Consider the following 42,543-nt stretch of genomic DNA (forward strand, 5'->3'; position numbering starts at 1 on the left):
GTTGGGTGTGTCGAGTGTGGGGCTGAGGCGCAGCAGGAGGGTGCTGGTGTGGGTGAGTCCGTTGCTGAGGCGGGTGATGCTGCCGCCGATGAGGGTGGCTGCTCCGCTGCTGCTGCTGCCGAGGCGTTCGATGGTGAGGCCGGCTTTGGCCAGGGCGCTGCCGGCTTTCGCGGTGGCCCCCGCGGTGCCGACGACGGGGATGAACATGGTGCCAACGCCCAGTACGGCGGTGGTGCCGGCGGCGATCGGGTCCTCGTGCCACTGTTCGGGGGTGCCCACGATGCCGCCGACCATGGCCTCCATGGTGCCCACATACCAGTTGCGGTAGTCCCTGGAATGCTCGGGCACGAGTTCATCGGGTGTGAGGGCGAGGGTGATGGTGCTGGGGGAGGTCACTGTCACCAGCAGTGCGCCCAGCCCTGAGGCCACCCCCGTCCAGGCCTGCCCGAGGGTGTCTCCGCTCCATGACCAACCGTCGTTGATGTTGAACCCGACCAGGGAGACCGCCCCGCCCAGAATGCCGTTGCCGAAGTGGAAGAACCCGTCCCCGATGGATTCCAACCAGGTGGGGTCTCGCTCGCCCACGGCACCCCACCCCAGGTTTCCGGCGTCGAGGAGCTCCTGCGCGGTGATGGTCGCGGTCGGAACCTGCCACTGCCCGGCACTGTGGAGCGCGTTGAGTGCGTCAGCACACTCCGCACTTGCGGCCACCAGCAGGGCCACCTGGGTGGCGACCTCGTTCAGCAACTGTTCGTTGCGGTCGAACCACGGCTGGTGGGCACTCCACTGGGTCTCTTGCACAACCTCTCTTCCGTGGGCGTGGATGACCTTGGTGTAGCCGCCCTTGGCGATGGCGACAAACGCTGCCGCCTCAACTTTGAGCTCCTTCAACCTGGTCACCGGTGCTGCGACCGCTCCGGCCAGGTTATCCAACCGGTCCGCGGCGGTGCTCAGCACGGTCGCGACCTCCTGCGCGGTGGTGCCCGCGGGAGTCATCGCCGCAAGCAGCTGGGGTGATTCCGGTGCCGAATACACGGCCGACAGCCCCGACCACGCCGCCACCACCTCACCGGCGGAGGACGCAATCGAGTGTGCTGTGGTGCGAAACGCTGCCGCGGACTCCGAAATCTGTGACGGCACAATATCGGTGCCCACAATCGCCGCCGGATCGATCAACACCCCACTCATCTACACACCCCCAAAAAACGAAAGGTCACCGGATTCGGCCGCGGTCACCGCTGCGGACTGCGTTGTCGACGCCATCTCCTCATCGCCCAGCAGATACGCCGACGCCGCACCGTGTGCACCCAAAGCGCACGCCGTCACCCGATTCATCACACCGCTCATGGCTGACTGCTGCGCCTCAAGCAGCCCCTGCGCGGCAGAAACCGCTGCGGCGAGCGGAACCACCGTCGCCTCCACGCAACTGGAGGTTTGCACCGCCGCCGCAGTCACCAGCAAATCCTGTGCGCCGGCCACGCCGTCAAACGCTGTGCCCAGAGTCTGGCCATTGGTCTGCACCCCGGTGAGCACAGCACTCACCCCGTCTGGGTTGATACTCCATGCGGTCATGCGGCACTCCGATCTCGTGTCACGGCGAGGTCGATCAGTGAGCCGCCAACATCAGCTGCGAGCCGTCGCGCGATAGCGAGCGTCGCCCCGCCATGCGGCCCGTAGGCCTCGGTCCAACAGATACCGGAACCGGGGATTGGCCGGCCCAGCAGCAGTTCCGCATCCGCATGATCGGCGAGACGCACACTGCGCAGCATCGCGATCACCAGTTCGCTTTCACCGGTGGCGACCTGCACCCCGCCACCATTCCAAAGCCAGGCGATGCCAAGGTTTGGGTCGACCGCGGCGGTCGCCGCGACACATTCGATGATCGTGATCGGTTCCTTGCTCAAAATCACAAACTCACTCGGCACGGCGACGCCTCTCCTCCAACAGCACCGGGGGCAAGAGCGCTGCGGCGAGCTCTTCGACCCCGATCGTCTCGATAGCGCTGGCGAACTGGTGCCAGCGTGTGGCCTCCCCGTCGAAGCTCAGCACAATCGACGGTGCCCGTCGATTGCCCACCGTGACGGCGCCAGGCAGTGCGGCAATCGCCGCCGCGTCAAACCCCAGGTCGCGCACCGTCCGCGCACCGAGCACCATCGACACCGGCTGGGGAATCACCTCGCGCCCCGCCCGAATCGTGGCATCGGGTTCCCCGCGCATGCTCCACGCGCTGCCGATCACCACCTGCTGCCGCTGCGCCACCCGCTCAAGCAGGCGAGCCGTGGCATCCGCCGCCAGTGCCGTTTCGTCAGAGACCGCAAAAACCACCCGTGTCTCTTCGACAATGCCGAGCCTGCTTCTCGCAACGCGGATGATGCCCCGAAATGGCACCGACCCGCCGCCGGCCACGATCACACGGGTCTCAGATGGCACGCGCGTGCGGGCGAGGCTCGTGATGGCCTCCCGATCCCACGGTGCACTCACCGGCTCGGCAGTGCCCCAAAACAGTGGTGTGCCGGGGGAGAGCGCAGTGGCGAGGGTTTCGAGAGTGCCGCCCATGGTCGCCTCCATGCGCGCCGGATGGTTCGCTGAGATGGCGAACTGGAGACCCGCGCTGTCGGGTGCAGCGTCAGCGAGCACGTCGGTGCCAGCGGCGTCGGCGACAGCACCATCGACCCCCCTGGTCTTCCAAGCGCCGCCCGTCGCCGTGAGCAACTGGAACATGGGATAGGTGAGGCGGGCGCCACGGTCAGTCACAAGTTCCACCCGAACTCCCGCCCGCGCAGCATCAACGATCAGCGCTGAGCGCCCAGCATTGAGCGCGACGAGAGGCGTGTTCGTAGAAGAGACGGCCCACCCTGGGCGGCTCGAGTGAACGAGCGGGTGCGGGAGAGGGACCGGTGCCGGAGCGGCCATCCGTTTAGATGGCGTCGACGGCTGACTTGGCCCGCTGCAGTGCGGTCTGTGCCGACTCGTCGTTTGAAACCAACGCCTGACGCAGGGTGGCGATGATGGTGCGCACCTCGTTGGCGACCGTGTTCCAGCGTTGTTCTTTGCCGGCATACTGCTCGCTGGCACCGTCGGCCTGATAGTCGGCCATTGCATTCTTCACATCCGCGTCACGCTGGTTGATGAGCGATTCCAGCTGGTTGGCCACCAGGTTGAAGCTGTCTTGAGCGTTGCCGGATGCTGCGAGGTCGTAGTCGCGGCGGTCTGATTGATTAGCCATGGTCTGTTGTCTCCTGAACGACTGGGCGGACTAACGGGCGCTGCCGAAGCGGGCGGCGTCGAACGAAGAGCCCGACTGCGCGGCGGTGGTCTCGTCGACGATCTGTTGCTCGCCCTCAATGAAGGCTCGGTTCTGCCCCGCGATGCCGGTCAGCACTGAGGAGAGTGCGGCGTTGAGCTCGATCGAAATGCTGTCAACCTCGACCTTGAACCGGTCAAATGCTGCGCGACCGGCACCATTGAATCGGCCCTCCAGCGGCTCGGCGGCGACCGCAAGCTGCCGCACCAAGGCCCCAAGATCGTCTCCAGCGCCGCTGGTCTGTTGTGCGAGCTGGGTTAGCACCTCGCCACCCATAGCGAATTTGAGCATGGTTAACTTCCGGGTCGAGATGAGGAAGAGCGGGAAAAACACGACGGGCTTCGTGCAACCAGATCGACACGACCTGGGTTCTATTCACGTTACGCTGAAGCCAATCATGGCCCCAATCGAGGGGATAGACAACTCGGCCCACGTTCAGGGGGGCGGCGACGAAACACGGGGTAACACAATGCTCAACGCGCTCATCGGCGCGGTGACCTGCGGTCGATGCGGGCACGACCTCGAGCAGCGCCCGGCCGACCGATACTGTGCGAGCTGCGGGGCGGTCAAGATCGCGTCTGCCTCAGGATCTGCTTTAGGGAGATATTCCGGCCTCGTCACCGGCGTGCAGGCAGTCCAAGCGTCTCGCCGCCGTCTCGCTGCGGCAATCGACCTTGTGCTGGCCGTCGCGCTTGCCGCCACAGCAGTGGGCCTGAGTGTCGGCGGTGCACGGGCAGTGGCCGCAGCAACTGTCGGTGTGCTCGTGCTGTATCTCACCGCCACGATCACCGCCTGGCGCCTGCGAGGCAGAAGCCTTGGGCACCTCGTGCTCGGCCTGCGCACGGTCGACGACCTCACGGGGCTGCCGCCACGTTTCACCTCGATCGGCACGACACCCGGTAGTGGAGTGGGCCTGCGCCGCCATCTCATCGTCGCCGACGTTCGGCGGGGTCGCGACCCTCTGGCACCGGTCGCCGTCTTCGCAGCGGGAGCGCCCATCGTCGCACTGCCATCGCACCTCGGCCGCGAGAGCCTGCCAGAGGTGGCGGGTTCTCGCGACCCGTACAGACCGGCCGAGCATTCGCCGGCCGCCGAACTCGTGCTCGACACGGGAGAGAAACTGGTGCTTGAGACAACCGTGCTCATCGGGCGTCTTCCGGTGACGACTGCAGGGCAAGAACACGCGACATTCGCCTGGCCTGATCTGAGTCGCAGCCTGTCAAAAACTCATGCACTGCTCGAATGGGCTGGCACCGTACTCTGGGTGACCGACCAGCACTCCACCAACGGCTCAGCACTCATTGCCCCAGACGGAACACGCCAGCCGCTCGTGCCCGGACTGCGCGGCTCGGCAGCTGCAGGCTGGACGGTCGAGCTAGGCGAGCGATCATTCGAAGTGCGTTCCACAGGAGCGCTTGAAGCAAGAGGAGCAGTCGATGGCGAATGATCGGGATGCGGTGCTGCTGGAGACGGTCAAAACCCACCGGGCCCGCCTTGTCGCCTCGCTGCTCTTCGGTGAACTCGACCAGCGGCGGGTCGTCGGCAACAACGTGCGACGCTTCACCGTCGGGCTCGTGCTTGCGGCAGTCGCGTGCGCCATCTGCGCGGGCACGTCGTTCGTAATCTCAGTGCTCGAAGACCAGCGTGAAGAACGAGAGGCGACGCAGGTATCGGCTAGCGCGCCAGACAGCCCAGGGGGCATCGATGACTGATTACACACGGCTGACCATCATCGGCTCCACCCGCAAAGCCGAAATGGTGGTGCCGGGCGACGAGCCAATCGGCTCGCTCATCCCGCGCCTGATGGAGCTGCTCGACGAGCGCCCCGGCGCAGTGTCACGCCCCCTCACACTCGTGCGCTCCACCGGCGAGCAACTCGACACCTCGTTGAGTGTCGGAGAACAGCGCGTGTTCGACGGCGAACTGCTGCGCCTGCTGCGCGAAGATGCCGCGCCGCCGCCGCCCGAAGTCGCCGACGTCACCGACGTGCTGGCAGAGTCGCACGACGACCGGGCCGACCTCTGGTCTGAGCGATCCAGAACAACCGTGGCGGTGACTGCGATCGCCACCATCACCGCGACAAGCGGGCTGCTGCTGAGCGTCGCCGCCGAACCGCTACTCGGCCTCACCGTGGTCTATCTGCTCGCGCTCGGGGTCTCGATCATCGCCGGGCGCACCGGCGCGCACTGGATCAGCAGCGCCGTCACCGCCATCGCGATCGGCACAGCGGTGCCCCTCGGCATCGCCGGCGTCGCGGCTGTCACAGCGGTGCCCTCGCTGTCAGAAACCATTCTCGGCATGAGCACCCTCGTGTGGGCCGCCCTTGCGCTCGGTGTGGGTGCCGGCCAGGGGAACCGGGCGGCATGGTGGGGCGGCGTCATCGGCACCCTGACATCAGCGCTGCCACTCGCGCTGCTCGCGCTCGGCGTCGACTTTCTCGGGTCGCTCGGCATCACGGCAGTGGCCGTCACCTTCATTTGCGGCCTGCTGCCCTGGTACGCGATGAGCGCATCCGGTCTGACAGGGCTCGACGATCAGGTGGTCGAAGGCCGACTACGGCGCAGGGACGACGTGCTCGTGACCGTGACCGGCACCTATCGCACCCTCACCTGGTCGACCGTTGCCGTTGCCGTGCCGCTTGCCATCACCTCGGCTGCGCTCATCGGCAGCGCCGACGGTTGGGCGGTGGGCCTCGGCGCAGCCACCGTGCTCGTCATCGCCTCACGCACCCGATCGATGCCGCTCGCCGCGCAAGGATACGCCCTGTGGGCGGCGGCGCTCGCCGGCACGGTGTTCGGTGGCGCCCTGCAGATCGTCACCGGCGGAGTGTTGCAGCCCTGGGTGATCTTTGCCGCGTTCGCTGCGGTGCTCGTCGGAGCCATCGTCGCAGGAGGGGCCTCGCCTGCCGCGCACCAACGAGCCTCGCTGCGGCGACTCGGCAACCTCATCGAGTCACTTTCGGTCGCTGCCCTACTCCCGGTGCTCATCGGACTCTTCGGCGTCTACACCGAGCTCCTGGGGGCCTTCGGATGACCGGCTTCGGCTCCTTCGTGCGCTCGGCGCCGCTCGCGCTCTTCGGCAGCGCCGCCGCACGAGTGCACGACCTGCAACGGGTTGACAGCATCGTGCGCACTCCGCTTCCGCTCTCGCGCCGCATCGGATTCGTGCACCTGCGTGGCGGCAGCGGGGCCAGCGCCACCGCAGGCTATGTGGCCAACCTGCTGGCTGCACGGCGAGAGGGTCCGGTGCTGGGTGTCGACGCGGCATCCGGAGCGTCAGGGATGCTGTGGCACGCCGGGTTGCCCGCCGACGGCCAACGCGAGAGCCTGCGCCGAGGGCACGCCCGCCGCGCCGCCGATGCCGTCGATGGGCTGCCCCGCGGCGCCTCAGCACTCTGGGGCATGTCCCTCGTCGGCGACAGGATGCAAAATGCACCAGTCGCGGTCGAACAGTGGTTCGACCGCTGCAGCCCCATCACCCGGTTCTTCGACATCGTCGCGACCGACTGGGGCGTGCGAGACCCCCGCATCGACCTCGCCGATGTCGCGGCAGCCAGCCACGTGCTGTGCATCGTCGCGCGGGCCGACCGCCACTCCGCCGAGCAGGCCGCAGCCGTCATCGGTGCCGTGCGATCGCTCCATCGAGCACCAACCCCCGTGCTGGCGCTCGTCGACGTGGGCTCGACTGCAGGGTCGGCCGCCGCCGTCGTCGCCAGAGGTGCGGATGCTGCGGTCGTGACAATCCCATATGACGCCGCCCGGGCATCCGCGAGTCAGGTCAGCAGCACCACGCTGGCAACCCGCACCCGGCTCGCCTACGCACGCCTCGCCGAGGAGCTCATGTCGCACGCGGTGGCCAGCGGAAAACCGCGAGGAGCGGCGCCAGAGGTCACCGAAGGAGCGCTCCGATGAGCGTGCGACTCGTCCATCGGCCGACTCGCATCACCCGCCCGATCGCGCCGCGAGACCTCGACCCCATCTCGCCGCCGCCCCAACTGGCCGATGGACGGGTTGGCGGCATCCCTGTGCAGGCACTTCTGCCGGTGGTCGGCGCCCTCACCTCGGTTGTCATGATCGTGGTGTATCGCGGCAGCTCAAACCCGCTGTTCTTGCTCGTCGGTGCCGTGCTGCTTGTCGTCGCCCTAATCGGCGGTCTCGCCATGGCGCTCAGCCAGCGCGGCACCGCGACCAGGCAACGCCAACTGCAACGCGAACGCTACCTCGACTACCTCGAGGGGCTGCGCTCAGACATGCGTGCGCGTGCCCGGGAGGTGCGCGCCACCGCGGCAACTCTCGACCCGCAGCCCACCGCGCTGCTCGAGCTCGTTCACGATCCCGCCCGCCTGTGGGAGCGCCGTCGGGGCGACGCCGACTTTCTCCGGGTGCGCATCGGCGAGGGCGACCTGCCGTGGTTTCCGCTCTCGGTGCCGAGCGACCCCAACCCGGTGCAGCCCTTCGACCCCATCATGAAGCGAGAAGCCCAGACCGTCGTCGAATATCTCACAACCGTGTACGGCATGCCGGTGCCGATCAACCTTGAGCAGGCTGGTTCGGTCGCAGTGGTCGGCGACCGGGAGGGCGTGCTCTCCGTGGTGCGGGCAATGACACTGCAGCTGGCGTCGCTGCACTCACCAGAAGACGTACACCTCGCCGCGGCGTTTCCCGAAGGAGCGGCCCAAGACTGGCGGGGGTTCGACCTGCTGCCGCACGCGGTCGACGACGGCCTCTACGATGGGCCAGTCGCGGCCAGGCGCATCGCCGCGAGCGCCGCCGGTCTCATCAGCGTGCTCGGTGGAGAGCTCAGCGACCGCGCTCAACTCGCTGCGACCGCAAAACGCAGCGGCGGCAGCGGCGTGCGGGCCGAGCCGTCGCGACTCGTGGTCTTTGTCGACGACTACGGTCACGTGGCATCCGCCCTTCCCGTGCCCGATGCCGACCTGTCGCTCGTCGACCTGCGGGTCACCACAGTGCACCTGCTCAGTGACCGCCTGCACGAACCGTCAGATGTGACACTGCGCATCACTGTTGAGCACGATGCGATCACGGTGACGGATGCCCGCATCGAGACACACGGTCAGGTGCAGACCCAGCACGCCCGGTTCGACAGGGTCGGGCCGGCACTCTTTGAAGCGGTCGCGCGATGCCTTGCCCCCCTGCGGCTGAGCCTCACCCGCCAGGAGGAGGTGGATTCGGCCGACGGCATCAGTGTCACCGAGTTGCTTGGCATCGACGACATCACCACCCTGACGCAGGCCTCCGCCTGGGGCCCGCGTTCTCCACGAGACTTTTTGCGTGTGCCCATCGGTCTCGATGACTTTGGTGCCCCGGTGCTGCTTGATCTCAAAGAGTCAGCCCAACTGGGGATGGGCCCGCACGGCATCTGCATTGGTGCAACCGGCTCGGGCAAGAGCGAGCTGCTGCGCACCCTGGTGCTCGGGCTTGCGCTCACGCACTCGCCCGACGACCTCAGCATGGTGCTCGTCGACTATAAGGGTGGTGCAGCGTTCGCCCCCTTCCAGGGCCTTCCCCACGTGGCAGGCATCATCGACAACCTCGCCGACGACGCGCAGCTCACCGAGCGCGCCAGGGCGAGCATTCAGGGCGAGGTAGTGCGGCGCCAAGAGCTGCTGCGTGACGCCGACAACTCCGCGTCGATCACCCACTATCGCGAGTTGCGCAGCGAGCGACCCGAGCTGCCGCCAATGCCACACCTTTTCATCGTCATCGACGAGTTCGGCGAACTGCTCAGTGCTGAGCCAGAGTTCGTGGACTTGCTCATCACGATCGGCCGCATCGGGCGCTCCATCGGTGTGCACCTGCTGCTGTCAAGCCAACGTATTGAGGCAGGCAAGCTGCGCGGACTCGACACCTACCTCTCCTATCGCATCGGCTTGCGCACGTTCTCCGAAGCCGAGAGCTCCATCGTGCTCGACCGGCCCGACGCCTTCCATCTGCCAGCCATTCCGGGCTTCGGTTACCTCAAAGTCGATACGTCGATCTACCGTCGCTTTCGTGCTGGCTATGTGTCTGGTCCCGTCGCCGGTGAGGTCGCGCGCCGCCTGCGACCCGCCGCCGAGAAGGCGCAGCCCCTGGTGCTGCCACTCTTCAACGGAATCGCGAAGAAGGAGGGCGACGCAGAAGGTGAGCAGGCACTGGAGCGCCCCGTCGTCGGTCGGGCTCTGCTCGACGAGGCCGTCGACCGGCTGCGCACGGGGGCCCCAGTCGTTGACCCGGTGTGGCTGCCGCCCCTGCCGTCCAGGGTTGCACTGTCGCGGGTCATCTCCGGAGACGGGTCGGGCGACCTTCGCGCCCCCATCGGCCTCATTGATGACCCCGTGCATCAGAGTCAGCGACCGTGGCTGCTCGACCTCACCCGTTCGGGCGGACACGTTGCTGTCATCGGCGCTCCCCAAACCGGCAGAAGCACCCTGCTGCGCACACTGACCGCATCTCTCGCCCTCAGCCACACACCGCGTCAGGTGAGCATCTATGGAATGGATCTCACCGGTGGCGGACTGGGGCGCATCAACGGCTTTCCTCACGTCGGCGGTGTCGCAACCCGGGCCAGCCGTGACCGGCTCCAGCGCATGGTCGAGGAGCTCACCGCAATGCTCGTCGTGCGCGAGCGTGTCTTTCAAGAACACAGCATTGACTCGCTCGCGACCCTGCGACGCCTCCACGCAGAAGGCCGCATCCCTGAGCTCGTCTCAGCCGATGTGGTGGTGCTGATCGACGGCATGGGGCAGTTGCGCACCGATTTCGAAGACCTCGAGACCGCTGTCGGCACACTGCTGCAGCGCGGCGGCGGATTCGGAATGCATCTGGTCATTGCCATGACCAGATGGAACGAACTGCGGATGGCGCAGCAGGCGCTCGTGGGAACCAAGATCGAGTTGCGGCTCAACGACGCGGGCGACTCCGTCATCGGTCGCAAGCTGGCGCAAACCATCCGTTCTGACCAGGCCGGTCGCGCCCTCACAGATGAGCGGCTCTTCGGCCAGATCGCGCTTCCGGTGCTCGACGACACCGACGACGAGTCGGTCGGGGACGCCCTCGAAGCCCTGGCGCGCCGCACTGCAGCAAGCTGGGAAGGCCCGAGCGCCGCCCCCATCCGACTGCTGCCAGTGAGCTTCTCACCAGACGAGTTGCCCGACATCATCGCAGAGCCTGAGAACATCCCATTCGGGCTGCGGCAAGACACGATGGAGCCCGCGCTCATCGACCTCGTGAGAGACCCCCATCTGCTCGTGTTTGGCGACTCCCGCTCAGGCAAGACCACACTGCTGCGCGGAATGATCGCCGGGCTCATCGAGCGCTACTCACCCGACGAGTTGGTGATCGCGCTCATGGATCTCCGGGGAGAGCTCGTTTCGGCGATCCCCGACGACTACCTCGGGGGTCACGCCTCCACAAGCACAGAAGCACGGGCCCTCGCGGCGGCGGTGGGCGAAGAACTCGCACAGCGACAAACCGGCAACCGGGCATCCGGCCCCCGAATCGTGGTCGTGGTCGACGACTACGACATCGTCGCCTCAGGAGGCACCGACCCCCTCCAGCCGCTCATGCCATACCTGCCATCGGCACGCGACCTCCGCCTCGACGTTCTGCTCACCCGCCCGGTCGCCGGCTCGTCGCGGGCTATGTTCGACCCCGTGCTGCAGACGATTCGCGACACGGGAGGCTCCGCCATCATCATGTCGGGGGAGCGCAGCGAAGGTCAGATTCTGCCCAAGGTGTATGCGGAACAGATGACTCCCGGCCGTGGGCGCTTCGTGCGGCGCGGTGAGCCGGTGCGGATTGTGCAGGTGGCCGACTTCGGGCCAGCATCGAGCGCATCGGCCGACTCGTATGATTCGGATACATCGGATGATTCGGATACTTCAGTCGGTTCAGAAGAACGGCGCACCGCATGACCGCCCCCGCGCGCGTGGTCATCGCCGGCACGGCGGGAGGGGTGGGCGCGACAACGGTCACCGCGCTGCTCTTCTCAGCAATGTCGACACACACCAGCCCTCAACTGTCGGACCACACCGGTGGCGAACTCGGGGATCGGCTCCCCTGGGGAGACGACGCTGTCGAGCTCGACCCGGCGCTCACGCTTCACGACCTCGGACCGCACGCAGAGTTCGAACAGCGCGAACTGCTCGAACATCCTGACGTGTTTGCCGTGGTCGTCGCCCCCGCATCGCCCGCCGGTTTCGCTGCCGCTGACCGTGCGCTTCACGAAATCCACGCCCGCTACGGCCTGCCGGGCATACACCGCACGCTCGTCGTCGCGGTCGGCGTCTTCGGGCGGCACCCGACCGGCGCAGCGATCGAGGCACTGGAGACGCGCTTCGGACGCGGGGTCGCTGTCGCGCTCCCGCAGGATCGTGCGCTCGCCGCCGGCGGCAGGGTGCCGCTCAACCGGCTGTCGCGTGAGACGGTGCACGCCCAACAGAAACTCGTCGCGCAGCTTCGGCGGCGGATGCGCGGGGGGCTACGGGCTCCGGCTCCGGCGCCCTAGCCTTCTCCTGGCCTGTTGCGGCATCGGTTGCCCATGCTCGCAGGACACGAACGAGCGGGCTAGCATCGCCCCATGGCCGACACCGCATGGACCGACGACCCGGCGACACTGCTGCGCGTGACATCCGATGTCGTGCTCGGTGACATCGACACTGCGTCGAGCCCAGGGTTCCGCGGCTCGAAGGCTGCCGCGCGGCAGGAACTCACCGCGAACCTCCGCGAACTCGGCGACCTGCAGGAGCGACTCTGGGCCGAGAGCCGTTCCGGCGGGCGACGCCGAATGCTGCTCGTGCTCCAGGCGATGGACACGGCGGGCAAGGGCGGCATCGTGCGCCACGTCGTCGGCGGCGTCGACCCGCAGGGGGTGCGCATCCGCTCCTTCAAGGCGCCCACAGAGGAGGAGCGCGCCAACGACTTTCTCTGGCGCATCCGACGCGAACTGCCAGAGCCGGGCATCATCGGCGTCTTCGATCGCTCCCACTACGAGGATGTGCTCATCCACCGCGTGCGCGCGCTCACTTCCGCGGCCGAGATCGAGCAGCGCTACAGCCGCATCGTCGAGTTCGAGCGGGAGCTCGTCGCCGACGACACGACCGTCATCAAGGTCATGCTGCACATCAGCAAGGGCGAACAGAAGGCGCGGCTCACCGAACGGCTCGACCGACCCGAGAAACACTGGAAGTTCGGCCCCGCCGACGTCGACGAGCGGATGCTGTGGGACGACTACATGCGCGCCTACGAGATCGCCCTCGCGCGCACCTCGACCGACGATGCCCCGTGGTTTGTGGTGCCGGCCGACCGCAAGTGGTATGCGCGCATCGCCGTGCAGCAGCTCGTGCTCGGCGCCCTCCGCGGCCTCAACCCGCAGTGGCCTGCAGCAACCTTCGATGTGGATGAGCAGCGGAGACGGCTCGCCGCGACGTGACTGTGGTCACGTCCCGGGTTTCGATACGCTCGCTGGCGCTCGCTACTCAACCGGCAGACACCGCTGGTTGAGTAGGCCCGCCAGGGCCGTATCGAAACCCGGACTAGCGCAGCATCAGGCCGGGTCGAACGCGTCCACGATCGGCTTGAACTTCATGCGCGTTTCGAGCAGTTCGCGCTCGGGGTCGGAGTCGGCCACGATGCCGGCGCCCGCCCACGCGGTCACTGTGCCGTCGGGCGCCGCCTGCGCGCTGCGGAGCGCGATCGCCCACTCGCCATCGCCGTCGGCGCCCACCCACCCGACCGGGCCGGCGTAGCGCCCGCGGTCGAATGGTTCGAGCGCGTCGATGCAGGCCGTGGCATCCGCCGTCGGGGTGCCAGCGACGGCTGCCGTCGGGTGCAGCACCTGGATGAGGTCGAGCGAGGTCGAGCCGTCATCGAGCACGCCCTCGACGTCGCTCGCGAGGTGCCACACGTTAGGCAGTTTCAGGGTGAATGGCACGTCGCTCGCCACCACCCCGCGGCTGTGGGGCCGCAGGGATGCGAGCACATTCTGCACCGCGAACTCGTGTTCGTCTTGGTCTTTTGTCGATGTTGCGAGGGCGGTTGCCGCCTCAAGATCGCTCGTCGCGTCGACCCCCCGCGCGGCGCTGCCGGCGAGCACCCTCGCCACGGCAACACCATCGTGCACCCCGACGAGCGTCTCCGGGCTCGACCCGAAAAAGCCGTCGATCGCGAACGTCCAGCAGTCGGGATAGCTGTCGGCGAGCGACGCGATGACGGGGCGGATGTCGGCACCATCGTCGAGCCTCGCGACGAGATCGCGCGCGAGCACCACCTTGCTGAGCTGGCCCGCCCGAATGGCATCGACGCCGTCGGCGACAATGCGCCGGTAGCCGTCGGCCGAGAGGGCGCCGGGGGAGAAGAGTGCCCGGGGGGCAGCCTCGACCGGGGCAACAACTGGCAGCTGCGCGGGAGGCAGCGCCCCGACGCCAATCCGGGTGAGCCAGAAGCGGCCCTCCGCACGGCCCACCACAACAGAAGGAATGATGAGCACGCTCGTGGTCGCCGACGTCGGGGCGAACGTGAAACTGCCGAACGCGATGAGACCAGTGCCGGGGAGCGTGAGCGGGTCGGTGATCGAGGCGGCGGCGACCACCGCGTGCCAGGTGGCCGCGGCATCCGCCATGCGTGATGGGCCGCTGAACTCGAAGCGGGCGGCGACACCATGACCGGTGATGCCGAACCCGCGGCGACGCCAGACAAGCGGCTGCGCACGGTCAAGCAGTGTGACGAGAGGCCCAGGGTCGTCGATCGCGGTCGTCTCGACCGTGAACGATGGCACGGGATGCACAGGTTCGATCACCCAGCAAGCCTACTCTCGGCCCCAGTAGACTGGCCTGGTGGCAACCGCTGACCTGAACAAGCAACCCGCCGAGGTGTCGGCGATGTTCGATGAGGTCGCACAAGGCTACGACCGCACCAACGGGGTGCTCTCGATGGGCAACTCGGCGCTGTGGCGTCACGCCGTCGTCAACGCCATCGCACCGCAACCGGGCGAACGCATCCTCGATCTCGCCGCCGGCACCGGCACGAGTTCTGCCGTGCTCGCGCGCAGCGGCGCCCACGTTGTGGCCGCAGACTTCTCGCACGGCATGCTCGAGGTGGGCCGCCGTCGCCACCCCCAAATCGACTTCGTCCACGCCGACGCGATGCACCTGCCGTTCGGCGACGCCGAGTTCGATGCCGCCACAATCTCGTTCGGCCTCCGCAACATCGAAGGCCCCAAGGCTGCGCTCGCCGAAATGCACCGCGTGCTCAAGCCGGGGGGCCGGCTGCTCATCTGCGAATTCTCTACGCCACCCATCAGAGTCGTGCGGGCCGGCTACAACGCCTACATGAAATACGTCATGCCCGCCATCGTGGGTGCCTCAAGCACCAACCCGGAGGCATACACCTACCTCGCAGCATCCATCGCCGAATGGCCCGACCAGGCGACGCTCGCCGCCTGGATCCGCGACGCCGGCTTCACGGATGTCGCCCACCGCAACCTCACCGCCGGTGTCGTCGCCCTGCATCGCGGCCGCAAGCCGCTCGCGAACTGACCGACGCCGCCAGACCGGGGGCCTGAACAATGAGGGTGATGCAGTGAACGGCAAGCTGACCCGCGTGCGTCGCCGCGCGAGTATGGCCGCCTCGCTCGGGCTCGGCGAGGCATTCTTCGCGAGTGCCGAAGAGCGCCGGGTGGTCGACCAGGTCGAGCAGGGGCTTGAGGCGGTCGAAGCCAAACTTGTGCACGAGGTTGCCTTCGCCGACGAACTGGCGGATGTCACAAGCCGCTACCTGCTCGAAGCTGGCGGCAAACGCGTCCGCCCCACACTCACGCTTCTCACCTCGCAGCTCGGCGATGGCGTCGACGAGCGCGTCATCACGGCGGCGGCTGCCCTCGAGATCACCCACCTCGCATCCCTCTATCACGATGACGTCATGGATGAGGCGAACATGCGGCGCGGGGTGCCGAGCGCACAGGCGGTGTGGGGCAACTCGGTCGCCATCCTCACGGGCGACCTGCTGTTCGCCCGCGCGAGCAAACTCATTGCGAGCCTCGGCGAAGATGCCATCCGCATGCAGGCTGACACGTTCGAGCGGCTCTGCCTTGGTCAGCTGCACGAAACCATCGGGCCGCGTGACGGCGACGACCCCATCGAGCACTACATCCAGGTGCTCGCCGACAAGACGGGGTCGCTCATTGCGGCGGCCGCACGCATCGGCCTCCTCTTCTCCGGCACCCGCGACTACCAGCGGCACGTCGAGGAGTTCGGCGAGAAGATCGGTGTCGCCTTCCAGCTGGTCGACGACGTCATCGACCTTTCGGCCGAAACCGAGCGCACCGGCAAGACGGCCGGCACCGACCTCCGGGCTGGTGTCGTCACGCTCCCCATCCTGTATCTGCAGCGCGACGCCGAGACCGACCCGGATGCCGCTGCTCTCCTCGCCCGCATTGAGGCAGGTCGCGGGGGCGACGAGCACACCCTCGACTCCGAGATCGCGGAACTCCGCGCCCACTCTGCGACCGCCCGCACGATCGACGAAGCACACCGTTGGGCGCGCGACGCCGAGGCGGCCATCGCACCGCTGCCCGACGGCCCCGTCAAGAAGGCGCTCCTGCGCTTCGCGGAGTCCATCGTCGAACGCAGCAGCTGACCCCACGCACCGCCGTCACACGCAGCGCACCGCGCGTGCGACCTGAAAGGAATGACCTCATGACCAAGCTCAGGCTGGCCATCGTCGGCGCAGGACCCGCCGGAATCTACGCCGCAGACATCATCCTCAAAGCCGAAAAGCAGTTCGACGTGTCGATCGACCTCTTCGACCACCTCCCTGCCCCCTACGGCCTCGTCCGCTACGGTGTCGCCCCCGACCACCCGCGCATCAAGGGCATCATCAACGCGCTCCGCGATGTGCTCGACCGCGGCGACATCCGCCTCTTCGGCAACGTGCACTTCGGCACCGACATCACCCTCGACGACCTCAAGCACCACTACAACGCCGTCATCTTCTCGACCGGCGCCGTGCGCGACGCCGCGCTCGACATCCCCGGCATCGACCTGCCGTGCAGCTACGGCGCCGCCGACTTCGTCAACTGGTATGACGGGCATCCGGATGTCCCGCGCGAATGGCCGCTCGAAAGCGAATCGGTCGCGGTCATCGGCAACGGCAACGTCGCCCTCGATGTGGCGAGGATGCTCGCGAAGCACGCCGACGACCTGCTCACCACCGAAATCCCCGCCAACGTCTACGACGGCCTCGCGTCGTCGAAGGTCACCGACGTGCACGTCTTTGGCCGCCGCGGGCCGGCACAGGTCAAGTTCACGCCGCTCGAACTGCGCGAGCTCGGTGAGCTCCGCGACGTCGACATCATCCTCGCCGACGAAGACTTCGACGTTGTCGATGAGGCCTCGCGCATGGCCATCGAAACGAACAAGCAGATCATGGTGCTCAACCGTGTGCTCAACTCGTGGCGCAACCGGCCCACGGGCGAGGCGTCACGACGACTGCACCTGCACTTCTGGGCCAAGCCGCTCGAGGTGCTCGGGGACGAAGCATCCGGAGTCCAGGCGCTGCGCTACGAGCGCACCGAACCCGACGGGGAGGGGGGTGTGCGCGGCACTGGCGAGATCCGTGAGCTTGCGCTCGGTGCCCTCTACCGCGCGGTCGGCTATTTCGGCTCGCCCCTCGATGGCGTGCCCTTCGATGAGCACCGCGGTGTCATCCCCAACCGTGAGGGCCAGGTCATCGACGACAACGACCAGGTCGTGCCGGGCGTCTATGCGACCGGGTGGATCAAGCGCGGGCCGGTCGGGCTCATCGGCCACACCAAGAGCGACGCCATGGAGACGGTGACCCACGTCATCAACGGCCAGTCCGACTGGTGGGCGCCGGCGCATCCGGAGCCTGAAGCGGTTGTCGAGCTGCTCGCGTCGCGCGGGGTCGAATACACCGACCTCTCCGGATGGCGCAACCTCGACGAGGCTGAGAAGGCCCTCGGCGCGGCCGAGGGTCGCGAGCGCATCAAGCTCGTCGACCGCGACGACATGCTGCAGGCGGCGCGCGGCGAGTAGCCAACGCAATCGCGCGTCACGAGGTCACCCCACCTGGCGCGAGAGGTCACTTTCGGCGCTTCCCGGCGCTGGAAAGCGTGAGAAATGACCTTTCACGGGCCCGAATGCGAGCCGAGAGCGCGATACTCTCGCGCGGCATTTACCCGAGCTCGTCGAGCAGCTCGAGACCCCGCTGCGCCCACGCGATCTCGGCGTCGGCGCGCGCGATCATGCCCTCGTATGTGTAGCGCTTGAACGCGATCGTGCGCCGGTGCTCCTCGGGGGGCACGGTCGCGAGCCTACGGTTGAGCATGCTGCTCCCGCCGGTCTCGATTTCACGGATCTTCTCGCGCCACTGAGAGAGTCGCTCCTCGTAGTGCGCGATGTGGGCGCGCAGCTGGTTTCGCGCAGCATCCGGGGTCGCCCACTCGAAGTATGCGGCTTTGAGGTGCATAGGGTCGCGGTCGCGCGGGTAGGTGAGGGGTGCATCCATCCACTCGCGAAAGGCCGTGCGCCCCGCCTCGGTGATCGTGTAGCGGCGTTTGGTGCCGCGCTGACCCCACGTGACATCCGCTCCGTCGAGCAGGCCCTCGTGTTCCATGGCGCGGAGGGCGGGGTAGATCTGCGAGTCGGGTGCGTGCCAGACGTGGCCGACGGATGCCTCGAAGTGTTTGAGCAGGTCGTAGCCGGTCATGGGCTCGACGGTGAGCAGCGCGAGGATCGCGTTGCGCAGGCTCATGGTTCCCCTTGCGTGCAGTAGGTGCGGGTCTTGCGTTCGTCGGATGCCGCGGCTAGCCTAATCGCACGGCAACTATCTATCTACATAGATAGTGACGCCGGCAGAGTACAGCCGATCAGCGACGATCGAGAGGACCCAGCATGACCGACACGCTCCCCGCGCGACAGACCTCAACGACCAACAAGGTCATGCCGCATCCGCTCAACGCCTGGTATGTCGCCGGGTGGGATCACGAGATCACCCGCAAGCCCATGTCGCGGCGCATTGCCGACCGGCCGCTCGCGCTCTACCGCACGGAGGATGGCCGCGCGGTGGCGCTCGCCGACGCCTGCTGGCACCGACTCGCCCCGCTCTCGATGGGCAAGGTCATTGGCCGCGATGGCCTCCAGTGCCCATATCACGGCATCGTCTACGACTCGCTTGGCCGCTGCGTGAGCATGCCGGCGCAGGAGACGCTGAACCCGAGCGCGACCGTGCCATCGTTTCCGATCGTTGAGCGCTACCGCTACGTCTGGGTGTGGCTCGGTGACCCGGCGCTCGCCGACCCCGATCTCGTGCCAGACATGCACCAGATGAGCTCGGACGAGTGGGCGGGCGATGGGCTCACTATCCACGCCGAATGCAACTTTCAGCTCGTGCTCGACAACCTCATGGACCTCACGCACGAAGAGTTCGTGCACTCCTCCACCATCGGTCAGGAGGAGCTCAGCGAGTCGGAGTTCGTCGTGACGCATGACGACCGCACAGTGACGGTCGAGCGCTGGATGCTGGGCATCGACCCCCCGCCGTTCTGGCTCAAGAACATGCGCGACAAGTTTCCGGACTTCTCGGGCAAGGTCGACCGCTGGCAGATCATCCACTTCGAAGCGCCGTCGACCATCAACATTGATGTCGGGGTCGCGAAGGCTGGCACGGGTGCGCCGCAGGGCGACCGCAGCCAGGGCGTCAACGGCTACGTCATGAACACGATCTCGCCCGAGACCGATCGCACCGCCCACTATTTCTGGGCGTTCATGCGCAACTATCGGCTCGACAGTCAGCTCATCACGACCCAGCTGCGCCAGGGTGTCTTCGGCGTGTTCGGCGAGGACGAGGTCATGCTCAAGGCCCAGCAGGCCGCGATCGACGCGAACCCCGACTACGAGTTCTATAACCTCAACATCGACGCGGGCGGCATGTGGGCGCGTCGCATCATCGAACGGATGCTCGAGGCCGAAGGTCGCACCGCCCGTATGGCGCCAGCCGCGCAGCCGGCCTCCTCGATGACCGCGGTCCGCCGCACAGGCCGCTGACATGGCCGCAAGCAACATCGAGGTGTGGCAGCACGCGACCGTCGTGGAATGTGTCGATGTCGCCGACGGCATCCGGCGCATCGTGCTGGCCCCGACGAAGCCGGTGCGAGCGGATGCCGGCACCCACCTCGACCTCATGGTCACGATCGGCGGGCGCCCCGAGCGACGCTCGTACTCGATCGTGGATGCCGCGCCGGATGGCAGTTGGGTGGCGCTGAGTGTGTTCCGCACGCCGCTGTCGCGTGGCGGGTCGATCGCGATGCACGCCCTGCAGCCGGGCACAGTGCTCGAGGTGACGCAGCCGCTGCAGAACTTTCCGCTGCGGCACGGGGCGCCGCGCTATGTGCTGCTCGCGGGCGGGGTCGGCATCACGGCGATCGCCGCGATGGCACGAGCCCTCGCTCGGGTGAAGGCCGACTTCACGCTCGTCTATGCGGGGCGTTCGCGCACCGCGATGGCCTACCTTGATGCCCTGCAGGGGGAGCTCGGCGACCGCATCCGGGTGCACATCGACGACGAGGGGTCGAGCCTCTCGGTCGCTGAACTCGTTGCGGGGCTCAGCGATGACACCGAGCTCTACATGTGTGGGCCGATCCGCCTGATGGACGCCGTGCGGCGGGCATGGGGCGATCGCGGCCTGCCGCCGGCACAGTTGCGCTATGAGACGTTCGGGGCGAGCGGCTGGTTCGATCCGCAGGAGTTCACCGTGCGCATCCCGCGCCTCGGGGTCGAGACGGTCGTGCCGAAGGGCCGCTCAATGCTTGAGGCGCTCGAGGAGGCGGGCGTCGACATGATGTTCGACTGCCGCAAGGGGGAGTGTGGGCTCTGCGAGGTGCGGGTGCTGTCGCTCGAGGGTGATGTCGACCATCGCGACGTCTTCTACAGCGACCGCCAAAAGGAGGCGCGGGCCAAGATGTGTTGTTGCGTTTCGCGTGCGGTCTCGCAAACGGATGCCCCGGCCGTCGTCTCGATCGAGGTCAGCTGAGCCGTTCCGCCGGTTGAGTAGGCCCGCCAGGGCCGTATCGAAACCCGGAACGTCAGCCGACGGGGTTTCGATACGCTCGCTGCGCTCGCTACTCAACCGGCGGCCGGCGCTACGCGCGGTACCGGTCGGGCAGCACACGGCGCGCGCCTTTGCGTGCCGGCTCTTCGATGTAGCGCCACAGCACCCACGCGAACACCCACGAGCCCACGATGACGAGGCCCGCGATGCCCACGAGGCCGAGCCCTGTCGCCCCGGTCGCCTGGGTGAGCAACAGTCCGGCCCCGATGACGAGCGGATGCGACAGGTACAGCGCATACGACACCCGCCCCCCGAGCACGAACGGGCGGGTGGCAAGCATCCGCGAGAGGGGGTCGCGACTGTAGACGGCGAGCGAACCGATGAGCACGACAAAGAGGGGCAGCACGATGATCGACTCGGTCGGCGCGATCTGGTCGACGCCGTTGTGGAACTGTTCCTGGGTCGAGCGCGGCCAGCGCCGCGGGTCGAAGGCGGTGACGAGGTACACGATGCCGATGATCGCGAGCACGGTGATGGTCGGCACGGGGATGCGCGAACTCGCGGAACGTCGCATCCGGCCGCGCAAGAAGACGGCGAGGATGGCGCCGATCCAGAATTCGGTGAGCACCCGGATGGCCACGATGCCGCCCATGATCTCCCAGCTTTCGGGGGAGAAGAGGAGGATGGTGTCGTCTTGCATGCTGAAGCCGACGATGATCATTGGCAGTGTGAGCAGGCCCATCACGATGAGCATGCCGCGCGGGCTCACGACCTTGGTGAAGCGGCCGAGCAGGAGCACGCCGCCGAGCCCGAAGGTGAGGTACGCCATCCATTCGGCGCTGATTGACCAGTCGAGGCCGTTCCAGTCGAGTTCGTGCGGGTACCAGGCGTGCACGAGCAGGAGGTGTTCGACGAGGCGCGGCACGTCGACCGCGGCGGCGAAGGTGGGGTTGCCGGTAATCCAGTACATGGCGATGAAGTAGGTGCCAAAGAGCATGAGCACGAATGCGGTGAGCGGCCAGACGCGGCCGAGCCGCAGCCAGAGGAATCCGACGGTGGCGCGCCAGCCGCGCCGTTCGGTCATCGAGTCGAGGTGGGTGACGGTGAGGATGAAGCCGCTGAGGATGAAGAACAGGTCGACGCCGAGGTAGCCGACGTTCATGAGCGGTGCCAGCACGTTCATGAAGGGGAACGCGTCGAGCAGCTCGGTGCGGTAGTGCCGCAGAAACACCCAGAATGCGGCGAGTGCCCGGATGCCGGTGAGGGGCGCAATAAACAGCCGCTCGGGTGCGGTGGCGGCCGTCACTGGCGGGTTGTCGGCGGTGGCGGTCACGTGGGGAGTCTAGTCACGTGCGGCTACTGCACCGTCGCGGTGAGCCGTGCGAGGTTGTCGAGCACAACGGATCGGGTCGGCCGGGCAAGCCATTCATCGAGGGTGAGCTCGCGACTCTTCGACCGGTAGTCGGCTTCGACGTCACGCAGCTGCGACACGAAGCTTTTGCCGTGCACCATGACGGAGATTTCGAGGTTGAGGCTGAACGAGCGCATGTCCATGTTGCTTGAGCCGATCACGGCAACGTCGTCGTCGATCGTGAAGTGCTTCGCGTGCAGCACGGTCGGTTTGGCGTAGAGCCAGATGCGCACGCCCGCTCGCAGGAGGGCCTCGTAGTAGCTGCGCTGGGCGTGGTACACGACTTTTTGGTCGGCGACTTCTGAGACGAAGACTTCGACCTCAACACCGCTCTGCGCGGCGGTCGTGACGGCGTAGAGCATCGACTCATCGGGCACGAAGTACGGGCTGGTGATGACGATCCGCTTCTCGGCCGCATAGATGAGGTCGTTGAAGAGGCGCAGGTTGTTTTCGCCGCGGAAGGCGGGCCCGCTCGGCACCACCTGGCATTCGATCTCGTCGCGGGGGCCCTCATTGCTGACGTCACTCGTCTCGCGGAGCAGCATCTCGTCGGTTTCGGCGTACCAGTCACTGAGAAAGAGGGCGTTGATGCCGGCAACGATGGGACCGTCAAATTCGACCATGAGGTCCCGCCAGTGCAGCCCGTCGCGGATGTTGGCTTTCTTGTTGTAGGTGGAGTCGATCATGTTCTGCGACCCGGTGAAGGCGAGGTCACCGTCGATCACGAGGAGCTTGCGGTGGTTGCGCAGGTCGAGGCGCTGGTACTTGCCTTTGAGGGGCTGCACGGGAAGCATCAGGTGCCATTGCACGCCGGATGCTTCGAGCCGACGCTTGGTCGCGCGATAGCCGGGGTAGCGCAGCGAGGCGATGTGGTCGAGCAGCACGCGCACCGTGACGCCGCGCGTCGCGGCCGCCTCGAGGGCGTCGAAGAAGGGCGCCGTTGTGGCGTCGAGATTGACGATGTAGAACTCGGCGTGCACGAACTTTTTGGCGCGACCGACAGCATCCGTCATCGATCGGATGCTCTCCTCATAGTTCGAATGCAGGCTGGCGGTATTGCCGCTCACGAGTGGCATGGCGCCGAGGGCGCGGTTGAGCGCGGCGGCGTTGGCGAGCCACGATGGCCAGTCCAAGTTGACTTCAACCTCGGCCAATCCATCGGTCGCGTCAAGGATGAACTGGTTGATCTTGTCTTGCTTCTGGCGCCGTTTCTTCGGCAGCTTGTTGCTGCCGAGGAGGAGGAAGAGCAAAAAGCCGAGGTAGGGGATGAGAAAGATGGCGAGCAGCCACGCGGTCGCCGTCTGCGGCTTGCGGTTGATGGGCACAACGAGGAGCGCCCCGACCCTGATTGCGAGGTCGATGAGCACGAGCACCACAATGATGAGTGTGGTGAGCCATCCTCCCCCCACGGCGGTCTACCTGAAGTTGATGAACTGGAGGTCGACGTCGAGGTCGGAGCCTTTGAGGAGCGCCATGGTGGCCTGCAGGTCGTCACGGCTCTTGGAGCTCACCCGCAGCTCGTCGCCCTGAATCTGGCTCTTGACGCCCTTGGGGCCTTCGTCGCGGATGAGCTTGTTGATCTTCTTCGCGTCGTCCTGCGCGATGCCCTGCTTGAGGCCCGCCTCGATGCGGTACTCCTTGCCGGATGGGAATGGTTCGCCGACGTCGAGCGACTTGAGGCTGATGCCGCGCTTGATGAACTTTGCCTCGAGCACTTCGAGCACGGCCTTCACTCGCTCCTCCGAGCTCGCCTTCAGCAGGAGTTTTTCGCCACTCCAGTCGACCGAAGCCCCGACGTTCTTGAAGTCGTATCGCTGCGCGATCTCCTTCTGCGCCTGGTGGAGGGCGTTGTCGGCCTCCATCTTGTCGACCTTGCTCACGATGTCAAACGATGAATCAGCCATGCAGGCAATGCTAGTCGTGGCCGTCGTACAGTCAGGGGTATGGCACACGGCTCCTCACCCCGCCCCCGCCGTGCGACCGATTGGGCGATCATCGGCGGCATTGCGGCCGGCGCCCTCGCGCTCGTCGGTGTCATCGTGCTGGTGTTGCTGCGGCCGGGCACCTCGGGACTTTCCGACGGCGGCTCGACCGCTGAAGACTCGGCAGGCCCCGCCTATGCCACCCCTGCGCAGCTGCCGCCCAGCTCCGATGACCCCGGTGCCGCCCCGGCGATGATGGCGGATGCCGCGTGGGTGGCGTCAGCGGCCGAAGCGACCGGCATCCCGGAGCGGGCGCTCGCCGCCTATGCGGGCGCGGCCGTGTTCAAGTCCATCGACCGCCCCGATTGCGGGCTGGGATGGAACACCATTGCGGCGATTGGACTGGTGGAGAGCGATCACGGTCGCCACGCCGGCTCCACAATCACCGCTGACGGCACGACGTCGCCGCCCATCTTCGGGATCGCGCTCGATGGCACGGAGTCGGCGAACATCCCCGACACCGACGGCGGCGAGATCGACGGCGACACCGAGTTCGATCGGGCGGTCGGGCCGATGCAGCTGATTCCGCAGACGTGGGCGAACTGGCATGTCGATGGCAACGGTGACGGGGTTGAAGACCCGCAAAACATTGATGATGCGGTGATTGCCGCGGCAAACTACCTGTGTCGCGCGAGCCCGGACATGGTCGACGAGGAGGGGTGGCAGGAGGGTGTCGGCGCCTACAACCGCTCGCTCGAATACATCCAGTCGGTCGCCGACGCGGCAAACCGCTACGCGGCCCTCGTCGACAGCGTCGTGGGAGAGCCGGTCGAGTAACGCCTCAACTCCGCGCCGATCGCGGCCGCGAGGTGCTTGAGCGCACCAGCAGTTCGTAGGGCAGCGACGTGTTGAGCGAGCCTTTGATGCTCGTTTCGGGCTGCAACTGTTCGAGGAGGATTTCGGCGGCCATCCGCCCCTGGAGTTCCGGAAACTGGGCGACCGTGGTGAGCCCGAAGAACGCGCTGAGCTCGTGGTCGTCGATGCCGATGATGGACACGTCGTCTGGCACGTGCAGCCCCATGTCGCGGGCGGCAAGGATGGCGCCGATCGCCATCTCGTCGGAGGCGGCGAAGATGGCGGTGGGGCGGTCGCGCGGCGAACCGAGCAGCTGTTTCGCGGCTTCGTAGCCGCCCTCGATGGTGAAGTCGGCGGCGCGGAACAGGCTCGGGTTCACCGAGATTCCCATCGCCTCGATGGCGCCCTCATAGCCGATACGCCGGTTGGTGGGCAGGTGGAAGTCTCGCTCGAAGTCTTTCGTGCCACCGATGTGGCCGATGCTCGTGTGGCCGAGCTGCAGCAGGTGTTCGGTGGCGAGTTGGGCGACCTCAACGTCGTCGATGCTGAGCGTGCGGGCGCCGGGCAGCGGGCCGCCGACGCCGACGATGGGTTTGCCCATGCTGAGCAGCCCGCCGAGCTCTTTCGCCGTGAGCTCGAGTGAGATCGCGATAACAGCATCGACTCGCTTGCGCAGCAAGAAGTGCTCGAACACGCTGCGCCGTTCGTCGCCGCCCCCGCCGAGGTTGTAGAGGGTGAGGTCGTAGCCGTGACTCAGCAGGGCGCTCTGGGCACCCTCAAGCACCGAGGTGTAGTACCACCGGCTCAAGAACGGCACGACAACACCGATGTTGCGCGTGCGGCCGGTCGCCAGACTCGAGGCGTTCGAGCTCACGACATAGCCGAGTTCGGATGCTGCGGCGAGCACCGTCTCGCGTGTCTTCGCCGACACGTTCGGTTTGCCGCTGAGGGCGCGAGACACCGTCGCGGTGCTCACGCCGGCGAGATCGGCGACAGCCCGAATGCCTGTCATCTGTGCCTCCTCGCTCTCACGTGATCCTATTGCGCAGCGTCTGCGAGCTGAACCTGCGCCGCGTCTGTGAGGTGAACGTCGGCACCGGATGCGGGCGTGCGACAGCACCCTTCTGACCCTGTATTCTGTCCTGAGCGCCTTCGACCAGGTGAATACACGTGGTCGGAGGAGCGGGGCAAGTTACCCAAGCGGCCAAAGGGATCTGACTGTAAATCAGACTGCTCAGCATTCGGGGGTTCGAATCCCTCACTTGCCACCCTCCGAAGACCCGGCCTCGTGCCGGGTCTTCGTCGTTCCTCCGACGTTGCATTGGCGGATCGCCGACGCGCTCACACCTGCCCGGTGCAAGGATGAAGCCATGGATGCCGCCACCGCCGACCTGCTCGACCTCGCCACCCGCATCGCGACGCAGGCGGCCCAGCTCGCGCGCACGCGCCGCATCGAGGGGGTGAGTGTCGCGGCGAGCAAGTCGACGGCGGTCGACATCGTGACGCACGCCGACCGTGAGGTGGAGGCGCTCATCCGCGGCCTGCTCGCCGAGGCACGGCCGGGTGACGGGTTCTTCGGCGAGGAGAGCGGCGCTGAGCAGGGTTCGAGCGGTCTCACCTGGGTGGTCGACCCGATCGACGGCACGGTCAACTATCTCTACGGCATCCCGCAATATGCGGTGAGCATTGCGGTCGTCGAGGGTGAGCCCGAGCCGCTCTCGTGGCGGGCGCTCGCCGGGGTGGTTGTGAACCCGGAGTTGGGGGAGCGGTTCAGCGCAACCGCGGGCGGCGGCGCCACGCTAAATGACACCGAGATCAGGGTGACGAAGGATGTCGCACCAGACCGTGCGCTCATCGGTACGGGCTTCGGCTACCGTGCGGATGTGCGCACGGCGCAGGCGCAAACACTGGCGACTCTGCTCGGCGAGGTTCGTGACATCCGACGCATGGGGGCGGCCTCGCTCGACCTGTGTTCGGTGGCGTGCGGGCGTCTCGACGGGTACTTCGAGCGCGGGCTGCAGCCGTGGGATCATGCGGCTGGCGCGCTCATCGCGGCGGAGGCGGGTGCTCGCGTTTCGGGGTGGGATGGTGCGCCAGCATCGGCGGACTTCACCATTGCAGCGGATGCCCCGCTCGCCGAGTTTCTTGAGAGGTCCCTGTTAACTGGGGCCAAGGACTGGCCTGTCTAGTCCTCTCGCGGTAGCCTCGATAGGTTCCTCGCGGGGAATGTCTATATATTCGTGTGTCTTTTTCAGAACGTCATCGGACCAGCCATCCCGATTCTTGAGCTGGTCATTGTGTAGGAGTTGTGCCATGTCCCGAACGTCGATCCGCATCGTCACTGTGCTGGAAGCGGTCTAGTGGCGCGCTCGATCCACAGGCTCCATCGCTCCACCAAGCGTTCCACTGCCACAGTTCCCCGCCCGTCATCGGTCACCCCGACGATTCCCTCAGCACCCGCCGTCACGCCCGCCGCCGCATCGGCCGAGGAGTTCCCCCTCCGTCGTGCGCGTCGCGCCGCCGAGCAGACCCAGAAGCCTCGTATCGCCGGCCGCCGCAAGCCGGGCGTCGCACGCGCTGAGCGTGCAGCATCCGGCCCCCGCTCTCGCCGATCCGCCGCCCGCCCGACCCGCCGGTCAGCGCCGCGGTCGAAGCGAAGCGTGTTTGCGCAGTTCGTGAGCGTCAGCGCGATGCTCGGCGTCTTCGCGCTCTTCGTCTCGACGTCCCTGCCGGCGAATGCCTTCTACACGGCCGAGGAGGTTGCGGTTTCCGCTGCCGCCCAGGAGAGCACCGAGAGCGAGTCGTCGCTTTCGGCGGTGCAGCCCCAAAAAGTTACGGTCAACGCCGAGGCGGCGAATGCGGCCGCTGAGTCGAGCGCGGCGACTCGTGACAACTATCAGGCGGAGTCGTTCCAGCAGCAGATCACGTCGCTGCGCGGAGACCCCAACTACACGTTCACGAACAACCCGTTCGGCACCATCCAGTGGCCCTTCCCCACGACCGTGCCCATCAGCTCCGGCTTCGGTCCGCGCTCCGTCTGCTCGTACTGCTCGAGCTACCACCTCGGCATCGACTTCACCCCTGGCTCTGGCGTGCCGATTCAGGCGATCGCCGACGGCGTTGTCAGCGAGGTCAATCTCGACAGCGGTGGCCTCGGCAACAACGTCGTCATCGACCACGTCATCAACGGACAGAGCGTGCAGTCGGTCTACGCCCACATGCAGTGGGGCTCGATCCAGGTCGCAGTCGGGCAGACCGTCACGGTCGGCACCACGGTCGGCGCTGTCGGCAGCACCGGCGTCTCGACGGGGGCCCACCTGCATTTCGAGATCCACCTCGATGGCACCCCGGTCGACCCATACGCCTGGCTCAAGGCCAACGCAAACTGACGCCTGCGGGCTGACGCAAACACCATCGCCGTGACGGTGCGCTCCCTATAGCGTGAACGCAAGGTGAACGCCCCTCAGCGAAAAGCCCCCAGAAGGGGGTTCCTTGGCGCGGCGTGCGTGCGTTAGTGTTTATGAATCCGTTACAAAGCTCCTACACATTGTGGGTTGCTAGTACAGCAGCGAGCTTGCCCTTGGCGCTGCGCGTAGGAGTTACTTCATGACCCGAACCGACGATGGCGGCTTCAACGCTGCCGCAATCGGCCGAGCAACGCCGAATGCAGGTGCAGCGCTTGGTGCTGCGCAGCCGTCGAGCCGTCGTGAAGCACGCGAACAGGAGCGCCGATCTGCGCGCACCGTCGCCCCGCGCATCCGCCCAGCCCGCTCCATGCCGAACACGATCACGCCGATCGCCGCCGACGCGAGTGCGACATCGAAGCTCAGGTCGGCCAAGCCCAAGCCGCACGCCACGGGGGCCAAGACCAGAATTGCCGCAGCGAGGCCCACCTTCGCATCGGCACGGCCGAAAGGTCGGGATGCTGCAACTCGCGCCCCACGCCACGGGGTCGTCCGCACACTGATGAGCATGGGTGCGATGCTCGGCGTCGCCGCGATGCTCGTCTCAACGTCGATCTCCGGAACCTCGATCGGCGTCGGCGACTCCGCTGTAGCCTCAGCAACGCTCGCCGAGGGCGAGGGCGAGGTCGTCGCCGCCGAAGTGCAGTCGCTCGGTGTTGTCAGCTCGACCACCACCGAGACCGACCTCGTGCGCGACAGCTATACGGCCGAATCGTATGTCGCACCAGTGCCTGCCGCCCGCTTCGTGAGCCAGAGCTACGGGCAAACCACGGCGAACTTCGACTACACGAACAACCCGGCCGGCAGCATCCAGTGGCCGTTCGCGCTTCCCGCCCCCATTTCTTACGGCTTCGGGCCACGCGCTGCATGTTCGTACTGCTCGAGCTATCACCTCGGCGTTGACTTCACCCCGGGCGCCGGAGTGCCAATCCAGGCGATCACCGAGGGTGTCGTGAGTGCGGTCATCCTCGACGGCGGCGGCCTGGGCAACCACGTCATCATCGACCACGTGGTCAACGGCCAGCGCATCCAGAGCATCTACGCCCACATGGCGTGGGGCTCAATTCAGGTCGCGACCGGCCAGGCGGTCAGTGTCGGCACCATCGTCGGGGCGGTCGGCAGCACCGGCGCATCGACCGGAGCGCACCTGCACCTCGAGATTCACGCGGATGGCACGCCCATTGACCCGTTCGCCTGGCTCAAGGCCAACGCAAACTAGTCCAGTCGCCGGTTGAGACCAGACGCCGGTTGAGACCAGACGCCGGTTGAGTAGCGAGCGCTAGCGAGCGTATCGAAACCCCAACGTCGTTAAGTTCCTGGGTTTCGATACGGCCCGCGCGGGCCTACTCAACCGGCATCAATCGGCCGTGCGAATCCAGACGGTCGTGTCGCCCGGCAGCAGGTCGCCGTCGAACGCTGCCGAGGCGAGCACCACGTCGGCACCCTTCGGGAGGGTGACTGGAGCATCGCCCGTGTTGGCGATCACGGTGAGGCCGGCCGTTGCGAACGCGACCACGGCATCCGTTTCGCTGTCGAGCCATTCGAGCGTGGAATGCCCGAGCTGGTGCTCTTTGCGGATGGCGAGGGCGGCGCGATATAGCTCAAGCGTCGAGCCTGCAACCCCGCGCTGCTGGTCGCGTGCGAACACACCCCAGCCGGCGGGCTGCGGCAGCCAGCTCTCGCCACTCGTGTTGAAGCCGGCGGCAGGAGCCTCTGCCGTCCACGGGATCGGCACGCGGCATCCGTCTCGCCCGTAGCGCTCGCCGTTCGTGCGGAACCAGGTGGGGTCTTGCCGCGCATCATCTGGCAGGTCGACCACCTCGGGCAGGCCGAGCTCTTCGCCCTGGTAGAGGTAGGCGCTGCCGGGCAGCGCAAGCATGAGGGCGGTTGCGGCGCGGGCACGGCGCACGCCGACCGCGAGGTCGGGCAGCCCCTCGGTCTTCGGCCCGATGCCGTGACCCTGGAGGTTGTCGCCCGTGAGGGCAAGACGGGTGGCGTGCCGCACGACATCGTGGTTGCTCAGCACCCACGTGCTGGGGGCGCCGACCGCGCTGAAGGCGTCGATCGACTTGTCGATGACGGTGCGCAGAGCGGATGCTTCGAATGGCGTTTCGAGGTAGGCAAAGTTGAACGCCTGATGCATTTCGTCTGGGCGCACCCATTTGGCGACCTTGCTGAGCGGGTCGACCCACGCTTCGGCGCAGAGCACGCGCTCGCCCTCGTAGCTGTTGAGCAGGGTGCGCCACTCGCGGTAGATCGCGTGCACGCCCTCTTGCGCCCAGTATGGCGCGGTGGGTGATTCGACGGCCATCTCGAGTTCGAGTCCGCCGCCCATGCTGCCGCCCTCGGCGGGAGGCTCCCAGTCGGGCAGGCCATCGGCCTTGATCATGCCGTGGGCGACATCCACGCGGAAGCCATCGACACCACGGTCGAGCCAGAAGCGGAGCACGTCAATGAACTGTTCGCGCACCCACGGATTGTTCCAGTCGAAGTCGGGCTGAGACGAGTCAAAGAGGTGCAGGTACCACTGGCCGGGCGTGCCGTCTGGCTCTGTGGCGCGGGTCCAGGCTGGGCCGCCAAACACCGACTGCCAGTTGTTCGGCGGCAGTTCGCCCGCCTCACCTTCGCCGTCACGGAACATGTAGCGGGCGCGCTCCTCCGAGCCGGGCGCTGCGGCGAGTGCCGCCTGAAACCAGCGGTGCTGATCGGACGAGTGGTTGGGCACGAGGTCGACGATGACCCGGATGCCGAGCGCATGGGCTTTGGCGAGCATCCGGTCGAAGTCATCGAGGGTGCCGAAGAGGGGGTCGACGTCGCAATAGTCGGCCACGTCGTAGCCGGCATCCTTCTGCGGTGAGGTGAAGAACGGGGAGAGCCAGATCGCATCGACACCGAGCTCGGCGAGGTCATCGAGCTTGGCGGTGATGCCGGGAAGGTCGCCAATTCCGTCACCCGACGCGTCGGCGAACGAGCGCGGGTAGATCTGGTAGATGACGGCGCTGCGCCACCATTCTGAACCGGGGATGGCGGGCGCGGCAGTGTGCTCAAAAGTGTCGGGCATGTCGAAAGACTAACGGAGGCTTGTGGATGTTGTAAGCGTTTGCGTCGTGATTCGTGCCATATCTACTGGGATTCCTCAGTTGGCAAAACAGAATGAATGAGTCAAGCTGTAAGCGTTTGCAGCATCCTGCAATTCCACAGCCATCGGCACTCAACCGCACACACCACGCCACCTCCAGGCACACCACGCGCTGGGAGCGTTCTGCGGGTCGATGATTTCCACGAAAGGTGACACCAATGAAGGTGAAATCCCGCATTCTCATGGCCGGAGCGATCGCGACGACCGCAGCGATCGCTCTCGCCGGTTGCGCTGGCGGCGCAGACGACGGTGGCGACACCGGCGACACGACCACGCTCACCGTGTGGGTCGACGCGGAGCGCGTCGCCGCCCTCGAAGACGTCGCGGCCGCATACGAGGAGCAGACCGGCATCACGGTCGACCTCGTCTCAAAGGCCAATGCAGAAATCAAAGATGACTTCACGCAGCAGGCTCCGACCGGCAGCGGCCCCGACATCGTCATGGGTGCGCACGACTGGCTCGGGGAACTCGTCACCAACGGTGTCGTCGCCCCCATCGAGCTCGCCGACAAGGAGGACGAGTTCCTTGAGGTCGCGTATGAGGCCGCAACCTATGAGGGTCAGCAGTACCTGCTGCCCTACGGTGTCGAGAACATCGCCCTGCTCCGCAACGTCGACCTCGTGCCTGAGGCGAAGGGCACGTTCGATGAGATGATCGCGGCGGGCACATTCGTCGTCGAGTCCGACGGCAGCGGCCTTGCGAACCCGTACCACCTCTACCCGTTCCAGACGTCATTCGGTGCTCCCGTCTTCGGCAGCGACGAGGACGGCTATGACACCACTGACCTGCAGCTCGGCAATGAGGGCGGCGTCGCCTTCGCCGAGTGGCTCGCGACTCAGGGTGCCGCTGGCATCATCGACACCGAGCTCACTGGCGACATCGCGAAGGAGCGGTTCACGAGCGGCGAGGCTGCATTCTGGCTCACCGGCCCGTGGAACGTTGGCGCGGCACAGGAGGCGGGCATCAACGTGGCCGTCGACCCGATCCCGACCCCCGGACCGGAGGCGGCCCAGCCGTTCGCCGGCGTCAAGGGCTTCTTGCTCAACGAGCAGAGCGAGAACAAGGTCGCGGCAAACGACTTCCTCGTGAACTACCTCGGCACAGTCGAGGTGCAGAACGCCCTCTTCGACTCGGGCAATGTGCTCCCCGCTCTCACTGAGTCGGCGGAGTACGCCTCCTCCGACGAGATTGTCGCCGGCTTCCGTGAGGTCGGCGCCGACGCAGTGCCGATGCCTGCCGCCCCCGCCATGGGTGCCGTGTGGGAGTTCTGGGGCATCGCCGAGGGTGCAATCCTCAACGGCGAAGACCCCGCCGCGACGTGGCAGAAGCTGGCCACCGACGTCGAGGGCGCAATCGCCGGATAGCTGTAACCGCTGGTTGAGTAGGCCCGCCAGGGCCGTATCGAAACCAAACGTCTCACGACCAGGTTTCGATACGGCCGCGAGCGGCCTACTCAACCGGCGACACCGCTACTCAAGTGGCGGCATCGATAGAAAGAGCCCTATGACGATCGACGATGAAGTCATCACCACCCCGAAACAGCGGCGGGCGGCACGACTCACGGATGCAGCATCCGGTGGTCTTCGCATGATTCTGCTCAAGATTGCGCTGCTCGGCATTGTCGACGCCGTCGCCATCTATGCGCTGTTCGTGCTCGTGCTCAGCGACTCGTGGTTGGTCGCGGGCATCGTCGCCGTCGTGACGATCGTCGTCAACTGGATCTATTTTTCGCACCGTGCGCTGCCGGCGAAGTACCTGACGCCTGGTCTCATCTTCTTGCTCGTGTTCCAGGTGTTTGTGATCGGCTACACGGCGTACATCGGCTTCACCAACTACGGCACCGGCCACAACTCCGACAAGGAGCAGGCGGTGCAGGCGCTCATGAGTTCGGCGCGCGAGCGGGTGCCGGATTCGCCGACCTACGATGTGACGATCGTCGAGAGTCTCGAAGGTCTCGGCATGCTCGTGACCGACCCTGACGGTGAGACGCTGCTCGGCACGGCAGATTCGCCCCTTGAGCCGGTCGATGTCGACACCGATGGCGGCACTGTCGCTGTCGACGGCTGGACGACCCTCACGTTCAACGATGTGCTGCAACGCCAGTCGGAGGTCTTCGATCTTGAGGTGCCGTTCTCCTCAGACCCCAACGAGGGTGTCCTCCGCACCGGCGACGGCTCATCCGCGAACATCTACACCTCGCGCCTTGTCTACGACCAGACGGCTGAGACCATGACCGACACCGCAACGGGTGTGGTTTACGCCGACATCGGCACGGGCGCGTTCACGTCCGACGACGGCGAAGAGCTGCTGCCCGGCTGGCGCATTGTGGTCGGTTTCGACAACTTTGCCCGCGCATTCGGGGAGGAGAGCATCCGTGACCCTCTCATCAATGTGACGATCTGGACGATCACGTTCGCGCTGCTCTCGGTCGCCTCGACGTTCTTCCTCGGCCTCTTCCTCGCCATCGTGTTCAACGACTTGCGGATGCGTGGGCGCAAGTTCTATCGCATCATCATGATTTTGCCCTACGCGTTCCCGGCGTTCTTGTCTGCGCTCGTGTGGGCCGGAATGTTGAGCGAACGCTACGGCTTCATCAACCAGGTGCTGCTCGGCGGGGCTGAGATCCCCTGGCTGACCGACCCGATCCTCGCCAAGGTGAGCGTGCTGATGGTGAACCTGTGGCTCGGGTTCCCATACATGTTCCTCGTCGCGACGGGTGCCCTGCAGTCGATTCCCGATGATGTCGTCGAGGCTTCCAAGGTTGATGGGGCGAGACCGTGGCAGATCTTCAGGCTCATCAAACTGCCGCTGCTGCTCGTGACGATGGCCCCCATCCTCATCGCGTCGTTCGCGTTCAACTTCAACAACTTCAACCTCATCTACATGCTCACCGGGGGAGGGCCACGCGATGCGTCGGCGAGCGTCAATGTCGGCGCCACCGACATCCTCATTTCGATGGTCTACAAGGTGGCGTTTACGGGGCAGTTCCGTGATTACGGGCTTGCGAGCGCGTTCACGATCATCATCTTTGTGCTCGTCGCGGTGATCTCGATCGTGAGTTTCAGAAAGACCAAAATGCTGGAGGACCTGAACTGATGTCGACTGTCATGACGCGCTCGGGTGATGTGATTCCCGCGAAGCGTCCGTTCAAGCCCGGCCGCTGGTTTGTCGACACCGGCTGGCGACACCTCATCGGGCTCGCGCTCATCGCCTTCTGCGTGCTGCCTCTGCTCTATGTGCTGTCGGCGTCGCTCAACCCGGTTGGCACCCTCACCGGTTCGAACGCGCTCTTTTCGAGCATCGGCTTCGACGCCTATGCCCGACTCTTCAGCGACCCGAGCCAGCCGTATGGTGCGTGGTTCGCCAACACCATGATCATCGCAACCATCACGGCGGTCGCGACGGTGTTTCTCGGGGCGCTTGCCGCGTATTCCTTTTCGCGCATGCGCTTCACGGGGCGCCGCTTTGGGCTCATGTCGATCGTGCTGGTGCAGATGTTCCCGCAGTTGCTCGCGGTCGTGGCGATCTTCTTGCTCATGAACACGATCAGCGACTGGTTTCCGGCGATCGGGCTCAACACGCACATCGGGCTCATCATGATCTACATGGGTGGCGCGCTCGGCGTGAACACCTACCTCATGTATGGCTTCTTCAACACGGTGCCCAAAGACATCGACGAGGCAGCGAAGATCGACGGTGCCGGGCATGCGCGCATCTTCTTCACGATCATCCTGCGACTCGTCGCCCCCATCCTTGCCGTTGTCGGTTTGCTCTCGTTCATCACGACGACGAACGAGTTCGTGGTGGCGAGCATCGTGCTCGTTGACCCGGAACGGCAGACGCTTGCGGTCGGTCTGTATAAGCTCATCTCGAACCCGAACTACGCCGACTGGGGCGCGTTCTCAGCCGGCGCAGTGCTTGCGGCGTTGCCCGTCATGGTGCTGTTCCTGTTCTTGCAGAAGTACATCGTGGGCGGGCTCACGGCCGGGGCGGTCAAGTAACGAAAGGATGCTGATGTCATTCCAGGCATATCTCGACGCGATCGAAACGAAGACGGGGCTCACGCCGAGGCAGCTGGTTGACCTTGCGAAGGAGCGCGGATACGACGACCCTTCGGTGAAGGCTGGCACCATCCTGGAGTGGTTGAAAGCTGACTACGAGCTCGGGCGCGGGCACGGCATGGCGCTTGTTCATGTCATCAAGAAGGGCCCGGTCATCGACAGCAAGCATGTCGGCTCGACGGGCGTGCACCGCGATGAGTCGGAGACGCTCTGGCTTGACGGCAAGGCGAGCAAGCCGTCCTGAGCCGAGCAGGCTGGTCTAGCGGATGTCGGGGGTGATGTCACGCGCCCGCTCGAGCATCGCGCGAAATGCGTCAAGGTCGAGGGTTTCGAGTGAGGTCAGGGTGATGGCTGCCGACCCCACCTTCACTTTGCCGAGACGCTCGGCCCACTGCTTGACCAGGTAGCCGCCGCCTTCTGCAGCGTTGACGTAGACACTCACATGGCGCTGCTGGCGCGCGAGGCCGATGAGAAACCAGTCGACATCCTTGCCCCGTGGACGGGACTGGGTGACACCGCCGTAGCCGATGATCTGCTGCTCTGTGCCGCCCCAGAACACGCCCTCCCACAGCACCCGCTCTGCGCCGTCGAGCACGTCGGCGATGATCGCGTCGAGCGCGCGCATCGTGTCGGCATGATCGCCGTCGAGACCGGAGAGAAATTCGTCGACGTCGGTCTCGGTCGGTTGCATGGTGATCTCCTCGGGGTGGCCTTCTCCCAGTCTGGTGTCGGATTCTGTTCTGTGCGCGCCCGGCGGGATGATAATCTAGACCGGTTGCCTGAACGGGCTTTCTCGTGCCCGCACGAGGAATGCCCCCTTAGCTCATTGGTAGAGCACTTCCTTGGTAAGGAAGAGGTAGTGGGTCCGATTCCCACAGGGGGCTCGACCGATGGTCTCGAGACTGTCGATCGTGGCTGAGTAGCTCAGTTGGTTAGAGCGCACGACTCATAATCGTGAGGTCGCGGGATCGTGCCCCGCCTCAGCTACCAACAAAAGACCTGGTAAACCCGTAGTTTGCCGCTGTCTCACCCCCTCGCAAAGTGACCTCACGATTCGGGGCGTTCAACAGGTCGCGAACGGCGAGCGCCGCCTCGGTCGAGGACGACCGCGTGTACAGCTCCGTCGTCGTGATGGATGCATGCCCAGCGACCTTCTGCAGGCGGGCCGGCGTTACGCCCATGCGGGCGAGCCGGGTCAGATACGTGTGGCGCAGATCGTGGAAGCGCAGAGCATTCCCATCTGGGAAGGTGGCGATTCGATCGCGCAGCTCAAACCACTTCACCGCACGAGCTAGGTTGCCGCTGTCGAAGGGGCCGCCACGGACGCCCGTGAACACGTGGGCGTAGCCTGCCTCGCGCGCTGCATCCAACCATGGGCCGAGATTGTCGAGGATCGGTACGTCGCGAATCCTGCCGCTCTTGGTTGCGCGGGCCTCAAGTCGCCCGCTCCCATTCGGGGAGAGTGTGCGCCGAACAGTGATCAAGCCGCGCTCCGTATCGACGTCTTCCCAGCGCAGCCCAACCAGTTCCCCAAGGCGGAGGCCGGTGTACGTCAGCCCGGCAAGAGCGCGCTGGCCGAAGGGGTGGAAGGAAGTCAGTTCGAGCATTCGCCGGACCTGATTGTCATTGAGGGCGCGAGCCACTGGATCGGCTTCATCGGATTTTCCCCGATTGCGGGGGAGCGAGCGGCACGGGTTTGCGGCGAGTTCGCCGTCCATGACCGCGAACTGCAGCACGCTTGAGAGCAGTGCAATGGCGTCCTGCTTCGTCGAATCCTTGCCAGACCATTCAGCGCGAGCACGCGCAATCACGAGGGGTCGTATCTCTCGGAGTTGCGCTGCACCTAAAGAGGGCTCGATTCTCAAGTTCCACGCGCGGCGGTATGCGGCGATCGCGTTTGAAGCTAGACCTTCTTCGACCAGAGGCCGATTGTGGATGTAGAACTCTGCAAGCGTGGTCACGGTCGCCGCCTGGCTGTGGCGGAGGAGTCTGGGCCTGACGCACGGAGGGCGCCGACCGGAGCGCGCATCTCCGGCTCTGAGGTCCGCTGCATCATTGTTCTCCTAAAGGTGCAAAAGTGTTAGCACGTAGGAGCACCATACCGAGCTACGGTAGCGAACGCAAGCGCCAGTGCACTCGATCGCGAACGCTAGCGCTGACGGTGCATAACGGTACGCTGTGCGCATGAGTAAAGATCCCCAGGACTCGCCGCCTCTCGCCCGCGAGGAAGTGACTTTCGACTTGCTTGGTTCGCTAATCCAGGATCTAGCGGACCAGCTCAATACGGTGGCAGCAAGGGCTGAAGCGCCCGACGTGAAGCGGGACATGAAGTTTGCTGTCGAGCACGCGCTCGACCAGGACGACTTCGATGAACTTGAACGGCGCAGGGAAGCCGCGCTTATCCGGACCCTCTCCGGCCTCAAGCAGTTTCGCCGAAACTACGAGTACTGGGAGCGCGCTATCGCCGAGTATGCGCTTGAGAACGAAGGAATGTCGCAGCGTGATGTTGCGAGATATTTGGGCGTTGCCGCCAGCACGATCAACCGTTGGGCCCAGAACCCTCTCGAGGGGCAAGACGCACGAAACTAGCTGGTCTCCCGAAATCTTCTATACAAGATCAAGACCCGCATCGAGCGCGCATTGGTCGATACTGTGGGACCGTGGACACCTACGAGATCAGCCAAGCGGTGCAGATCGTTGGTCAGCTCCTCGCGGCGACACTATCGCTCGCCGGAGTAGTCGTGGCGCTCGGACAGTTGACCGCGAGCCAACGGCTCCGGAAACGTGAAACATGGGTTCGAGCCGTGCTTGAGTCGGAGGAGGACTCCGGCAGGCGCGAGGTCCTACAGACTATGCACACCGAAACTACCGGGCGCTTGATCGCGGGAATCGTGGTCCCCGGTCGGCAACTTTGGACAGCCTGGCTCTGGGCGAGCATTGGCATCGGAATCGTCGCGCTCACCTACACCGTGGAGGTGCAGATCTGGCAGGCCATTTTGATCCTGGTCGTATCACTCGTCTCAGTAACGCTCGCCGTGCGAATCTGCATTCGGTTCTTGGCGCAGCGGCGGAGAACTGTTGCACGCTATAAGACTGGTAGCTCAATCGAAGCTGGCGTACCGCAGAGGGAGAGCGGCAACTCCGCACGGGAATCCTGGCTCGCCCTGTTGCTGTCGATTCCCCTTTTTCTTGTTGCGCTAGGCGTTGGATTCTTCTGGGAGACGCACGAGCTCTGGTGGCTGTTGAGCGGCGCAGGCGGAATCCTCGCTTTCGCTGACGGGATCCGTCTGACGGACAAGTACCTCGATACGCAAGCGAAGCCCCTGTACCCGTCTCTCGTCGCCACTCGCTAGCTGCCGCCCTCCGCGCTTCGCGCTGCGGTTGCCCTTGACGAATGAGTGCGGCGATAGGTCGATCACCCTGCGAAGCGGTGCAAGGCGGAAGGCCACGCAACGCCACGCGTCGCCCCTCCGGGGCTACCCGCGCGGCATCCACGTGGCCTCCAAGCCACGCAACCCCTCAACGCTGATAGATCACACGCAGTACACGCACAGTTCACGGCCGAACGAATCCGGTGCTGGGAGCATGCCTGTTGTCGATTCCGGCATGATCGGGTTGCCGCACGTGTCGCACGAGCGGTAGCCCAGCATCTCGCACATAAAACAGTCTGCCTTTGCCAATCTCATCACCCCCTCTCGACTCATGGGACTGCCGCCGAGCAAGGGGCCAGCTCACGCCGTAGGCGCGATGCGTGGCTCTCGACGACTTCCGCGGGGGAAGCTTCCGGGGCGTGGGGTTCGACGGGCGCGGACTGGCTGAGCATCCACTCCAGACGAAGCCTTCGCTGGACAGTTCGCGTCAGGCCGGTGAAGGACCAGCCTGTGCGGTGCTTCGTGCGTCGCGACGCGCTCACGACTTGTGACCGCGCGCCGTAGCGGTCGTGCACGCGGCCCAGGCAGTTAGTCGGGTCGCAGTCCGGCGCGCAGCGAATCGTTCGCGCAGCTCGCTCGAGCGCGAGCAGGTGCTCCCACACGCGAGGGTGAACCGTGTCGCCCTGGTGCACTACGTCTTTCATCACGTAGTTCAGCGCCTTCGACAGATACCAGATGGTCTTCGCCCCGTCGCCGTCCGCACGGAATCCGTCGCACTTCGACTGTGCGCCCCACTCGACTAGTCCGCCGTCAACCTTCGAGGTCGCCACCGCCGAACGTGCCGCGTCACGCAGCGCATCAGCGGCAGGAGCTTCCGCGCGGTCGATCCGTACCAGGGCATGCACGTGAAGGACTCCGCGGTCCTGCCATTCGCGCACGATGAAGTACTCCGACGAGTCCCACCGGTCGCGCATCCGCCGCCGCGTGCGATCCCAGAGCAACCCCGCGTCGCGGTTCCACGCGACCTGACCCTCATAGTCGTAGGTCGAGGGGTTCAGCGGTACCCCGCGCAGTCCGGCATCCGTCGCCTCATGCTGCGACCCGCAGCCACATTGCGGGGCACGCTGAGCGTCCTTGCGCGGGACACGGTGCACCGCACCAAACGACGGTGCCGTGAGCGTCAGCAGATAGAAGCGGTAGTTCTCCACCGGGCCGTCGAAGACGCCCGATCGAGCGATCGCGGACCAGTCGCCCCGATAGAGCTCGGCGCAGGACTCGCAGCGGCTCATGACGCGTGACCCGCAGCGCACCCACACGCCTGTAGCCGTCTTGACCGGGCGGAGACAACCGCGCGCGATGACTTCTGCCGCACCCGGCTCGAGGTTGGTTGTGTCGGCTCGCATAGCGAGCGGCTACAACGGGTACACGTCTCATAATCGTGAGGTCGCGGGATCGTGCCCCGCCTCAGCTACCATTTCTCGGCGCTCGCAGACTCGATTCCGCGCACCATAGTGCAGCCACTACAGAAGATCAAGACTCACGTTTTGGGACTGTACAGCTTAGTCTGCTCAGAAGCGAGGTGTACTTGCATCTCTTCCATCGGTGAGGCTGGTTGTGAGTATGCGCTCTGCACGGAATCTTGGTCTGGCGGTCATCGTCACCGCAAGCGCGGTACTGATTACCTCGACGGGGGCCGCGGCATCTCCGCTCCCGGCCACAGTTGCGACAAGCTTGGACATTCCAGCTCCGCCGGAGACGGTATTGAACGAAGAGTTTGTTCCGCCGGCGTCTGCTGGTGATCAGGCTGCTGGCAAGGCTGCGGCGCCGGAGGAGGCCTGGGAGGTCTCGGACGAGGCCCGCGCTGGCGCGGGGTCGGATGCTGGGCGCGGCGCACCGGTTGGAACTCCGGTGGGCGCCCCTGGGTTGGGGGCGTTGCCGTATTTCGGTTTTGACGAGTTTGAGCTGTCGACTGACACGGTCGCCCGCGTAAACCTCGGCAACGGCAATCTCCTTCTCACTGCGAATGACGGGATCCTTTCCGGCCCTGGGTTGTCGCTGCGCAACGACCGGTTTTATAACGGGCTGTCCTCGACTGACGGTTCTCTCGGCGGTGGTTGGTCCTCCGCGCTTTCGGCTGCGGATACTGGCTTGTCGGTGACCTCGACGACGGCGACCTTTGTCGGGCCGAATGGGTTCAGTGTGGAGTTCACGAAGTCGGGCGGTGTGTGGACGGCACCGGCAGGGTTCAACGCGCAGCTCACCGAGCAGCCCTATACGCATACGATCACCTACAACGAGTCTGGCGAGCAGCTGGTGTTCAACAGCTCCGGTTGGTTGCTGCAGAACCTGAACCGCAACGGTGTCGGCACCTCCTTCACCTACAGCTCCGGTGAGATCGCCACGGCGACCGAAGCCTCAGGGCGTCAGTATTCGGTGACCTGGTCAGGGTCCGATATGGCATCGGTGACCGACTCCGCTGGGCGCACCACCACGTACACGCAGAACAGTTCAGGGCAGCTTTCTCGTGTTGATGCGCCTGGCGGGCTGTGGTCGGAGTTCGACTACGACTCTTCGGGCCGGATTGCTGAGGCCCGGTTTTTGGGGACTGATTCTTCGACGGTGAATCGTGCGGTGTTTGGCTATGACTCCGACAGCCGAGTCACCTCGATCGAGCGCGGCGTTGTCGGGGCGAGCAGCTTTCTCACTTCGAGCACTTACAACTATGCCGGCACCACGACCACTGTCACCGATGGTCGCGGCAAAACCTCCAGCTACGAGATTGATTCGGCCGGCCGGGTTGTGACCGCCACGAATGCGCTGGGCAACGCGCGGTCGCAGACGTGGACGGCGAACTCTGATGTGCAGGACACCACCGATGCGTTCGGCGCCGGCACCGGGAACACCACCACCGCTGCGTACGATGCGTTGAACAACCAGACCTCGGTCACCCTGCCGACCGGAGCCGCGGCTTCCGCCCAGTACGCCCTCGGGGTGGGCTGCGCCGGGACAGGGTCCGGCACCGTGTATCAGGTGAAGTGCTCCACGGATGATGCAGGGAACAGCACCGCGTATGACTACGACGCGAACGGCAACCTCCTCACCGCGACCGACACCACCGCTGGCGGCTCCGGAGCGACCACGCAGAACTACACGTACGAAACCAACGGCAGCATCTGCGGCGGCTTCGCCGGCCAGGTGTGCACCTCAACCGATGGCAACAGCAACACCACCAGCTACGCCTACGACAGTGACGGGAACCTCACCACGGTGACCCCGCCCTCCCCGCAGGGCACCACCACGTACACCTACGACAGCCTTGGTCGCACCACTTCGGTCACCGACGGCAACGGCGACACCACCACCTACACGTACAACCCGCGCGACCAGCTGCGACTGACCACCTATCAGGGTGGGGAGACGATGTTGACGAATTACTTCGTCAACGCCCTCACCTACAACACCACCGACAGCACCGGCCCGGTGCGGGTGTTCACCTACGACGGGCTCGGCCGCACCGTCCAGGAGCTGCAGCACACCGCCGGGGTCACCTGGACAATGGACTACACCTACGACGCCGCCGGGAACCTCACCGCCTTCACCGATTCGAAGTTCTCCCCGGGCGCTGCCACCACCTACGTGTACGACGACGCAAACCAGCTCATCCAGACAATCGAACCCGGTGGCAGCTGCACCAGCGGGGCGACCGCCCCGGCCGCGAACTCCGGGTGCATCAAGTTCGAGTACGACGTCAACGGTGCCGAGACCAAACGCACCTACCCCGGCGGTGCCACCGTCACCACCGCAGTCGATGCCTCCGGTCGAGCCACGCGCATCACCGCGGCTGACTCCTCCGCAGTCGTGAAGGCCGATGTGGGCTACTCCTACACTGCCGCCGGCGGCACCGGCACGAGCGCGGACCGGACCAGCATCCAAAGTCGTACATCCCACCTGGA

General features: G+C 65.8%; 39 protein-coding genes and 3 tRNA genes (1 of these 42 only partly in view). 26 read left to right on the forward strand and 16 right to left on the reverse strand.

Features of this window, described 5'->3' with window-relative positions; all coding sequences use genetic code 11:
- The 6 genes in view from ACY48M_RS11925 to ACY48M_RS11950 are tightly spaced (at most 30 nt apart) and all read right to left on the reverse strand, a layout consistent with a single transcriptional unit that may run on beyond the window.
- A protein-coding gene (locus tag ACY48M_RS11925) for a glycohydrolase toxin TNT-related protein (RefSeq protein WP_462820498.1) crosses the window boundary here: on the reverse strand, positions 1–1,188 show its 5' portion. 912 nt of this gene lie to the left of the window's left edge; 1,188 of the gene's 2,100 nt are visible here — the first part of the coding sequence; the start codon lies at positions 1,186–1,188; its stop codon lies off the left edge, out of view.
- Positions 1,189–1,572: a DUF6507 family protein gene (locus ACY48M_RS11930; protein ID WP_462820499.1), complete on the reverse strand. Its 384-nt coding sequence runs from the start codon at positions 1,570–1,572 to the stop codon at positions 1,189–1,191.
- Positions 1,569–1,904: a hypothetical protein gene (locus ACY48M_RS11935; RefSeq protein ID WP_462820500.1), complete on the reverse strand. Its 336-nt coding sequence runs from the start codon at positions 1,902–1,904 to the stop codon at positions 1,569–1,571. The genes ACY48M_RS11930 and ACY48M_RS11935 overlap by 4 nt, the downstream gene beginning before the upstream one ends.
- 10 nt (positions 1,905–1,914) lie before the next feature.
- The gene (locus ACY48M_RS11940; RefSeq protein WP_462820501.1) at positions 1,915–2,913 is read right to left on the reverse strand and encodes a DUF6177 family protein; all 999 of its coding nucleotides are present in this window, start codon (positions 2,911–2,913) and stop codon (positions 1,915–1,917) included.
- Positions 2,914–2,917: 4 nt separating this feature from the next.
- Positions 2,918–3,226, reverse strand: coding sequence for a pore-forming ESAT-6 family protein (locus ACY48M_RS11945; protein ID WP_462820502.1), 309 nt, complete (start codon positions 3,224–3,226; stop codon positions 2,918–2,920).
- 30 nt (positions 3,227–3,256) lie between these two features.
- Positions 3,257–3,595 (reverse strand): hypothetical protein, encoded by a 339-nt coding sequence (locus ACY48M_RS11950; RefSeq protein WP_462820503.1) that lies wholly within the window; start codon positions 3,593–3,595, stop codon positions 3,257–3,259.
- A gap of 106 nt (positions 3,596–3,701) precedes the next feature.
- Here ACY48M_RS11950 and ACY48M_RS11955 point away from each other — a divergent pair, with 106 nt between their 5' ends.
- The 7 genes from ACY48M_RS11955 to ACY48M_RS11985 all read left to right on the forward strand — a co-directional run bounded on the left by ACY48M_RS11955 (position 3,702) and on the right by ACY48M_RS11985 (position 12,733).
- On the forward strand, positions 3,702–4,751 hold the full coding sequence (locus tag ACY48M_RS11955) for an FHA domain-containing protein (RefSeq protein ID WP_462820504.1): 1,050 nt from the start codon (positions 3,702–3,704) through the stop codon (positions 4,749–4,751).
- On the forward strand, positions 4,741–5,016 hold the full coding sequence (locus tag ACY48M_RS11960) for a hypothetical protein (protein ID WP_462820505.1): 276 nt from the start codon (positions 4,741–4,743) through the stop codon (positions 5,014–5,016). Before ACY48M_RS11955 ends, ACY48M_RS11960 begins: the two co-directional genes overlap by 11 nt.
- Entirely contained in the window at positions 5,009–6,337 is a 1,329-nt protein-coding gene (eccD, locus tag ACY48M_RS11965) for a type VII secretion integral membrane protein EccD (RefSeq protein ID WP_462820506.1), read from the forward strand. The genes ACY48M_RS11960 and eccD overlap by 8 nt, the downstream gene beginning before the upstream one ends.
- Positions 6,334–7,215, forward strand: a complete 882-nt coding sequence (locus ACY48M_RS11970) for a hypothetical protein (protein WP_462820507.1) — start codon at positions 6,334–6,336, stop codon at positions 7,213–7,215. The genes eccD and ACY48M_RS11970 overlap by 4 nt, the downstream gene beginning before the upstream one ends.
- Positions 7,212–11,216, forward strand: coding sequence for a type VII secretion protein EccCa (gene eccCa, locus ACY48M_RS11975; protein WP_462820508.1), 4,005 nt, complete (start codon positions 7,212–7,214; stop codon positions 11,214–11,216). The genes ACY48M_RS11970 and eccCa overlap by 4 nt, the downstream gene beginning before the upstream one ends.
- Complete coding sequence (locus ACY48M_RS11980; protein ID WP_462820509.1) at positions 11,213–11,809, forward strand: hypothetical protein; 597 nt, start codon at positions 11,213–11,215, stop codon at positions 11,807–11,809. The genes eccCa and ACY48M_RS11980 overlap by 4 nt, the downstream gene beginning before the upstream one ends.
- Before the next feature lie 72 nt (positions 11,810–11,881).
- Positions 11,882–12,733 (forward strand): PPK2 family polyphosphate kinase, encoded by an 852-nt coding sequence (locus ACY48M_RS11985; protein ID WP_462820510.1) that lies wholly within the window; start codon positions 11,882–11,884, stop codon positions 12,731–12,733.
- A gap of 114 nt (positions 12,734–12,847) precedes the next feature.
- On the opposite strand, the gene ACY48M_RS11990 is transcribed toward ACY48M_RS11985, so the two are convergent.
- Positions 12,848–14,098 carry an isochorismate synthase gene (locus ACY48M_RS11990; RefSeq protein WP_462820511.1) on the reverse strand — a complete coding sequence of 417 codons (1,251 nt, stop codon included), beginning with the start codon at positions 14,096–14,098 and terminating at the stop codon, positions 12,848–12,850.
- Positions 14,099–14,135: 37 nt separating this feature from the next.
- Between ACY48M_RS11990 and ubiE the strand changes: the two genes are divergently transcribed.
- The 3 genes from ubiE to ACY48M_RS12005 are packed head-to-tail and all read left to right on the forward strand — an operon-like array spanning position 14,136 to position 17,354.
- Positions 14,136–14,837, forward strand: coding sequence for a bifunctional demethylmenaquinone methyltransferase/2-methoxy-6-polyprenyl-1,4-benzoquinol methylase UbiE (ubiE, locus tag ACY48M_RS11995; protein WP_462820512.1), 702 nt, complete (start codon positions 14,136–14,138; stop codon positions 14,835–14,837).
- Between the two features lie 43 nt (positions 14,838–14,880).
- On the forward strand, positions 14,881–15,936 hold the full coding sequence (locus ACY48M_RS12000) for a polyprenyl synthetase family protein (protein WP_462820513.1): 1,056 nt from the start codon (positions 14,881–14,883) through the stop codon (positions 15,934–15,936).
- Positions 15,937–15,995: 59 nt separating this feature from the next.
- Positions 15,996–17,354, forward strand: coding sequence for an FAD-dependent oxidoreductase (locus tag ACY48M_RS12005; RefSeq protein ID WP_462820514.1), 1,359 nt, complete (start codon positions 15,996–15,998; stop codon positions 17,352–17,354).
- A 139-nt stretch (positions 17,355–17,493) separates the two neighbouring features.
- Here the strand turns inward: ACY48M_RS12005 and ACY48M_RS12010 are convergent, their stop codons facing one another.
- Positions 17,494–18,072 (reverse strand): PadR family transcriptional regulator, encoded by a 579-nt coding sequence (locus ACY48M_RS12010; protein WP_462820515.1) that lies wholly within the window; start codon positions 18,070–18,072, stop codon positions 17,494–17,496.
- Between the two features lie 140 nt (positions 18,073–18,212).
- Here ACY48M_RS12010 and ACY48M_RS12015 point away from each other — a divergent pair, with 140 nt between their 5' ends.
- Entirely contained in the window at positions 18,213–19,364 is a 1,152-nt protein-coding gene (locus ACY48M_RS12015; protein WP_462820516.1) for an aromatic ring-hydroxylating dioxygenase subunit alpha, read from the forward strand.
- Between the two features lies 1 nt (position 19,365).
- A complete protein-coding gene (locus ACY48M_RS12020) occupies positions 19,366–20,349 on the forward strand; it encodes a PDR/VanB family oxidoreductase (protein WP_462820517.1) in 984 nt (327 codons plus the stop codon).
- A 109-nt stretch (positions 20,350–20,458) separates the two neighbouring features.
- On the opposite strand, the gene ACY48M_RS12025 is transcribed toward ACY48M_RS12020, so the two are convergent.
- The 3 genes from ACY48M_RS12025 to ACY48M_RS12035 are packed head-to-tail and all read right to left on the reverse strand — an operon-like array spanning position 20,459 to position 23,682.
- Positions 20,459–21,700 (reverse strand): acyltransferase family protein, encoded by a 1,242-nt coding sequence (locus tag ACY48M_RS12025; RefSeq protein WP_462820518.1) that lies wholly within the window; start codon positions 21,698–21,700, stop codon positions 20,459–20,461.
- A 23-nt stretch (positions 21,701–21,723) separates the two neighbouring features.
- Positions 21,724–23,187: a cardiolipin synthase gene (gene cls / locus ACY48M_RS12030; RefSeq protein ID WP_462820519.1), complete on the reverse strand. Its 1,464-nt coding sequence runs from the start codon at positions 23,185–23,187 to the stop codon at positions 21,724–21,726.
- Positions 23,188–23,193: 6 nt separating this feature from the next.
- Positions 23,194–23,682 (reverse strand): YajQ family cyclic di-GMP-binding protein, encoded by a 489-nt coding sequence (locus ACY48M_RS12035; RefSeq protein ID WP_462820520.1) that lies wholly within the window; start codon positions 23,680–23,682, stop codon positions 23,194–23,196.
- Positions 23,683–23,721: 39 nt separating this feature from the next.
- Between ACY48M_RS12035 and ACY48M_RS12040 the strand changes: the two genes are divergently transcribed.
- Positions 23,722–24,537, forward strand: coding sequence for a lytic transglycosylase domain-containing protein (locus ACY48M_RS12040; RefSeq protein ID WP_462820521.1), 816 nt, complete (start codon positions 23,722–23,724; stop codon positions 24,535–24,537).
- A 4-nt stretch (positions 24,538–24,541) separates the two neighbouring features.
- Here the strand turns inward: ACY48M_RS12040 and ACY48M_RS12045 are convergent, their stop codons facing one another.
- On the reverse strand, positions 24,542–25,567 hold the full coding sequence (locus ACY48M_RS12045; RefSeq protein WP_462820522.1) for a LacI family DNA-binding transcriptional regulator: 1,026 nt from the start codon (positions 25,565–25,567) through the stop codon (positions 24,542–24,544).
- A gap of 174 nt (positions 25,568–25,741) precedes the next feature.
- On the opposite strand from ACY48M_RS12045, the gene ACY48M_RS12050 reads away from it, so the two are divergent.
- The 4 genes from ACY48M_RS12050 to ACY48M_RS12065 all read left to right on the forward strand — a co-directional run bounded on the left by ACY48M_RS12050 (position 25,742) and on the right by ACY48M_RS12065 (position 29,238).
- Positions 25,742–25,823: transfer RNA gene (locus tag ACY48M_RS12050), tRNA-Tyr, on the forward strand.
- Between the two features lie 102 nt (positions 25,824–25,925).
- Positions 25,926–26,744 carry an inositol monophosphatase family protein gene (locus tag ACY48M_RS12055; RefSeq protein ID WP_462820523.1) on the forward strand — a complete coding sequence of 273 codons (819 nt, stop codon included), beginning with the start codon at positions 25,926–25,928 and terminating at the stop codon, positions 26,742–26,744.
- Between the two features lie 171 nt (positions 26,745–26,915).
- Complete coding sequence (locus ACY48M_RS12060; RefSeq protein WP_462820524.1) at positions 26,916–27,944, forward strand: M23 family metallopeptidase; 1,029 nt, start codon at positions 26,916–26,918, stop codon at positions 27,942–27,944.
- 217 nt (positions 27,945–28,161) lie between these two features.
- Positions 28,162–29,238, forward strand: coding sequence for a M23 family metallopeptidase (locus ACY48M_RS12065; RefSeq protein ID WP_462820525.1), 1,077 nt, complete (start codon positions 28,162–28,164; stop codon positions 29,236–29,238).
- A gap of 138 nt (positions 29,239–29,376) precedes the next feature.
- On the opposite strand, the gene ACY48M_RS12070 is transcribed toward ACY48M_RS12065, so the two are convergent.
- Complete coding sequence (locus ACY48M_RS12070) at positions 29,377–31,080, reverse strand: glycoside hydrolase family 13 protein (protein ID WP_462820526.1); 1,704 nt, start codon at positions 31,078–31,080, stop codon at positions 29,377–29,379.
- A gap of 236 nt (positions 31,081–31,316) precedes the next feature.
- On the opposite strand from ACY48M_RS12070, the gene ACY48M_RS12075 reads away from it, so the two are divergent.
- From ACY48M_RS12075 to ACY48M_RS12090, 4 genes are all read left to right on the forward strand, one after another.
- Positions 31,317–32,522 carry a sugar ABC transporter substrate-binding protein gene (locus ACY48M_RS12075; protein ID WP_462820527.1) on the forward strand — a complete coding sequence of 402 codons (1,206 nt, stop codon included), beginning with the start codon at positions 31,317–31,319 and terminating at the stop codon, positions 32,520–32,522.
- A gap of 139 nt (positions 32,523–32,661) precedes the next feature.
- Positions 32,662–34,254, forward strand: coding sequence for an ABC transporter permease subunit (locus ACY48M_RS12080; RefSeq protein ID WP_462820528.1), 1,593 nt, complete (start codon positions 32,662–32,664; stop codon positions 34,252–34,254).
- The gene (locus ACY48M_RS12085; RefSeq protein WP_462820529.1) at positions 34,254–35,159 is read left to right on the forward strand and encodes a sugar ABC transporter permease; all 906 of its coding nucleotides are present in this window, start codon (positions 34,254–34,256) and stop codon (positions 35,157–35,159) included. Before ACY48M_RS12080 ends, ACY48M_RS12085 begins: the two co-directional genes overlap by 1 nt.
- A 13-nt stretch (positions 35,160–35,172) precedes the next feature.
- Entirely contained in the window at positions 35,173–35,463 is a 291-nt protein-coding gene (locus tag ACY48M_RS12090) for a DUF4287 domain-containing protein (RefSeq protein ID WP_462820530.1), read from the forward strand.
- Between the two features lie 15 nt (positions 35,464–35,478).
- Here the strand turns inward: ACY48M_RS12090 and ACY48M_RS12095 are convergent, their stop codons facing one another.
- Positions 35,479–35,910: a DUF1801 domain-containing protein gene (locus tag ACY48M_RS12095; RefSeq protein ID WP_462820531.1), complete on the reverse strand. Its 432-nt coding sequence runs from the start codon at positions 35,908–35,910 to the stop codon at positions 35,479–35,481.
- 121 nt (positions 35,911–36,031) lie between these two features.
- Between ACY48M_RS12095 and ACY48M_RS12100 the strand changes: the two genes are divergently transcribed.
- Together ACY48M_RS12100 and ACY48M_RS12105 are read left to right on the forward strand one after the other, a co-directional pair.
- A tRNA-Thr gene (locus ACY48M_RS12100) sits at positions 36,032–36,103 on the forward strand.
- Positions 36,104–36,132: 29 nt separating this feature from the next.
- Positions 36,133–36,209: transfer RNA gene (locus tag ACY48M_RS12105), tRNA-Met, on the forward strand.
- On the opposite strand, the gene ACY48M_RS12110 is transcribed toward ACY48M_RS12105, so the two are convergent.
- Positions 36,200–36,955, reverse strand: coding sequence for a tyrosine-type recombinase/integrase (locus ACY48M_RS12110; RefSeq protein WP_462820532.1), 756 nt, complete (start codon positions 36,953–36,955; stop codon positions 36,200–36,202). The genes ACY48M_RS12105 and ACY48M_RS12110 overlap by 10 nt on opposite strands.
- A gap of 589 nt (positions 36,956–37,544) precedes the next feature.
- On the opposite strand from ACY48M_RS12110, the gene ACY48M_RS12115 reads away from it, so the two are divergent.
- Both ACY48M_RS12115 and ACY48M_RS12120 read left to right on the forward strand, forming a co-directional pair.
- The gene (locus tag ACY48M_RS12115; RefSeq protein ID WP_462820533.1) at positions 37,545–37,808 is read left to right on the forward strand and encodes a helix-turn-helix domain-containing protein; all 264 of its coding nucleotides are present in this window, start codon (positions 37,545–37,547) and stop codon (positions 37,806–37,808) included.
- A 71-nt stretch (positions 37,809–37,879) separates the two neighbouring features.
- Positions 37,880–38,572, forward strand: a complete 693-nt coding sequence (locus tag ACY48M_RS12120; protein WP_462820534.1) for a hypothetical protein — start codon at positions 37,880–37,882, stop codon at positions 38,570–38,572.
- Positions 38,573–38,919: 347 nt separating this feature from the next.
- On the opposite strand, the gene ACY48M_RS12125 is transcribed toward ACY48M_RS12120, so the two are convergent.
- Positions 38,920–39,993 carry a replication initiator gene (locus ACY48M_RS12125; protein ID WP_462820535.1) on the reverse strand — a complete coding sequence of 358 codons (1,074 nt, stop codon included), beginning with the start codon at positions 39,991–39,993 and terminating at the stop codon, positions 38,920–38,922.
- Between the two features lie 328 nt (positions 39,994–40,321).
- Between ACY48M_RS12125 and ACY48M_RS12130 the strand changes: the two genes are divergently transcribed.
- The coding region (locus ACY48M_RS12130; RefSeq protein WP_462820536.1) for an RHS repeat domain-containing protein at positions 40,322–42,543 on the forward strand (2,222 nt) is incomplete at its 3' end.

The organism is Homoserinimonas flava (genome assembly GCF_054969005.1).

What these genes read in the sequence shown, in the direction of transcription:
- ACY48M_RS11930 (WP_462820499.1), bottom strand. Translation starts at nt 1,572, where the DNA reads ATGACCGCATGGAGTATCAACCCAGACGGGGTGAGTGCTGTGCTCACC.
- ACY48M_RS11940 (WP_462820501.1), bottom strand. Translation starts at nt 2,913, where the DNA reads ATGGCCGCTCCGGCACCGGTCCCTCTCCCGCACCCGCTCGTTCACTCG.
- ACY48M_RS11945 (WP_462820502.1), bottom strand. Translation starts at nt 3,226, where the DNA reads ATGGCTAATCAATCAGACCGCCGCGACTACGACCTCGCAGCATCCGGC.
- ACY48M_RS11950 (WP_462820503.1), bottom strand. Translation starts at nt 3,595, where the DNA reads ATGCTCAAATTCGCTATGGGTGGCGAGGTGCTAACCCAGCTCGCACAA.
- ACY48M_RS11955 (WP_462820504.1), top strand. Translation starts at nt 3,702, where the DNA reads ATGGCCCCAATCGAGGGGATAGACAACTCGGCCCACGTTCAGGGGGGC.
- ACY48M_RS11960 (WP_462820505.1), top strand. Translation starts at nt 4,741, where the DNA reads ATGGCGAATGATCGGGATGCGGTGCTGCTGGAGACGGTCAAAACCCAC.
- eccD (WP_462820506.1), top strand. Translation starts at nt 5,009, where the DNA reads ATGACTGATTACACACGGCTGACCATCATCGGCTCCACCCGCAAAGCC.
- ACY48M_RS11970 (WP_462820507.1), top strand. Translation starts at nt 6,334, where the DNA reads ATGACCGGCTTCGGCTCCTTCGTGCGCTCGGCGCCGCTCGCGCTCTTC.
- eccCa (WP_462820508.1), top strand. Translation starts at nt 7,212, where the DNA reads ATGAGCGTGCGACTCGTCCATCGGCCGACTCGCATCACCCGCCCGATC.
- ACY48M_RS11980 (WP_462820509.1), top strand. Translation starts at nt 11,213, where the DNA reads ATGACCGCCCCCGCGCGCGTGGTCATCGCCGGCACGGCGGGAGGGGTG.
- ACY48M_RS11985 (WP_462820510.1), top strand. Translation starts at nt 11,882, where the DNA reads ATGGCCGACACCGCATGGACCGACGACCCGGCGACACTGCTGCGCGTG.
- ACY48M_RS12005 (WP_462820514.1), top strand. Translation starts at nt 15,996, where the DNA reads ATGACCAAGCTCAGGCTGGCCATCGTCGGCGCAGGACCCGCCGGAATC.
- ACY48M_RS12010 (WP_462820515.1), bottom strand. Translation starts at nt 18,072, where the DNA reads ATGAGCCTGCGCAACGCGATCCTCGCGCTGCTCACCGTCGAGCCCATG.
- ACY48M_RS12015 (WP_462820516.1), top strand. Translation starts at nt 18,213, where the DNA reads ATGACCGACACGCTCCCCGCGCGACAGACCTCAACGACCAACAAGGTC.
- ACY48M_RS12020 (WP_462820517.1), top strand. Translation starts at nt 19,366, where the DNA reads ATGGCCGCAAGCAACATCGAGGTGTGGCAGCACGCGACCGTCGTGGAA.
- ACY48M_RS12035 (WP_462820520.1), bottom strand. Translation starts at nt 23,682, where the DNA reads ATGGCTGATTCATCGTTTGACATCGTGAGCAAGGTCGACAAGATGGAG.
- ACY48M_RS12040 (WP_462820521.1), top strand. Translation starts at nt 23,722, where the DNA reads ATGGCACACGGCTCCTCACCCCGCCCCCGCCGTGCGACCGATTGGGCG.
- ACY48M_RS12045 (WP_462820522.1), bottom strand. Translation starts at nt 25,567, where the DNA reads ATGACAGGCATTCGGGCTGTCGCCGATCTCGCCGGCGTGAGCACCGCG.
- ACY48M_RS12055 (WP_462820523.1), top strand. Translation starts at nt 25,926, where the DNA reads ATGGATGCCGCCACCGCCGACCTGCTCGACCTCGCCACCCGCATCGCG.
- ACY48M_RS12065 (WP_462820525.1), top strand. Translation starts at nt 28,162, where the DNA reads ATGACCCGAACCGACGATGGCGGCTTCAACGCTGCCGCAATCGGCCGA.
- ACY48M_RS12070 (WP_462820526.1), bottom strand. Translation starts at nt 31,080, where the DNA reads ATGCCCGACACTTTTGAGCACACTGCCGCGCCCGCCATCCCCGGTTCA.
- ACY48M_RS12075 (WP_462820527.1), top strand. Translation starts at nt 31,317, where the DNA reads ATGAAGGTGAAATCCCGCATTCTCATGGCCGGAGCGATCGCGACGACC.
- ACY48M_RS12080 (WP_462820528.1), top strand. Translation starts at nt 32,662, where the DNA reads ATGACGATCGACGATGAAGTCATCACCACCCCGAAACAGCGGCGGGCG.
- ACY48M_RS12085 (WP_462820529.1), top strand. Translation starts at nt 34,254, where the DNA reads ATGTCGACTGTCATGACGCGCTCGGGTGATGTGATTCCCGCGAAGCGT.
- ACY48M_RS12090 (WP_462820530.1), top strand. Translation starts at nt 35,173, where the DNA reads ATGTCATTCCAGGCATATCTCGACGCGATCGAAACGAAGACGGGGCTC.
- ACY48M_RS12095 (WP_462820531.1), bottom strand. Translation starts at nt 35,910, where the DNA reads ATGCAACCGACCGAGACCGACGTCGACGAATTTCTCTCCGGTCTCGAC.
- ACY48M_RS12115 (WP_462820533.1), top strand. Translation starts at nt 37,545, where the DNA reads ATGAAGTTTGCTGTCGAGCACGCGCTCGACCAGGACGACTTCGATGAA.
- ACY48M_RS12125 (WP_462820535.1), bottom strand. Translation starts at nt 39,993, where the DNA reads ATGCGAGCCGACACAACCAACCTCGAGCCGGGTGCGGCAGAAGTCATC.